Source organism: Geobacillus sp. PK12 (assembly GCF_004123125.1).
GTDB classification, from domain to species: Bacteria; Bacillota; Bacilli; order Bacillales; family Anoxybacillaceae; genus Geobacillus; species Geobacillus zalihae.
This window is the reverse complement of the sequence record NZ_SDKL01000029.1, coordinates 57,672-115,108: the sequence shown is the minus strand read 5'-3', so window position 1 is coordinate 115,108 and position 57,437 is coordinate 57,672. Positions and strand designations below refer to the sequence as shown.

58 protein-coding genes (2 of these 58 cut by a window edge) are annotated in these 57,437 nt (G+C 54.9%); 1 reads left to right on the top strand and 57 read right to left on the bottom strand.

The genetic code is table 11. The annotated features are described in order from the left end of the window. The 54 genes from ETR37_RS10825 to ETR37_RS10560 all read right to left on the bottom strand — a co-directional run. Window positions 1-1,102, bottom strand: partial view of a gamma-glutamyltransferase family protein gene (locus ETR37_RS10825; protein ID WP_129447241.1) — the 5' portion only. Its footprint begins 503 nt before the window's first position; the window shows 1,102 of its 1,605 coding nt (coding positions 1-1,102); its start codon is at window positions 1,100-1,102; its stop codon lies off the left edge, out of view. 12 nt (window positions 1,103-1,114) lie between these two features. Then, a complete protein-coding gene (locus tag ETR37_RS10820; RefSeq protein ID WP_129447240.1) occupies window positions 1,115-2,092 on the bottom strand; it encodes an ABC transporter ATP-binding protein in 978 nt (325 codons plus the stop codon). Next, window positions 2,064-3,068 carry an ABC transporter ATP-binding protein gene (locus ETR37_RS10815; protein ID WP_023633282.1) on the bottom strand — a complete coding sequence of 335 codons (1,005 nt, stop codon included), beginning with the start codon at window positions 3,066-3,068 and terminating at the stop codon, window positions 2,064-2,066. Before ETR37_RS10815 ends, ETR37_RS10820 begins: the two co-directional genes overlap by 29 nt. 8 nt (window positions 3,069-3,076) lie before the next feature. Further along, the gene (locus ETR37_RS10810; RefSeq protein WP_129447239.1) at window positions 3,077-4,636 is read right to left on the bottom strand and encodes a glutathione ABC transporter substrate-binding protein; all 1,560 of its coding nucleotides are present in this window, start codon (window positions 4,634-4,636) and stop codon (window positions 3,077-3,079) included. A 40-nt stretch (window positions 4,637-4,676) separates the two neighbouring features. After that, entirely contained in the window at window positions 4,677-5,579 is a 903-nt protein-coding gene (locus tag ETR37_RS10805) for an ABC transporter permease (protein ID WP_015376048.1), read from the bottom strand. A gap of 26 nt (window positions 5,580-5,605) precedes the next feature. Next, a complete protein-coding gene (gene nikB, locus ETR37_RS10800; protein WP_129447238.1) occupies window positions 5,606-6,547 on the bottom strand; it encodes a nickel ABC transporter permease in 942 nt (313 codons plus the stop codon). Window positions 6,548-6,923: 376 nt separating this feature from the next. Then, the gene (locus tag ETR37_RS10795; RefSeq protein ID WP_015376050.1) at window positions 6,924-7,373 is read right to left on the bottom strand and encodes an Lrp/AsnC family transcriptional regulator; all 450 of its coding nucleotides are present in this window, start codon (window positions 7,371-7,373) and stop codon (window positions 6,924-6,926) included. Between the two features lie 212 nt (window positions 7,374-7,585). Beyond that, window positions 7,586-8,473 (bottom strand): stage II sporulation protein SpoIIQ, encoded by an 888-nt coding sequence (spoIIQ, locus tag ETR37_RS10790; RefSeq protein ID WP_119877743.1) that lies wholly within the window; start codon window positions 8,471-8,473, stop codon window positions 7,586-7,588. Window positions 8,474-8,661: 188 nt separating this feature from the next. Beyond that, window positions 8,662-9,693, bottom strand: a complete 1,032-nt coding sequence (gene spoIID, locus ETR37_RS10785; RefSeq protein ID WP_011232807.1) for a stage II sporulation protein D — start codon at window positions 9,691-9,693, stop codon at window positions 8,662-8,664. Between the two features lie 567 nt (window positions 9,694-10,260). After that, window positions 10,261-11,565, bottom strand: coding sequence for a UDP-N-acetylglucosamine 1-carboxyvinyltransferase (murA, locus tag ETR37_RS10780; RefSeq protein ID WP_014196941.1), 1,305 nt, complete (start codon window positions 11,563-11,565; stop codon window positions 10,261-10,263). Window positions 11,566-11,596: 31 nt separating this feature from the next. Beyond that, window positions 11,597-12,352 carry a YwmB family TATA-box binding protein gene (locus tag ETR37_RS10775; protein WP_129447237.1) on the bottom strand — a complete coding sequence of 252 codons (756 nt, stop codon included), beginning with the start codon at window positions 12,350-12,352 and terminating at the stop codon, window positions 11,597-11,599. A 260-nt stretch (window positions 12,353-12,612) separates the two neighbouring features. Next, window positions 12,613-12,852, bottom strand: a complete 240-nt coding sequence (locus ETR37_RS10770; RefSeq protein ID WP_011232810.1) for a DUF1146 family protein — start codon at window positions 12,850-12,852, stop codon at window positions 12,613-12,615. 378 nt (window positions 12,853-13,230) lie between these two features. Next, complete coding sequence (nuoN, locus tag ETR37_RS10765; protein ID WP_129447236.1) at window positions 13,231-14,724, bottom strand: NADH-quinone oxidoreductase subunit NuoN; 1,494 nt, start codon at window positions 14,722-14,724, stop codon at window positions 13,231-13,233. A 4-nt stretch (window positions 14,725-14,728) separates the two neighbouring features. Continuing rightward, window positions 14,729-16,306: an NADH-quinone oxidoreductase subunit M gene (locus ETR37_RS10760; protein WP_129447235.1), complete on the bottom strand. Its 1,578-nt coding sequence runs from the start codon at window positions 16,304-16,306 to the stop codon at window positions 14,729-14,731. Next, on the bottom strand, window positions 16,303-18,156 hold the full coding sequence (gene nuoL, locus ETR37_RS10755; protein ID WP_129447234.1) for an NADH-quinone oxidoreductase subunit L: 1,854 nt from the start codon (window positions 18,154-18,156) through the stop codon (window positions 16,303-16,305). Before nuoL ends, ETR37_RS10760 begins: the two co-directional genes overlap by 4 nt. Before the next feature lie 17 nt (window positions 18,157-18,173). Then, window positions 18,174-18,479 (bottom strand): NADH-quinone oxidoreductase subunit NuoK, encoded by a 306-nt coding sequence (nuoK, locus tag ETR37_RS10750; protein ID WP_011232815.1) that lies wholly within the window; start codon window positions 18,477-18,479, stop codon window positions 18,174-18,176. Continuing rightward, window positions 18,476-18,997 (bottom strand): NADH-quinone oxidoreductase subunit J, encoded by a 522-nt coding sequence (locus ETR37_RS10745; protein WP_053414169.1) that lies wholly within the window; start codon window positions 18,995-18,997, stop codon window positions 18,476-18,478. Before ETR37_RS10745 ends, nuoK begins: the two co-directional genes overlap by 4 nt. Next, window positions 18,994-19,413: an NADH-quinone oxidoreductase subunit NuoI gene (gene nuoI, locus ETR37_RS10740; protein WP_013146600.1), complete on the bottom strand. Its 420-nt coding sequence runs from the start codon at window positions 19,411-19,413 to the stop codon at window positions 18,994-18,996. The genes ETR37_RS10745 and nuoI overlap by 4 nt, the downstream gene beginning before the upstream one ends. Before the next feature lie 251 nt (window positions 19,414-19,664). Further along, window positions 19,665-20,666, bottom strand: coding sequence for an NADH-quinone oxidoreductase subunit NuoH (gene nuoH, locus ETR37_RS10735; RefSeq protein ID WP_069304566.1), 1,002 nt, complete (start codon window positions 20,664-20,666; stop codon window positions 19,665-19,667). Next, window positions 20,663-21,763, bottom strand: coding sequence for an NADH-quinone oxidoreductase subunit D (locus tag ETR37_RS10730; RefSeq protein ID WP_033005905.1), 1,101 nt, complete (start codon window positions 21,761-21,763; stop codon window positions 20,663-20,665). Before ETR37_RS10730 ends, nuoH begins: the two co-directional genes overlap by 4 nt. Window positions 21,764-21,766: 3 nt before the next feature. Beyond that, the gene (locus tag ETR37_RS10725) at window positions 21,767-23,176 is read right to left on the bottom strand and encodes an NADH-quinone oxidoreductase subunit C (protein ID WP_129447233.1); all 1,410 of its coding nucleotides are present in this window, start codon (window positions 23,174-23,176) and stop codon (window positions 21,767-21,769) included. Window positions 23,177-23,179: 3 nt separating this feature from the next. Further along, window positions 23,180-23,692: a NuoB/complex I 20 kDa subunit family protein gene (locus ETR37_RS10720; RefSeq protein ID WP_011232822.1), complete on the bottom strand. Its 513-nt coding sequence runs from the start codon at window positions 23,690-23,692 to the stop codon at window positions 23,180-23,182. Further along, complete coding sequence (locus ETR37_RS10715; RefSeq protein ID WP_015376058.1) at window positions 23,683-24,051, bottom strand: NADH-quinone oxidoreductase subunit A; 369 nt, start codon at window positions 24,049-24,051, stop codon at window positions 23,683-23,685. The genes ETR37_RS10720 and ETR37_RS10715 overlap by 10 nt, the downstream gene beginning before the upstream one ends. Window positions 24,052-24,325: 274 nt before the next feature. After that, window positions 24,326-24,727, bottom strand: a complete 402-nt coding sequence (locus tag ETR37_RS10710; RefSeq protein ID WP_015376059.1) for a F0F1 ATP synthase subunit epsilon — start codon at window positions 24,725-24,727, stop codon at window positions 24,326-24,328. A gap of 22 nt (window positions 24,728-24,749) precedes the next feature. Beyond that, window positions 24,750-26,171 (bottom strand): F0F1 ATP synthase subunit beta, encoded by a 1,422-nt coding sequence (atpD, locus tag ETR37_RS10705; protein ID WP_011232825.1) that lies wholly within the window; start codon window positions 26,169-26,171, stop codon window positions 24,750-24,752. 27 nt (window positions 26,172-26,198) lie between these two features. Next, window positions 26,199-27,056, bottom strand: a complete 858-nt coding sequence (atpG, locus tag ETR37_RS10700) for an ATP synthase F1 subunit gamma (RefSeq protein WP_011232826.1) — start codon at window positions 27,054-27,056, stop codon at window positions 26,199-26,201. 67 nt (window positions 27,057-27,123) lie between these two features. Further along, window positions 27,124-28,632 carry a F0F1 ATP synthase subunit alpha gene (atpA, locus tag ETR37_RS10695; protein WP_129447232.1) on the bottom strand — a complete coding sequence of 503 codons (1,509 nt, stop codon included), beginning with the start codon at window positions 28,630-28,632 and terminating at the stop codon, window positions 27,124-27,126. 24 nt (window positions 28,633-28,656) lie between these two features. Beyond that, entirely contained in the window at window positions 28,657-29,193 is a 537-nt protein-coding gene (locus ETR37_RS10690; protein ID WP_011232828.1) for a F0F1 ATP synthase subunit delta, read from the bottom strand. Further along, window positions 29,190-29,723, bottom strand: coding sequence for a F0F1 ATP synthase subunit B (locus ETR37_RS10685; RefSeq protein WP_190300174.1), 534 nt, complete (start codon window positions 29,721-29,723; stop codon window positions 29,190-29,192). The genes ETR37_RS10690 and ETR37_RS10685 overlap by 4 nt, the downstream gene beginning before the upstream one ends. Window positions 29,724-29,843: 120 nt before the next feature. Then, window positions 29,844-30,062 (bottom strand): F0F1 ATP synthase subunit C, encoded by a 219-nt coding sequence (gene atpE, locus ETR37_RS10680; protein WP_011232830.1) that lies wholly within the window; start codon window positions 30,060-30,062, stop codon window positions 29,844-29,846. A gap of 67 nt (window positions 30,063-30,129) precedes the next feature. Next, window positions 30,130-30,843, bottom strand: coding sequence for a F0F1 ATP synthase subunit A (gene atpB / locus ETR37_RS10675; protein WP_015376063.1), 714 nt, complete (start codon window positions 30,841-30,843; stop codon window positions 30,130-30,132). A gap of 17 nt (window positions 30,844-30,860) precedes the next feature. Then, window positions 30,861-31,244 (bottom strand): ATP synthase subunit I, encoded by a 384-nt coding sequence (locus ETR37_RS10670; protein ID WP_015376064.1) that lies wholly within the window; start codon window positions 31,242-31,244, stop codon window positions 30,861-30,863. Between the two features lies 1 nt (window position 31,245). Beyond that, entirely contained in the window at window positions 31,246-31,470 is a 225-nt protein-coding gene (locus ETR37_RS10665; RefSeq protein ID WP_119877736.1) for an AtpZ/AtpI family protein, read from the bottom strand. A gap of 303 nt (window positions 31,471-31,773) precedes the next feature. Beyond that, on the bottom strand, window positions 31,774-32,403 hold the full coding sequence (gene upp, locus ETR37_RS10660) for a uracil phosphoribosyltransferase (protein WP_011232835.1): 630 nt from the start codon (window positions 32,401-32,403) through the stop codon (window positions 31,774-31,776). Window positions 32,404-32,554: 151 nt separating this feature from the next. Continuing rightward, window positions 32,555-33,793, bottom strand: coding sequence for a serine hydroxymethyltransferase (gene glyA / locus ETR37_RS10655; protein WP_015376066.1), 1,239 nt, complete (start codon window positions 33,791-33,793; stop codon window positions 32,555-32,557). A gap of 92 nt (window positions 33,794-33,885) precedes the next feature. Then, window positions 33,886-34,464, bottom strand: coding sequence for a TIGR01440 family protein (locus ETR37_RS10650; protein ID WP_015376067.1), 579 nt, complete (start codon window positions 34,462-34,464; stop codon window positions 33,886-33,888). A 341-nt stretch (window positions 34,465-34,805) separates the two neighbouring features. Further along, window positions 34,806-35,252 (bottom strand): ribose 5-phosphate isomerase B, encoded by a 447-nt coding sequence (gene rpiB / locus ETR37_RS10645; protein WP_025949616.1) that lies wholly within the window; start codon window positions 35,250-35,252, stop codon window positions 34,806-34,808. A 95-nt stretch (window positions 35,253-35,347) separates the two neighbouring features. Next, window positions 35,348-36,637, bottom strand: a complete 1,290-nt coding sequence (locus ETR37_RS10640; RefSeq protein WP_129447231.1) for a methyl-accepting chemotaxis protein — start codon at window positions 36,635-36,637, stop codon at window positions 35,348-35,350. Between the two features lie 25 nt (window positions 36,638-36,662). Further along, on the bottom strand, window positions 36,663-37,109 hold the full coding sequence (locus ETR37_RS10635; RefSeq protein ID WP_011232840.1) for a low molecular weight protein arginine phosphatase: 447 nt from the start codon (window positions 37,107-37,109) through the stop codon (window positions 36,663-36,665). 253 nt (window positions 37,110-37,362) lie between these two features. Further along, a complete protein-coding gene (locus tag ETR37_RS10630) occupies window positions 37,363-37,914 on the bottom strand; it encodes a manganese efflux pump MntP (RefSeq protein WP_011232841.1) in 552 nt (183 codons plus the stop codon). Between the two features lie 412 nt (window positions 37,915-38,326). Then, window positions 38,327-39,394 carry an L-threonylcarbamoyladenylate synthase gene (locus ETR37_RS10625; RefSeq protein WP_013146615.1) on the bottom strand — a complete coding sequence of 356 codons (1,068 nt, stop codon included), beginning with the start codon at window positions 39,392-39,394 and terminating at the stop codon, window positions 38,327-38,329. Between the two features lie 129 nt (window positions 39,395-39,523). After that, window positions 39,524-40,387 (bottom strand): stage II sporulation protein R, encoded by an 864-nt coding sequence (gene spoIIR / locus ETR37_RS10620; RefSeq protein WP_015376069.1) that lies wholly within the window; start codon window positions 40,385-40,387, stop codon window positions 39,524-39,526. A gap of 59 nt (window positions 40,388-40,446) precedes the next feature. Further along, a complete protein-coding gene (gene prmC, locus ETR37_RS10615) occupies window positions 40,447-41,328 on the bottom strand; it encodes a peptide chain release factor N(5)-glutamine methyltransferase (protein ID WP_033005969.1) in 882 nt (293 codons plus the stop codon). Next, window positions 41,318-42,394: a peptide chain release factor 1 gene (gene prfA, locus ETR37_RS10610; RefSeq protein WP_033005971.1), complete on the bottom strand. Its 1,077-nt coding sequence runs from the start codon at window positions 42,392-42,394 to the stop codon at window positions 41,318-41,320. Before prfA ends, prmC begins: the two co-directional genes overlap by 11 nt. 95 nt (window positions 42,395-42,489) lie before the next feature. After that, window positions 42,490-42,930 (bottom strand): hypothetical protein, encoded by a 441-nt coding sequence (locus tag ETR37_RS10605; RefSeq protein WP_011232846.1) that lies wholly within the window; start codon window positions 42,928-42,930, stop codon window positions 42,490-42,492. Between the two features lie 135 nt (window positions 42,931-43,065). Then, window positions 43,066-43,248: a hypothetical protein gene (locus ETR37_RS10600; protein ID WP_014196961.1), complete on the bottom strand. Its 183-nt coding sequence runs from the start codon at window positions 43,246-43,248 to the stop codon at window positions 43,066-43,068. 17 nt (window positions 43,249-43,265) lie between these two features. Beyond that, entirely contained in the window at window positions 43,266-43,889 is a 624-nt protein-coding gene (locus ETR37_RS10595; protein WP_074042862.1) for a thymidine kinase, read from the bottom strand. 401 nt (window positions 43,890-44,290) lie between these two features. Continuing rightward, window positions 44,291-44,491 carry a 50S ribosomal protein L31 gene (rpmE, locus tag ETR37_RS10590; protein ID WP_011232848.1) on the bottom strand — a complete coding sequence of 67 codons (201 nt, stop codon included), beginning with the start codon at window positions 44,489-44,491 and terminating at the stop codon, window positions 44,291-44,293. A gap of 257 nt (window positions 44,492-44,748) precedes the next feature. Beyond that, window positions 44,749-46,023, bottom strand: a complete 1,275-nt coding sequence (rho, locus tag ETR37_RS10585) for a transcription termination factor Rho (RefSeq protein WP_020754397.1) — start codon at window positions 46,021-46,023, stop codon at window positions 44,749-44,751. 252 nt (window positions 46,024-46,275) lie between these two features. Further along, complete coding sequence (glpX, locus tag ETR37_RS10580) at window positions 46,276-47,238, bottom strand: class II fructose-bisphosphatase (protein WP_013146621.1); 963 nt, start codon at window positions 47,236-47,238, stop codon at window positions 46,276-46,278. A gap of 34 nt (window positions 47,239-47,272) precedes the next feature. Beyond that, complete coding sequence (locus ETR37_RS10575; protein WP_081132712.1) at window positions 47,273-48,559, bottom strand: UDP-N-acetylglucosamine 1-carboxyvinyltransferase; 1,287 nt, start codon at window positions 48,557-48,559, stop codon at window positions 47,273-47,275. Between the two features lie 132 nt (window positions 48,560-48,691). Continuing rightward, complete coding sequence (fsa, locus tag ETR37_RS10570) at window positions 48,692-49,333, bottom strand: fructose-6-phosphate aldolase (protein WP_011232852.1); 642 nt, start codon at window positions 49,331-49,333, stop codon at window positions 48,692-48,694. 75 nt (window positions 49,334-49,408) lie between these two features. Beyond that, a complete protein-coding gene (locus tag ETR37_RS10565; protein WP_011232853.1) occupies window positions 49,409-50,272 on the bottom strand; it encodes a class II fructose-bisphosphate aldolase in 864 nt (287 codons plus the stop codon). Window positions 50,273-50,481: 209 nt separating this feature from the next. Then, the gene (locus tag ETR37_RS10560) at window positions 50,482-50,844 is read right to left on the bottom strand and encodes a response regulator (RefSeq protein ID WP_013146624.1); all 363 of its coding nucleotides are present in this window, start codon (window positions 50,842-50,844) and stop codon (window positions 50,482-50,484) included. A 123-nt stretch (window positions 50,845-50,967) separates the two neighbouring features. Here ETR37_RS10560 and ETR37_RS10555 point away from each other — a divergent pair, with 123 nt between their 5' ends. Next, window positions 50,968-51,489, top strand: coding sequence for a DUF2529 domain-containing protein (locus ETR37_RS10555; protein ID WP_025949631.1), 522 nt, complete (start codon window positions 50,968-50,970; stop codon window positions 51,487-51,489). 180 nt (window positions 51,490-51,669) lie between these two features. Here the strand turns inward: ETR37_RS10555 and ETR37_RS10550 are convergent, their stop codons facing one another. The 3 genes from ETR37_RS10550 to icmF form a co-directional block, all read right to left on the bottom strand. Then, window positions 51,670-53,265 carry a CTP synthase gene (locus ETR37_RS10550; RefSeq protein ID WP_020754390.1) on the bottom strand — a complete coding sequence of 532 codons (1,596 nt, stop codon included), beginning with the start codon at window positions 53,263-53,265 and terminating at the stop codon, window positions 51,670-51,672. Window positions 53,266-53,425: 160 nt separating this feature from the next. Then, complete coding sequence (rpoE, locus tag ETR37_RS10545) at window positions 53,426-53,983, bottom strand: DNA-directed RNA polymerase subunit delta (RefSeq protein ID WP_033005068.1); 558 nt, start codon at window positions 53,981-53,983, stop codon at window positions 53,426-53,428. A gap of 380 nt (window positions 53,984-54,363) precedes the next feature. Beyond that, window positions 54,364-57,437: the 3' portion of a fused isobutyryl-CoA mutase/GTPase IcmF gene (gene icmF / locus ETR37_RS10540; protein WP_129447230.1), read on the bottom strand. The gene runs 187 nt beyond the window's last position; the window shows 3,074 of its 3,261 coding nt (coding positions 188-3,261); its start codon lies off the right edge, out of view — the gene reads right to left on this strand; its stop codon occupies window positions 54,364-54,366.

Here is a 57,437-nt window from a genome sequence, read left to right as displayed (position 1 = left end):
AGGACACCATATTCCCTTCGCCGTCGGCGGCGGCTAAATAGACCGTGCCGCCTTTGGGCGGCGTCCCCGGCTCCGGCGTGAGCGCCTCATCGCCGATTTGCGCCCGGCGCGCGGCGGCAAACGACTCCGACAACAGCTCGTCTGGGCTGCAGCTCATATAACGGCGGTCGGCGATGTACGCTTTTCCATCGGCAAAGGCCAGCTTCATCGCCTCGATTTGCCGGTGGTGCGTCTCGACATCCGGGACGCTTGGCACGTCAAACCCGTTCATGATGTTGAGCGCCATCAACGCGACAATCCCTTGCCCGTTCGGCGGAATTTCCCATACCTCATACCCGCGGTAAGAGACGGAGATCGGCTCGACCCATTCCGGTTCGTACTCGGCGAGGTCGTCCGCCGCCAAAAAGCCGCCGTATTGCTTCGAGAAGGCGGCGATTTTTTCCGCCAGCTCGCCGCGGTAAAAGCTTTCCGCCTCCGTTTCGGCAATGGAGCGGAGCGTCGCCGCATGGTCCGGAGACGCCCACACTTCCCCGATCTTCGGCGCGCGGCCGCCCGGCGCAAACGTCGCAAACCACGAGGCGAACTCCGGCCCGTTCAGCGCTTCTTTGTACACCCGATAAGCGTTCGCCCAGTATTTGCCCAGCACCGGCGATACTGGGTAGCCGTTTTCCGCATAGGCGATCGCCGGAGCGAGCGTTTCGGCAAGCGGCAGGCGGCCAAAGCGCTTGGACAGCGCCGCCCACGCCGCCGGCGCACCCGGCACCGTCACCGGAGCGAAGCCGTATTTCGGCATCTCCGTATAGCCGCGCTCTTTGAGCGCTCCAATCGAGATCGATTTCGGCGCATAGCCGCTCGCATTCAGGCCGTACAGTTTCCCATTCGTCCAGACGAGAGCGAACGCATCGCCGCCGATGCCGTTCGATGTCGGCTCAACGACCGTTAAACAGGCGGCCGCGGCGATCGCCGCATCAATGGCATTGCCGCCTTTTTTCAACACATCAAGCCCCGCTTGCGCCGCGAGCGGCTGCGACGTTGCGACGACGCCGTTTTTCGCAAACACCGTCATCCGCTGCGATGGGTATGGGTGGTATAGGTAGTCCATGGCAACCCCTCCTCACTTCACTTCATGGCAAGCGACGAAATGGCCTGAAGCCGCTTCTTTCCACTCTGGCCGCTCTTGTTTACATCGTTCTGTCGCCACAGGGCAGCGCGTATGGAACGGGCATCCTTTTGGCGGGTTGGCCGGGTTCGGCAAGTCGCCTTCAAGACGAATGCGCTCCCGCCTAGCGCCCGGCTTCGGCCGTGGAATGGCAGACAATAATGCTTTCGTATACGGGTGCAGCGGATTGGCGTACAGCTCCCGCGACGGCGCAAGTTCGACGGCATGGCCCAAATACATGACAAGCACCCGGTTGCAAAAATGACGAACGACCCCTAAATCGTGGGAGATGAACAAATACGTCAGCTCATGTTTTTCTTGAATGTCTTTTAACAGTTTAATGATTTGTGCTTGAACCGATACGTCCAACGCAGAGACCGCCTCATCGCAAATAACGAGCGACGGGTTTAAGGCGATCGCTCGGGCGATGCCGATCCGCTGTCGCTGCCCGCCGCTGAATTCATGCGGGTATCGGTCGTAATGTTCCGGACGAAGCCCGACTTCTTGAAGCAAATGCAATACCCGCTCTTCGCGTTCGGCCTTTGTCATGTTCGTATGGATGATAAACGCTTCCTCCAAGGCATGTCCGATGCGTTGGCGAGGGTTGAGAGACGCATACGGATCTTGAAACACCATCTGCATCTCTTTTTTCCACTTTTTGCGTTGCCGTTCCGGCAAACGGCTGATCTCTTCCCCCCGAAAGAAGATGGCGCCCCCCGTCGCCTCTTCAAGGCCAAGAATCGTCCGGCCAAGGGTCGATTTTCCACACCCTGACTCGCCGACGATGCCAATGCTTTCCCCGGCAAATACATCAAGGGAAACGTTCTCCACTGCTTTGACGTAGCCTTGGATGCGTCGCAACACTCCCCCTCTGATCGGGTAATATTTTTTAACGTTTTCCAACTTAAGAAGTGGCTGCTTGGACTGGCTCATGGCTGTGAGCACCCTCCTCTAGCCAGCAACGGACAGAATGGTTGTTGCTGATTTTTCTCTCCAGCGGCGGCGCCGTGCGGCATCGGTCGGTCGCAAACGGACAGCGCGGGTGGAAGCGGCAACCGTCAATTTGTTCATTTAAACTGGGTAACGTCCCCGGAATCGGTTCGAGCGAATACTCCTCATCATCCACGCTTGGCACGGATTTCAACAACCCTTTTGTGTACGGATGGCGCGGGTTGGCGAAAATACTTTCGACATCGCCTTCTTCCACTTTCTCACCAGCATACATGACCATCACTCGATCCGCCATTTCCGCGACCACGCCCATGTCATGAGTGATCAAAATGACGGCCATATTCAATTTTTGTTTCAACTCATTGATCAAATCCAAAATTTGTGCCTGAATGGTCACATCCAAAGCAGTTGTCGGTTCATCCGCAATGAGCAAGCTCGGATGACAGGCAAGCGCCATGGCGATCATGACACGTTGCCTCATCCCGCCGCTCAACTCATGCGGGTATTGTTTCATCCGCTTTTCCGGAAATGGGATGCCGACTTGCTTGAGCAGCTCAATGCTTTGTTCGTGCGCTTCCCGTTTTGACAGTCTTTTATGAAGCATCAATGGCTCACGAAGTTGATAACCAACTGTAAACACAGGGTTGAGCGCTGTCATTGGTTCTTGGAAAATCATCGAGATTTCATTGCCGCGAATGCGGCGCAACTCTTCTTTCGGCAATTTCACCAAGTCGCGTCCTGCAAACTCAATCGATCCGCTCTCAATCTTCCCGTTGTTAGGAAGCAACCCCATAATCGACAGCGAGGTGATGCTTTTCCCGCACCCTGATTCGCCGACAATGCAGAGTGTTTCTCCTTTGCGGACGGAAAAAGAAACCCCCCGCACGGCGGAGACTTTTCCCTCCGCCGTGCTGAAGGTCGTGACAAGGTTCTCGACACGCAACAATGTTTCAGCCATGCTATCCCCTACTCTCTGTGAACGTGATAGAGCGACCATTGTCCTGTCGGATCGATCTCCAATCCTTTCACCGATTGATCAACAGCCGCCGTCACGACGCCATGGTTCATGACAACAACGGCAGCATCTTTCAACAAGAATTCATTCGCTTTTTTCAACTTTTGTTTCCGCACTTCTGGATCGATCGTCGTACGTGATTCTTCGACAAGTTTGTCAAAGGTTGGGTTGCTGTAGAATGTACGGTTCGATACACCTGCGTTTTTTGAATGGAAGTTTGGATAGAACAGCTCGCTGCCATCTGCCGTACTATTGGTCCACCCAAGGAATGTCATATCGTATTTTCCTTGCTTTGTCGCGTCAAGGAAGGTTCCCCATTCCATCGATTCAATTTCAGCGTTAATGCCGACTTCTTTCAATTGCGCTTGGACGATCTCAGCCATTTTCATATAGCTTGCTGTGTTGGCGACGAGAATTGTAATTTTTGTGCCTTTATATCCGTGTTTCTCGATTAATTGTTTTGCTTTTTCCGGATCGTAGCTGTAAGCGACGTTTTCTGACGATTCATCATAACCGAACACTTTCGGACCGATGACGCTGTTTGATTTCACCCCAAGTCCTTTCAGCTGCTGAATATACTCATCTTTGTTGATCGCATAGGAAACCGCTTGACGGAAGGCAAGCTCGTTCATCGGTTTCTTTTTCATATTAAAGCCTAAATAGTAGACTGGTGTGCCTTCCTTTTTGATCAGCTGAACATTTTTCATCGATTCGACGCGGGACAACTGTTCAGCCGGGATATTGTCGATAAATTGCACATCGCCCGTTTGCAGCATCGAAATCGCCGTCGTCACTTCCGGAACAACTTTGAACGTCACTTTTTCCAACTTCGGCGCCCCTTGCCAATAGTCATCGTTTTTCTCTAATGTCACATGGTCGCCCGGCACCCATTCAACAAATTTAAACGGGCCAGTGCCGACCGGCTGTTTCATTAAATCTTGTTTTTGATCAGCCGTCGGACTGACAATGGAAGCGTTCGTATGCGACAAGGCCGCCAACATCGGACCATACGGGTATTTCGTTTTGATCACTACCGTGTAATCATCTTTCACTTCCACCGATTCGACCGGTTCAAGAAGCGATGCCCTTGGCGCCGCTGTCTTCGGGTCTCTTAGTTTATCAAACGTATACTTGACCGCTTCCGCATTAAAGTCGGTGCCGTCATGGAATTTAATTCCTTTTTTCAATTTGATGACCCACGTCTTATCATCCGGAGTTTCATACGATTCCGCCAAATGCGGCTTGATTTCCATCGTCTCCGGATCACGGACGAACAACGTTTCATACACTTGCTCGATAACGGCAGACGAGACGGAATCGTTCGTTAGAATCGGCGAAAGGCCAACGACGTCAGATGTCGTCGCATACGTCAATTCCTGGGCGACGGTTCCTTTCCCTTGCGAACTGGACGAGGCGTTGTTAGAAGCGGATTTGCCTCCGCATCCAGCCAGTGCTCCAGAAATGGCAAGCATGAGAACAAGCAAGACGTAAGACCAATACTTCTTTTTCACTGTTCCTTCCCTCCAAAACGGTTTATTTATTTATGTTTGATTAATTGATATCCATGTTCGGATCCAGCGCATCGCGCAATCCGTCGCCAACGACGTTAAAAGCGAAAACGACGAGCATAATCGCGATGCCCGGGACGATCGTCATATGCGGCGACGTCCACATAAACGCTTGTCCGGCGGCAATCATGGCGCCCCACTCCGGCGTCGGCGGCTGAGCGCCGAGCCCCAAATAGCTGAGCGAGGCAGCAGATAAAATGGCCGTTGCCATGCGCATCGTCGCAAACACAATGATCGGCGCCAAACAGTTTGGCAAAATATGCTTGATGATAATGCGGGCGTTGCTTGCCCCGAGCGCTTTCATCGCTAAAATATATTCGCGATTTTTTACTGACAAGACACTGCCACGGACGATGCGGGCGCATGTTGGGATCGACCAAATACTGATGGCGATCGCCACATTCATCAAGCCAGTGCCTAAAATGGCGATGATGAGCATGGCAAGCAAAATGCCCGGAAACGCAAACAGCAAGTCGACAATCCGCATGATCAGTCCGTCGAGTTTTTTATAATACCCTGCCAACAGGCCGAGCGCCACCCCACCGATCAGCCCTAAGCTGACGGAAACGATGCCGACAACGAGGGAAATGCGGGCGCCATAGACGATGCGACTCCAAATATCCCGCCCGTAGTTATCGGTTCCAAGCCAATGTCCATCAGAAAAAACCGGAAGCTCAGCCGCTGACAAATTTTGCTTTATCGGATCATGGGTGGCGAGCCACGGGGCGAAGATGGCCATGAGTACTTGAATAGCGATGATGACAAGCCCCACAACTGCTAACTTGTTTTTCAACAACCGCTTGATCGTGGTGATGTACATTTTTTCTTTCTTGCGTCCAAGGCCGGCTGTGGCATGGCCTGTATTCACCGCTGCACCGGTTTCCATCGATTTTCCCCCTTTCTATCGTTCTTTTAATCGTAACTAATACGCGGGTCGATAAACGTATAAATAATGTCAACAATCAGGTTGACTAAGACAAACAACGTAGCAACAAGCAAGACGGAGCCTTGCACCATCGGGAAGTCCCGGGCGGCAATGGCTTGCACCATCAGGCGGCCGACGCCGTTAATGGCAAAAACCTGTTCGGTGATGATCGTCCCGCCGAGCAAAAAGCCAAAGTTTAGACCAATAACAGTAATGACTGGAATCATGGCGTTGCGCAAGGCATGCACCCAAATGACCGTCCGCTCTCTTAAGCCTTTGGCCCGTGCTGTCCGAATAAAGTCGGCTCGGATGACCTCGAGCATCGACGAACGGCTCATTCTCGCAATCATTGCTGCTGACCCGGTCCCAAGCGTAATGGCCGGCAGCACCAGCTGCTTCAACCCTTCTGCCGTATAAAATGGCTGATCCAGCCCGCCGACTGGAAGCAACTGCAAGTTGACCGCGAAAATTAAAATGAGTACGGTGCCAAGCCAAAAGTTCGGGATCGAAATGCCTGCCAAAGCAAACGCGGTGCTGGAGACGTCAAACCATGAATTTTGCCGGATGGCAGAAATAATGCCGGCGACAACACCGATGATCACCGCGACGATAATGCTGGCGATGGCTAGCTTAAGCGTGTTCGGAAACCGCGTCATGATCGCGTCCCACACCGGCTGCTTCGTTTGGTACGAATAGCCGAGATCGCCATGAAACAGCCCGTTCATGTAGCGGCCATACTGGACAAGGAATGGGTCGTTAAGCCCTAAATCTTCGCGGATGGCCTCGATGTCTGACTGTGATGCGGTCGGGCCAGCAATGATCGTTGCTGGGTCCCCCGGAGCGATATACATGCTCGTAAAGACGAGGAACGAGATGCCGACCAATAGGAGGATAAGCTGAAAAAATCTTCTGACAATCATCCCTGCCATCATACTCACTCCTTTCCGTTGTTTATATAAAAGAGAATTTTATATTCATTTGTTAATTAAAACCAAATTGATATTTAACAAAGTTAATTTTTATTTCGTTTTTTATGATTATATAGGAATTCGAATCATTTTTCTACATAATTCTCTAAAAAAAAAATTGAATTTTTTGGCTCTTCACCAAAAGTTGTACTTGATTTTTTCTGAACATCCCCTATTTACGCTTGTGAGGGAACATCAGCACTTTTTGCCTATCCTTGTCAGGAAACCGTTGTCAAGTACATGTTGTGGTGAAGAGCCAATTTTTTATTATGAATAAAAAAACGCCCCTTTACGGGACGCTTTTTACCGGGTTTCACGGCCCTGCCAGAGGCGGCCGCTACAACTTCAACCCCGTCCGGCTCTTGAAGCGGCGAAGCAAAATATGGCTTTCGACTCTCGTGATGCCTTCTAACGCATACAGCTCATTGTTGATGAATTTTTCGAGGGCGGCAAAATCTTCAACGAGAACGTGCATATGGAGCGTGCTCGGACCGGTCATTTGGTAGCAGCTCGCCACGTTTGGGTTTTCGGCCAGCTTTTGCGCCACTTCGACCAAATACGCTGGTTCACAGTCGACCTCGAAAAACGCTGAAACTTGCTTGCCGAATTTCTCTGAATTGATGACAACGGTGAACTTTTCAATCACACCGTGCTTGACGAGCTGATTGACCCGCTCGCGGACGGCGACGCGCGAAAGGTTCAGCTTTTTGCCGATGTCGACGTACGACATGCGGCCATCTTCAATCAACAGTTCAAGAATTTTGCGATCGATGTCATCTAGTTTCATCGCCTTGTCACCCCGCCTAGCATCCATTTTTCTATCATTATAACGGCTCTAGCATGAGGTTAAAAGCTTTTTCAATCCCCGTCCGCACCCCCTGCGGTGCAAAAGTCTCGTGAAACGACGATGAAAAAAGACCCGCCCGCTTGTCTTGTCTTGGCAAACGGACAGGCCTTTTCGTCGCGTTTTTCGTTTCCTCTTGCTCGACGCCTTGTCGATTACGCTCTTGCCATGCCGATCGAGGCGTCTGGCGTTTTGTAGGATGAAGCGTCGTTGTTTTCGTCTTGATGGTTGTCGCTTGGCGTCGTCGAATGGTCGTCAGCCGATGGTTGTTCATTCGCTGGGTTTTCGTCTGTCGGCGCTGTTTCGTCACTTGGCATCAATTCTTTTTCTTTGCTCGTGGCGGCGCGATCGGTTCCCGTTTTGTCTTCCGCTTTGTCAGTCAAAGCCGTCAACGGTTTGTCGACATAATCGATCGGGTTGACCGCCCGGCCGTCTTTGCGAATTTCAAAGTGGACGTGGATGCCGGCTTCTTTGTTGAATTCGCTTTGCCCTGCCTTGCCGATCACTTCACCTTGTTTCACCGTGTCGCCGGCTTCGACTTTCACATCAGCGAGCGATTGATAGACGGTCGTGACCCCTTGTTCATGATTGATTTCGACAACATAGCCCAAAATCGGGTCTTTTTCCGCTTTCGTCACCGTGCCGCTTAAGGAAGCGGTGACATCAAACGTTTTGCCGTCTTGGCGCACAAGATCGATGCCTTGGTTCGGGTGGTACGTATGATCATAAAAGACGAGGGCTGCTTCCTGTTCTGCTTCCGATGCTTTGTCATCGTAGAATGGCGTTTTCACTTGCACCGCATTTGGATCAAGCACCGGCATCGCAATCGTTTCGACCGTTTCATTGACCGGAACAGCCGGATTTTCTTGCTGGGCGGTGCCGTTTTTCGCCACGTTGTCTCTGCCCGTATTCTCCTCTTTGCCCAATTGGAACCAAAGCGCACCAGCGACGATTAATGCGGCAGACGATAAATAGATCGCCGGAAATACCCAACGTTTGCGGAACAGACGCTTCAGCGACGATTGTTTTTGTTCCTCTCTCATGTTCATCACCTCAGCAACCATTTTGAACAGAAAGAGGAAAAGATATACACATAGAAAATAATTTTTTCACTTATTTTTTGACATTCGACTAGATTTTATGCAAAAAAATGAGGGGCGCATGGCGAGGGGCGTCTCCCTGCCGTTTGCCCCGAACATTTGACAGAAAACCGGGGCGGCAGAACCCCGGTTCATCCATTTTTCGCGGTCAATTTGTTTAAAAACGCCGTCGCCGACGAAATATGGACGCCGCGGTAATAATATTTAACGATGTCGGCGTACGTTTTCCCTTCTTTGGCCATAAAGTTGGCGCCGTATTGGCTCATGCCGACGCCATGGCCGTAGCCTTTTGTCGTAATGATGATGTCATCTCCGTTGCGCACCCAGGTGAAATCACTCGACGGCAATCCGAGCCGTTCGCGCACATCGCGGCCCGTAAACGTCTTGCCGCCAATCTTCACTTCGCCGACGCGGCGGCCGGGAGTGCGCGATACAATGACGCCGACTGAGCCGTCAGCGGGCAGTTCGACCCCCAGTCTTCGCTCGAATTCCGCCACTGGCATCGTTTTTCGCTGGTAAAACTTCGGGGATTGTTTGTCCCATGGGCTGGCGACACTTTTTAAATACGGAAAATCGCTTTGCCAATAGGCTTCCGAATTTTCCGTATAGCCGTTGCTTGTCGAAAAAAACAGCGCCTCGATCGGCTCATTGTTGTATGTCAAAATTTGCCCTTGCGTGTCCATCACCGCTTTTGTCACTTTTTTCATTTTCCAATCGTAGTCGCTGCCCCATAGTTTTCGCAGTTCGTCATCGCTGTAATAGACTTGATGAGCCACCGTGTCGGTCACATTCGCTCCTTTTGGCAGGCGAAACGGCTGGTTGGCGAGCAATTGCTTCACGATGTACGTTCTTGCCGTCAACGCTTGCGCCTTTAATGCCTCGAGTTCAAATTCGGCCGGCATTTCCGCCGCAACGACGCCGATGACGTATTGCTCGAGGGGAATATGTTCGACGCGTTGTTCTTTGCTTCGATAGACCGCCACGTCGATGGACGGCCCTTCGGCTGCCTGCGACCGTTGGACTTGTTCTTGCTTGTGCAGTTGTTCGGCCAATTTGGCCACCTTCCCGTCATAAAATGGAAGAACGAGCGCCGTCGGAATGACGAGGATGGCGACAAACAGCGAGAGAGCGAGCGCCATCACCGGTTTCAGTCGTTTCACCATAGCCGAGCCCCCAATATGCATTTTCCAAGCACAAGCGGACATCGCGAATGAATGCCTGCGTTGGCTTCGGTTCGTTACTATAGTTATGGGCTCGGACAAGTATATATGACAGTTTTCTTTCCAGCCAAAACCTTCATGAGCGCGTTTCGCACTCCGCCTAAAAGGCTGGTGAAAAACAACGGATTCGCTCAGTTTGTGAGAAATCGCAAGGAATGACGCTATGGTGTTGCAAGGTTTTTCCATTTGAGAAACACTGTTGGAGAACAGCATTTCCCCTTAAATCGCCAGCCTTCTAAACATGAAGCCGTTGAAAAAAGTCGGTGACGGAATAGGGGGCGATGGAACAAGGGGGTTTTCGAAAGCACATGTTTCACCACCGCCGCAACTTGCCGCGCGCGATGCGATCAAGCTTATGGAGAAACTTCATACAGACGGTCTTTCTCTGAGCTTCAAAACAGACCGTTAGGAACGAACAGTTGTTTTCTACCGTCCTTCGACGGTCGCCCGTGTTCCAAGAAAAAACGACCATTCCCTGCCAAAAGGCAAGGAACGGTCGTTTTTCGCTCTTTATCCGTTCCATTGGATCGTTTGAATTTGGTCGAATTGTTCTGTTTCTTCGCGGACGCGTTCAATGTCGGCCCCAAGCGCAGCCAACTTTTCGTGGAAGCGGACATACCCGCGGTCGAGATGACGAAGCTCGGTCACGCGCGTGTAGCCGTCCGCCGCGAGTCCAGCCAAAATCAACGCCGCCGCTGCGCGCAAATCGGTGGCCGCCACTTCGGCGCCTTGCAGCTGGCACGGGCCATTGATAATGACGGAACGCCCTTCAATTTTAATATCGGCGTTCATGCGCCGGAATTCCTCCACATGCATAAAGCGATTTTCAAACACCGTCTCGGTGATCATGCTCGTGCCTTCCGCTTTCAACAAGAGAGCCATCATTTGCGACTGCATGTCGGTCGGAAAGCCCGGATATGGCATCGTTTTAATGTCGACGGCTTTCAGCTTTTCCGGACCGATGACACGCAAGCCGCTTTCCTCTTCAATGACGGTCACGCCCATTTCTTCGAGTTTGGCGATCAGCGAGCCTAAATGTTCCGGAACGGCTCCTTGCACGAGGACATTGCCGCCGGTGATTGCCGCCGCCACCATAAACGTGCCGGCTTCGATGCGGTCCGGAATGACCGTATGCGTTGTGCCGACGAGCTCGTCAACTCCCTCGATTCGAATCGTTCCGGTGCCGGCGCCGCGCACTTTGGCGCCCATCGCGTTCAAAAAGTTCGCCAAATCGACGATTTCCGGCTCTTTCGCACAGTTTTCGATCACAGTCGTGCCCTCCGCGAGCACGGCGGCCATCATAATGTTTTCCGTCGCCCCGACGCTTGGAAAGTCCAAATAAATTTTGGCGCCGCGGAGCCGTCCGTTCACTTCCGCATCGATAAAGCCATTGCCGACTTTCACAGACGCGCCCATCGCTTCAAATCCTTTTAAATGTTGATCGATCGGGCGCGAGCCAATGGCACAGCCGCCCGGCAGCGCCACGCGGGCTCGGCCGTTGCGCGCCAACAGCGGCCCCATGACAAGCACCGACGCGCGCATTTTTCGCACATATTCAAACGGCGCTTCCACCGTCAACGGACCGGTGGCATCGACGGTAACCGTCTCGTCGGCAATGTGCACATCGGCGCCTAAATAGCGGAGCACTTCACTGATTGTATATACATCGGAAAGAGCAGGCACATCATGAATCGTACTTGTTCCTTTCGTAGCCAATAAAGTGGCAGCGATGACAGGCAAAACGGCATTTTTTGCGCCTTCCACTTTGACGGTGCCGCTCAACCGGTTTCCGCCACGGACGATGATCTTTTCCAAGGTATTCCCCTCCGCGTCCAATTTCTCTATATTAGTATTCAATGGTAATGATTGGGGTTCCAGCAACGACGCGCGTCTTGCCGCCCAATCTTTCTCTCAAGGCGAGTTGCAGGTTGATCGGCTGATGATTGGCGGCCGGGAGAACGTTCTTCCACTGCCCAGTATATGCAGACAGGGAAACGAGTGACTCTTCCCGCAGCCACTCGACAGGCGTCGCTTGAAAATCGCGAAGCAATTGAGAGGCTTGGTCGAACAAACCACCTTCCATATTACCACTGAACTCGCCTTCAATACAAGCAAAAAATGTAGGGTGATTCACAAATAGTCCGTTCGTCGTTTTTTGAATGTGCTGTGCTGCTTCTTTCCACCCAGCTTGGCTCCACGTTGGGCCGGTCGCTTCATAGAGGATATACGTTTGCGGCGTTCCATTTGTGACGGTCATCACGAACTGGATTTGTTCACGAAACAAGGAATGTTCATTCGTGCCGATCGCTTTTTGCCAATGGCTCGTTTGGTGGAACGTCCAGTGAAAGGAGCGGTATGTTTGTTTGAACTCCGCCATTTTTTTGAAAAAGTCCGCATCATTTTGAATATCGTGGGCATACTCTCTTGTGTACACGACCCAGCGGCCGAGCGAGGCACCGTGCTGCGCCAATGTGTGCGCCATCATTTCCAATGGTTCGGACCATTCGTTCCCCCGCGCGCCTTCCGTCCGGTATTGCCCTGCGGCCAACAACAAGACCGCGGCGACGAGCGCCATCAGCCAACAGATTGGATTTTTTCTCATCTTCGTTCCCTTCCTCTCCTTACTTGTTATTGTTGCCACCGGGCAAGGGAACATACGTCAAAAAAATCGACAACCGGCGATTTTTGAAATCGATTTCATAAATAAACATCAAAGCGGAGGGCAAACAGCCGAGAATCCATGGAAGAAGGGGACGGGACGGGGAGCAAAGAGGCGGGGGCAAGAACGGATCAGCCGGACAGAGGGCGGGGCAAGCGGGCAATTGGAGGGGGAGCCGAAGCACCACGGCGCCCCGGGCCTCCCTATTCGCGGAACAAATACGGCAAATCGGTTGACCAAGCCCAATAGTCAAGGAAAAAGTTCGCCACCGTCGAGCCGATGGCAATCGTCAATAAAATGTACAGCAGCCGCCCTTGGACGACGCGGTTCGGCCGAAGCAGCACCTCGAGCCGCACCGCCTGCAGCGTCCACCACGTCACCGCTAGAAACGCCAAATGAACGATAATCGAAATCAACGCTTGTTGGCCGATGACCGGCATCATCAAGTTTCACCTCTTTCTCAAGCATATGTGAAACGGCGCATACGAAGCATTTCCTCTTTTTCGGAACGCGGCGCGCAGCCAAAGCACTTCATGCGTTTCGAAAACAGATTAAGCGTCGCATGACAAGCTCTTCTCCCCCGAAACAGCACCGGCCGCACATCCAAGGTGCTCCTCGTCCCGAAACAAAGCCAGCGGGATGAGCATTCCCCTCTTTCTATGAAAATGCGCAGGCCTTGAAACTTTCATGCTAGGTGGAAAGCAAACATGGCTCGATGGAGCTTTCCTGCGCAAAGCACGCAGCGCATCCCCTCCTTTCCAAACGAAGCCGGCGGCGCAAAAAAAGAGGAGAGGCATTCTCCCTCTCCCTTTATTCTACCGTTACGGCAAAAAATCGCCAAAATGCCCAAACTGGGCAAGCATATCGTAAGCAAGCCCCGGCGCCCAGCCGATCGCCAACGTTCCAAGCGCGCAAAGAACGACGGCGGTCGACAGCCCGGCCGGCAGCCGGCCAAGCGGCGCGGTGAACGTCGGGCGGAAAAAGAGCTGGACGATCAAATTGAAATAGTACACGTACGAGATGACGGTCGTGATCGCCATCACGGCGGCGAGCACATAATGGCCCGGCTCTGTGACGACAAGGCCGATGAAAATATGCAGCTTGGCGATAAAGCCAGCTGTTCCTGGGATGCCGGCGAGCGAGAGCAAAAACAGCCCGAGCGCCGCAGCCAGCAGTGGGCGGTGCCGATATAAGCCGGCCAGTCCATCCAAATCATCGGATCCGGTTTCATTGACAATATGGGCAATAATGGCAAACGTCCCGATGTTCATCAACGTATAGACGAGCAAATACATCCAGAGCGAATCGATCATCGCCCATGACATCGCGGCAAACCCCGCGAGCAAGTAGCCGGCGTGGGCGATGCTCGAGTAGGCGAGCAGCCGCTTTAAACTCCGCTGCCGAAGCGCCACGACGCTGCCGATGATCATCGTCAATCCGGCTAACACGGTGATGATCGGCTGCATCGACAAAAGGAGCGATGACGGATCCCTCCCTTCTGCCGGCGCCGCGGCAAAGATCGTCACCAGCAAACGGAGAAGAAGGACAAAGCCGGCTGTTTTCGACACGACGGCAAAAAACGCGGTCGCGGGAACGGGCGCTCCTTCGTACACGTCCGGCGCCCACATATGAAACGGAACGGTCGCCAGCTTAAACGAAACGCCGATCAGCAAAAGCAGAAACGCCAAAGCAAGCATGTACGGCTCGTTCGTCTCCTGCAAGCGGCGCGCGATGCCGCCGAGATTCGTCGTTCCGGTCAAGCCGAACACATAACTCATGCCAAACAGCATGATGGCGGTGGCGATGCCGCCGTTAATGACATATTTGAGCGCCGCCTCGTTCGATGCCGGCGCCGTTTTGCGCAAGCCGGCCAAAATGTAGGACGACACCGAAAGCAGCTCAAGGCTTACAAATAATGTAAGCAAATCGCCGCTAGACGCCATCATCATCGCCCCAAGCAGCGCAAACAACATCATATAGGCAAACTCGCCGCGGTGCGGACTGCCTTCTTTCGGCGCCCATTCGGCCACTAAAAGCAGAGCGAGCGCTCCGCCAGCCAGCACAACGAGCTTGAACGCTTTGGCGAACGCATCAAGCCGGAACGTATCATGCAAAATCGATGCCGACTCGGCCGGGATCATCGCCGCTGTCGCGATCATGGCGAGCGCCGCCGCCGCCGCGGCGCCCCAAGCAAGCGGCCGGCGGCTTCGGCTACTTGGCAGCGCCAAGTCCATCACCAACAGCGCTATGGCGGCCGCGAGGACGATCCATTCGGGCGCCATCATGCTCCAATCGGATTGCCATACATCGTTCATGTGATCAACCCCCTAGCCCGTTCATCATCGTCTTGACGACGGCCGTAAGCGGCGCGGCCAATAGCTGCGGATAGACGCCGACGGCCACGATCAACGCGACGAGGATGAACGCCGGCACAGCTTCTTTTCCTTGCAAGTCAACGACGCCCCCTTGCGGTTCACCGAGGCTTGCCGCAGATGCTTGCGGCTCACGCCAGCCCATGACCGCTTCCCGCCGGTCGCGGGGGTGGCCGAACGTGATATCAAGGACGGCTTTCAGTGAGTAGACAGCGGCGAAGATCAATCCAAGCGCCCCCACGGCGGCAAGGGCCGGCTTCGTTTGAAACAGCCCGAGGAACGACGTGAATTCACCGACAAATCCCGCCAGCCCCGGCAGACCGAGCAAGGCGAGCGCCGCTGTGAGCAAATACCCGGAAAAGAGCGGCATCGCTTTCGTCAGTCCACCAAGCCGGTTGATGTCCGTTGTTCCCATTCGATGAGCGAGCACGCCGACAAGCAAAAACGACAAGGCCGAGATGAGTCCGTGAGCCACCGATTGCAAGACCGCTCCTTGAATGCCGGCCTCATTCAACGCGCCGAGTCCGATGAGCACGACTCCCATGTGCGATACGCTCGAATAGGCGAGCACATGTTTCAATTCGCGCTGGCGAAGCGCCAACAGCGCGCCGTACAGCACGTTGATGACGCCAAATAGAGCGAGAACGCCGGCAAACGAGCGGAACTCATCCGGAAACAAGCCGACCCCGAAGCGAATCATCCCATACGCTGCGATTTTCAACAACACCCCGGCATGAAGCATCACCACCGGCGGCGGCGCTTCGACGTGGACGCGGATGAGCCAGCGGTGGAACGGAACAGCCGGCAGCTTGACAGCAAATGCTAACAGCAGCCCGCCGAGCAGCCAGCGACGCCCTTCCGCCGTCAGCGGCGCAATCAGTTGCCCTTCCGCCGCTGGATTATGTAACATTTCATGAAGCAAGGCAAAGTTCGCTGTTCCCGTTCGGGCAAGCAGCACCGCGATCACGACAAGCAGCAAAGCCGAGCCGAGCCCGTTGTACAACAAGTAGCTGTACGCCGCCCGCTCGCGCTCAAACCCGCCCCACTTGCCGACAAGCAAAAACATGGCGACCAACGTTACTTCCAAGAAGAGGAAAAACCAAACGAAATTGGCGGCGGAAAATACGCCGAGCATGCCAATCTCAAGCGCCAGCAGCCAGAGAAAATACCCTTTTTTCTCCGTTTTGACAAGCATCGACGCCAAAGCGGCCAACGTCGCCAACACCGCGGTCAGAACGATAAAGACAAGCGACAGTCCATCGATGCCAAGCTCATAGCGGATCACATACGCCGCGTCCGTCAAAAATGGCAGGTCCGTAAGCCGCACCCAGTCCCGTGCTTCGTCGAGCCGCTCGAGGCGAAACCCGCGCCCGGACTGAATGAAAGCAAACAACGCCAAAATGAGCGGCGGTACGGTGGCAGCCGTTCCGAGCCATTGAATCATTCGTTCATCCGTTTTGCGCACAAACATCAGCAACACGATGCCTAACAGCGGCGAAAAGACGAGCAGCGATAAAAACATCATAGCCAGTACCCCCCTGTTAAGGCGAAAATGACGACCAAAATCGCCAATCCGGCCACCGTCACCGCCCCATACGTCTGCGCCTGCCCGTTTTGCCCGCGCGACCCAGCCGAGGCGGCCGCGCCGACAATGCCGACGGCAAGCCGGGCAAGCCCTTCCACCAGGAAGCGGTCGACATACGCCAACAGGCGGCTGATCCATGACACAAGCGACACGACCGTCAAACGGTAAATGTCATCGATGTAGTAATGACGGCGCAGCAGCTCATCAACATACGGAACACGCGCGGACAGCCAATCGCGCGGCATTTTCTGCGCCCCGTACATCAGCCAAGCGAGAAAAATCCCTGCAAACGACACGATCGTCGCCAAAACAGCGATCCATCCCGGCGCCGCTTCATGACGATACGCTCCATCCGTCAACCATTCGCCAAGGAACGAGCCAAACCACGGCGTTTGCATGTATCCGGATGCAATCGACAGCACGCCGAGCACAAGCATTGGCGCCACCATCGAGGCCGGCGCTTCATGAGCATCCTCATGATGCCGCGCTTTGCCGGCAAAGACGAGGAAAAAGAGCCGGAACATATAAAACGACGTCAACAGCGCGGCAGCGACCGCGAGCCAAAAGAGGAGGCGCGGCCCGTTCGTCCAGGCGGCGGCCAAAATTTCGTCCTTGCTGAAAAAGCCGGCGAATAGCGGAACCCCGCTGATCGACAGCGCCCCAATGAGGAATAGCGGCGCGGTCCATGGCAGCCGCTGCCAAAGTCCGCCCATTTCCTCGATGTTTTGCGTACGGACGGCATGAATGACGCTCCCGGCGGCCAAAAAGAGGAGCGCTTTAAAGAACGCATGCGTCGTCAAATGGAAGATGGCCGCGACATAGCTGCCGGCGCCAAGCGCCAACATCATATAACCGAGCTGGCTGATCGTCGAATAGGCGAGGACGCGCTTGATGTCCGTCTGCACCAAGCCGATCGTCGCGGCGAAAATGGCCGTCACCCCGCCGATCGTCGCCACGGTCATCATGGCTGCATGGCTTGCCTCATACAGCGGAAACAATGCCGCCACAAGGTACACACCGGCCGCCACCATCGTCGCAGCGTGGATGAGCGCCGACACCGGCGTCGGGCCTTCCATCGCGTCTGGAAGCCATGTATGGAGCGGAAATTGCCCCGATTTGCCGATGGCGCCGATGAAAATCAAGATCACAGCGAGCGTCGTCATCCCCGGCGACAGCGTGCCGTCGCCGACGGCGCGGAAAATGTCATCGTAATCAAAGCTGTGCGTTTGCCAAAAGAGCAACATCATGCCGATAAAAAAGCCAACGTCGCCGATGCGCGTCATGATGAACGCTTTTTTCGCCGCCGCTTTTGCTTCTTCCTTATAGAAGTAAAAACCGATCAGCAAAAACGATCCAAGCCCGACGAGCTCCCAAAAGATGTACGCCTGCAGCAAATTCGGCGACAGCACAAGACCGAGCATCGCAAACGTAAACAGGCCCAAATACGCGTAAAAGGTGGAAAACCGTTCATCGCCAGCCATGTACCCTTGCGAATACACATGGACGAGCCAGCTGACGAGTGCGACGACGACGAGCATCCAAGCGTTTAGGGCGGTGGCGGAAATCCCGACCGTCAACGTCACGCCGCCTATCGTCATCCATGTCCAGTTTGCCTCATACGTCGACCCGCCAAGGCGGTCCACAAGCACCGCGAGCGCCAAAAGCAACGACAAGAACGCCGCGGCGATGCCGACATAGGCGCTTCGCTGTTTCCATCTCCGTCCGAACAGCAGCAACAGAATGAACGAACCAAGCGGGAACAGCGGCACGACCCAAGCTAGGTTCATCATCGTTCCCATCCCCTTCTCTAATGTTTCAACGAATTGGCTTCATCGACTTGAACCGTCTTCCGGCTGCGGTAAAAAGCGATGAGCGCAGCTAAGCCGACGGCTGCTTCCGCCGCCGCCACGGCGATCGCAAACAGCGCGAACACGTGCCCGTGAACGCTGGGATGGGCGCCGTATTTGGCAAAAGCGACGAAATTGATGTTGACCGCGTTTAACATCAGTTCAATACAAATGAGCACAATGACCGTATTTCGCTTCGTCAGCGCCCCATACAAGCCGATGCAAAACAAGATCAGCGCCAACGCTAAATAGGCCGATAATGTCATTCGTCTTCCGCCCCCTTGCCGTCTTTTTTCGCCAACACGATCGCGCCAATTAAGGCGACAAGCAAAATGACGGACACGATTTCAAACGGAATCGTATAATACGAGTAAAGCGACTTGCCGATCGCCTTCGCGTTGTCGCCCGAAAGCGCGCTGCCGTCAGCGCCGAAGTCGAGCTGGCGGATGCCGAAGTAGACGGCAAGGCCGAAGGCGATGACGGAGAGGGCGGCAACCGCTTTATGCCAGACGCCGCCGGTGGTTGGGCGCTCCCTTTCGTCTGTGTGATGGCGCGTCAGCATGATCGCAAACAGCATGATGATCGTGATGGCTCCGGAATAGATAAGCACTTGCACAACAGCGACAAATTCGGCGGACAACAGCACGTACAGCCCGGCAATGCCTACAAATGTCATGACGAGGGCGATGACCATATGGACGACGTTCGTCAGCTGGAGCATCGTCACTCCCCCGGCAATCGCCGCGAGGGCGAGCAAGAAAAAGGCGATGTCCGTTCCGCTCACGGCTTATTCTCCCTTCTGATGTTCGTATCGTTTTCATCGAGCCAGGCCAAATCTTTATACAGAGCGTCGCGGCTGTATTCCGCGAGCTCAAAGTTGTTCGTCATGACAATCGCTTCCGTTGGGCATACTTCCGTGCACAAATCACATAAAATGCAAATTTCAAAGTTGATGTTGTACGTCTCAATCACTTTCCCTTTTTTCGTCGGATCGGGATGTTTTTTCCCGGTCAGCTGGATGCATTCGGTCGGGCAAATGTTGACACACTGGTTGCACACGATGCATTTTTCGGGATAAAATTTCTGGATGCCGCGAAACCGATCCGGGAGCGGGAGCGGTTCGTGCGGGTAATCGTACGTCACTTTTTCGCGCGTCAACTCTTTTAACGTATACGCCAATCCTTTCATCAACCCAATCATCCGTCTTCTACCCCTCTCATGGGAAAAGTGGCGTTCCGACACGACCTCTGCCCGAAGGAGGAGGCCATGCTCATGGGCGGCTGCCCCCTTCTTGGCAAGACAAGTTGCTTTGTTCCTTTAGAGGACTGGTGAAAAACGACCGATTTCGCCGAATCCGTTGCTTTTGGGTGAAAGAGAGGCGTTGATTTTACAGGACTTCTCAATTTGAAAAGAGTCCGTTTTTCGCGACTTTTCACTAAATCACCGGCCTTTTAGAAAAACCACGCTTTCACGACCGCCGTCAGCACAATGTTGACGAGCGAAAGCGGAAGCAGCACTTTCCAGGCGAACTCCATCAGCTGGTCGGCGCGCACGCGCGGAAATGTGGCGCGAAACCAAATGAGGACGAAAACGACCGCACAAAACTTCAGCGCAAACCAGACCGCGCCAGGAATCCAGCCGAGAAATGCGACCGGATGCCAACCGCCGAGAAACAAAATCGTCACAAGCGCCGCCATGGCGAACAAATACACATACTCGGCGAGCATAAAGAACGCCCAACGGAACCCGGAATATTCGACATGGAAGCCGGCGACGAGCTCGGACTCCGCCTCCGGCAAGTCAAACGGCGTCCGGTTCAACTCGGCCACCGCGGCAATGAGGAAAATCAAAAACGCCAACGGCTGGGCGAAAATGAACCAGACGTCTTTTTGCGCCGCAACGATGTCGACTAAATTCATGCTTCCAGCCAAAAGCACGACGCCAAGCGCTGACATGACGAGCGGAATTTCATACGAAATCATTTGCGCCGCCGCGCGCATGCCGCCAAGCAGAGCGTATTTGTTGTTCGACGCCCAGCCGCCGGCGACAACGCCGATGGTTGTCAAGCCGGAGACAGCGATATAATACAGAAGGCCGACGCCGATATCGGCGAACCGGAACGAATCGGTAAACGGCAATACCGCCAGCACCATAAACGACGGCGTAAAGGCGATGATCGGCGCCAACACGTACAGCGGACGGTCGGCTGCTTTCGGGATCGTATCCTCTTTCAAAAGCAGCTTCAACACATCGGCAACGGTTTGCAACAGTCCGAAGCGGCCGCCGACCTGGTTCGGGCCGATGCGCCCTTGCATAAACCCCATCACTTTCCGCTCGGCCAAAATGCCGTATGTGACAAACCCGAGCACGACCGCCAAAAGCAACGCCCCAAGCCCGAAAAACAGGGCGATGTTCGACCAACTTGGCGTCGATTCAAGCCATTGCTCCATCATCCATCGACCTCCCCGAGCACAATGTCAATCGACCCGAGAATGGCAATGACATTGGCCAAGTTTTCCCCTTTGAGCAACTTCGGGAGTATTTGCAGATTGTAAAACGACGGACGCCGGAATTTGAGGCGGTACGGCTCCTTTTTGCCGTCGCTCGCAATATAGCAGCCGATCTCGCCGCGCGGCGCCTCGATGCGGACGAACGTCTCGCCCGGCGGCGCTTTTATGATGCGGGGCACTTTTCCCATGATCGGCCCCTCAGGCGGAAATTGCTCGCACGCCTGCTCGATGATGCGAAGCGACTGCTCAATTTCCGCCATCCGGCATTCATAGCGGGCAAGGCAGTCGCCGCCATCGCGCACCGGCACGTCAAAATCAAAGCGGTCATAGATCGAATACGGTTCATCTTTGCGCAAATCCCATTTGACGCCGGTCGACCGCAAGTTGACGCCGCTGAGCGAATAGCTGATCGCCTCTTCTTTCGTATACCGCCCGACGCCGGTGACGCGCTGGCGGAAAATTTCATTGCCAGTGACAAGCTCATGATAGCCGTGAAGTTTCTCCCGCATGTACGGAACGAACTGCTTCACTTTGTCAATCCAACCGTCCGGCGCATCCCATTTGACGCCGCCGATGCGCATATAGTTGAACGTCAGCCGCGCTCCAGACAGCTCATTTAATAGATTAATAATCATTTCGCGTTCGCGGAACGCGTACAAAAACGGGCTCGTCGCACCAAGATCGAGCAAATACGTCCCCCACCAGACGAGGTGGCTGGCGATCCGCCCGAGCTCCATGGCGAGAACGCGCAAATATTCGGCCCGCTCCGGCACTTCAATGCCCATCATCGTTTCGACCGCATGGCAAAGCACATAGTTGTTCGTCATCGCCGACAAGTAGTCCATCCGGTCGGTGTACGGGATGATTTGCGTGTATTGCAGCCCTTCGGCGATTTTTTCCGTCCCTCGATGCAAATAGCCGATGACCGGCGTCGCCTCTTGAATGATCTCGCCGTCAATTTTTAAAATGAGGCGGAACACCCCGTGCGTGCTCGGATGCTGAGGGCCGACGTTTAAAATCATTTCTTCTGTGCGCAGCATCATCTACACCTCCGCATCGTACGGCTCGTAATCTTTGCGCAGCGGATGCCCAACCCAGTGCTCCCCAAGAAAGATGCGGATTAAGTTCGGGTGGCCGCGGAAACGGATGCCAAGCAAATCGTACGCTTCGCACTCCGGCCAGTTCGCCCCCGGCCAAAGCGGAACGAGCGAATCGACTTCCGGGTTGTCGCGCTCGATTTTGACTTTCAGCGCCACCGGCTGCCGGTTTGGATAGGAATACAAATGGACGTACACTTCCATATGCGTCTGAAAATCGGTGCCGTGCAGCTCGGATAAATAATCAAACTGCAGCTGTTCATGGCCCTTTAACAACTCAGCGACTTTGTAGTACGCCTCTTTTTTCACGACAAGCGTCGGCACATCTTTCGCCAGCCGGTTGATGTATGCATCCTCGAGCACGTCCGAACCGAGATGCTCATGAATGATGCGGACATATTTCTCAAGCAGCGGATCGTTCGGCGATGAAGCAGATGGCTTCGCCGCCCCGCCATCCTCCCCAGCGGCTGCGGCCTTCGCCCGGGCAGCCGCGGCCGCTTTCGCTTTCGCCGCCGCGATCGCCTTTTGTTTCGCCTCATCGTCGGCAGCATCGCCTTGCTGCTTCGCCATAGCAGCAGCCCGCGCTTTCGCTGCAGCGGCGGCTTTCGCTTTTTGCTTCGCCAGCTCGTCATCGCTTCCCGCCGCTTCAGCGGCCTTCTGTTTGGCCAGCGCCGCCGCCTTCGCCTTAGCCGCCGCGGCAGCCTTTTTCTTCGCTAACTCGAGGTCCTCTTCCGACGCACCTGCGGACGCGGCCGCCTCGCGCTGACGACGCAGTTCGGCCGCTTTCGCCCGCGCTTCTTCCGCCGCTTTCTTCTTCGCCGCCTCAAGGTCGTCCCCGGACCCCGCTCCCGACGCCGCCGCCTCGCGTTGTCGCCGCAGTTCGGCCGCTTTCGCCCGCGCTTCCTCGGCTGCCTTCCGCTTCGCCGCCTCGAGGTCGTCCCCTGTCGCCGCACCAGACGCAGCGGCCTCCCGCTGTCTTCGCAATTCCGCCGCCTTCGCCCGCGCTTCCTCCGCCGCCTTCCGCTTCGCCGCCTCGAGGTCGTCCCCGGACGCCGCCGCCTCGCGCTGTCGCCGCAACTCGGCGGCCTTGGCTCGCACCTCTTCGGCAACTCGTTTTTTCGCTGACGCGATGTCTTCAGCCGATGGCGGCTGCGCCGCGCCGCCCGGCGCTTCATTTGCCGGGCCGTCGGATACATCCGAAGAAGGATTCAAATCATCGCTTCGGGCGTCACCGGTTTCAGCGGCTTGCTTCGCCTGTTCTGCTGCTTGCTTGGCCGCGAGCCGTTCGCGCGCCAGCTGTTTTGCCCGCTCGGCTGCTTCTTTTTTTCGCTGGGCCAAATCTTTTTCTTCATCCATCGGTTACAGCACCTTCTTCCCCGTTTTGGCTTCCAGTCGGATTTTTTCTTTTAATTTATGAATGCCGTAGATGAGCGCTGCCGGGTTCGGCGGACAGCCTGGTATGTACACGTCCACCGGGACAATTTGGTCGACGCCTTTGACGACGCTGTACGATTTGACGTACGGGCCGCCGGCTGTCGCACACGAACCCATGGCGATGACCCATTTCGGTTCGGGCATTTGGTCATACAACCGGCGCAAGAGCGGCGCCATTTTTTTCGTCACCGTGCCCGAGACAATCATGACGTCCGCCTGCCGCGGCGAGGCGCGGAAAAACGAACCGAACCGGTCGAGGTCGTAATGGGCGCCGCCGACCGCCATCATCTCGATGGCGCAACAGGCAAGGCCGAACGTCAACGGCCAAAGCGAACTGCTTCGGGCCCATCCTTTCAACTGTTCCAACGTCGTCAAAAAGACGTTTCGCTTCACTTCTTCCATTTCGACGCCAGAAAAACCCTCCCATTTCACATCCATCGTAACACCTTCTTTTTCCAAGCATAGATCAAGCCAATGGCAAGCAAAACGATGAACATGATCATTTCCACCAACGCGAACAAGCCGAGTTGGTCATAGACAACAGCCCACGGGTACAAAAACACCGTCTCGATATCGAAAATGACAAACAGCAAGGCAAATAGGTAGTACCGAACTTGGAACTGAACGCGCGAGTCGTGAAAGGGATTGTTACCGCTTTCATAAATTGTCGCCTTTGCATCACTCGGCACGTGCGGCCGCAGCCACCGCCCGGCCGTGAGCGCCCCGATCGGCAGCAACACACCGAGGCAAAGGAAGACGAAGATGATCAAATAACTGTTTGCATAGATGTTGCTCAACCAGCTCGCCCCCTTCCGGTTTACTACATACGTATGGTGTTAATGATGAAATTTTTCAATAATTCCTTCGATTTCATTATAACATTTATATCCAGCCGTGTCAGCAAAACTTCAAGTTAACACTGTCAACACGGTATCCATTCATGTAAGCGCTTCATCTTTGTTGAAACGACGGAATGCGAGGAACGAAAAAAGAGAGAGCGTTTGCCTCTCTCCTTGACGGACGATTCTTCCGTTTTCATCAAAAAAAGCAGGGGAAAAACTCCCCTGCTTTTTACTTCATTTCCGCAACGCTCAAACGGTTCATGGCGCGTTTTAACGCCAGTTCGGCCCGTTTGAAGTCGATGTCATCCTGCTGGCTTTGCAGGCGGCGCTCCGCCCGCTCTTTCGCCGCTTTGGCGCGGAGGACGTCAATGTCCTCCGCCCGTTCAGCAGCTTGAGCCAAAATCGTCACGTTGTCCGGGCGGACTTCCAAAAAGCCGCCGCTGACGGCAATGTATTGCGTTTTGCCGCCTTTTTTCAACCGGGCCGCGCTGATCTCGAGCGGGGCGACAAGCGGGATGTGCCCCGGCAAAATGCCGAGCTCGCCGCTTTTCGCTTTGACGCTGACCATCTCAACATCGTCTTCGTACACCGGGCCATCAGGAGTAACGACGCTCACGTGGATCGTTTTCATTGTCCAATCCCCCTATCCCGGGTCACACTTCGACACCCATCGCTTTCGCTTTTTCAACGACTTCTTCAATGCGGCCGACTAAGCGGAACGCATCTTCCGGAAGATGGTCGTATTTGCCTTCCAAAATTTCTTTAAAGCCGCGCACCGTTTCTTTGACCGGCACGTAGGAGCCCGGTTGGCCCGTGAACTGCTCCGCCACGTGGAAGTTTTGCGACAAGAAGAACTGGATGCGGCGGGCGCGGTGAACGACGAGTTTGTCTTCGTCCGACAGTTCGTCCATCCCCAAGATGGCGATGATGTCTTGCAATTCTTTATAACGTTGCAGCGTTTGCTGCACTTTGCGGGCGACTTGATAATGCTCCTCGCCGACGATTTCCGGCGCCAACGCACGCGATGTCGAAGCGAGCGGGTCAACGGCCGGATAAATCCCCATCTCCGCGAGCTTCCGCTCCAGGTTCGTCGTCGCATCCAAGTGCGAGAACGTCGTGGCCGGAGCCGGGTCCGTATAGTCGTCGGCCGGGACGTAAATCGCTTGAATCGAGGTGATCGAGCCTTTCGCCGTCGACGTGATCCGCTCTTGCAATTGACCCATCTCCGTCGCCAATGTCGGTTGGTAACCAACGGCCGACGGCATGCGGCCTAACAGCGCCGACACTTCCGAACCGGCCTGCGTGAAACGGAAGATGTTATCGATAAAGAGCAACACGTCTTGGCCTTGTTCATCACGGAAGTATTCGGCCATCGTCAAGCCGGTCAAGGCGACGCGCATCCGCGCCCCCGGCGGCTCATTCATTTGTCCGAACACCATGGCCGTTTTGCTGATGACGCCGGAATCTTTCATCTCATGGTACAAGTCGTTTCCTTCGCGCGTCCGTTCGCCGACGCCAGCAAAGACGGAAATCCCGCCGTGCTCTTGGGCGATGTTGTGAATCAGCTCTTGGATCAAGACCGTTTTTCCTACGCCAGCGCCGCCGAACAAACCGATTTTTCCGCCTTTAATATACGGGGCAAGCAAGTCAACGACTTTAATCCCCGTTTCCAAAATTTCGACTTCCGTCGCCAATTCCTCGAATTTTGGCGCCGGACGGTGAATCGGGTCGCGGCGGGCGTCAGCCGGAATGTCGCCTTCCAAGTCGATCGGCTCGCCCAAGACGTTGAACACGCGGCCAAGCGTGACTTCGCCGACCGGCACCGAAATCGGTGCACCGGTATCGATGACTTCCATGCCGCGGATGAGGCCGTCTGTGGACGCCATCGCGATCGTCCGTACTGTATCATCGCCAAGGTGCAAGGCGACTTCCAATGTCAAGTCGATGTCGACTTCGTTTTCGTTGCGCGCTTTATGTTGAATTTTCAGGGCGTTGTAGATCGCCGGCAAGTGGCCGTTCTCAAACTTGACGTCTACAACCGGACCCATGACTTGGATAACGCGTCCTCTTGTCATCGTTTTCCCTCCTAACTTGCTAGTCCCCTATTGCAAGGCGTTTGCTCCGGCGACAATTTCCGTAATTTCTTGCGTAATCGCCGCTTGGCGAGCGCGGTTGTAGGAAAGCGTCAATGTGCGAATGAGCTCGTTCGCATTGTCCGTTGCGTTCTTCATCGCCGTCATGCGGGCGGCGTGTTCGCTTGCTTTTGCATCGAGCAATGCGCCGTAAATGAGGCTTTCCGCATACTGCGGCAATAAGACGTCCAAAATTTCTTCTTGCGACGGTTCAAATTCGTACACCGTGCGCTGCTTATTCTCCGCCAAGTCAGTGAGCGGCAGAAGCTTCCGTTCCGTCACCTCTTGCTGGATCGCGCTCACGTAATGGTTGTAATACATATACAGCTCGTCAAACGTACCGTCGGCGAATAACCCAACCGTTTTGCGGGCGATTTCTTTAATATCAGCAAACGACGGCTGGTCCGGCAAGCGCGTGATGTCGAGAATGACCGGCATGTTCCGCTTGCGGAAGAAGCTCAACCCGACGCGGCCGATGACGATGATCGCATATTCGTCCGGAGAAGCATGGCGTTTTTGGATCGTTTGGTACACGAGGCGCAGCACGTTGCTGTTGTACGCGCCAGCCAGACCGCGATCCGACGTGATCACGAGATAACCGGTTTTTTTCACCGGGCGCGAAACGAGCATCGGATGCGAAGCCCCCCCGGCGCCAAGCGCCACATTGGCCACGACTTCTTGAATTTTCTCCATATATGGAACGAACGATTTCGCGTTTTGCTCCGCGCGGTTCAGCTTCGACGTCGAGACCATTTCCATCGCTTTTGTAATTTGGCTTGTCTTCTTCGTCGCATTGATGCGCGTTTTAATATCGCGTAACGATGCCAAAGGTTTCACCACCTTTTTGCTGCACGGGTTCTAACAGGCGTGAGGGGGCGATATGCCCCCGCCGGCCTTATTGTGAAACGACAAACGTTTTCTTGAACGCTTCGATCGCTTGATTGAGATCGTCTTCGTTCGGAAGATCTTTCGTCGTGCGGATGTGCTCAAGCAAGTGTTGGCCGTTTTGGTCGAGCCACAAGTAAAACTCTTTCTCGAAACGGCGCACATCTTCAACCGGGATGTCGTCCAAAAAGCCGCGCGTCAATGCATAGATGATCAACACTTGTTTTTCGACCGGAATCGGCTGATGCAAATCTTGCTTCAGCACTTCGACCGTGCGCGCCCCGCGGGCGAGCTTCGCCTGCGTCGCTTTATCGAGGTCGGAGCCGAATTGGGCGAACGCTTCGAGCTCACGGTAAGCGGCCAAGTCCAAACGAAGCGTCCCGGCTACTTTTTTCATCGCTTTGATTTGCGCTGCCCCACCGACGCGCGAAACGGACAACCCTGCGTTGATCGCTGGGCGGACGCCGGAGAAGAACAAGTCCGATTGCAAGAAAATTTGCCCGTCCGTAATCGAGATGACGTTCGTCGGAATGTACGCGGAAATATCGCCCGCTTGCGTTTCGACGAACGGAAGCGCAGTCAACGAACCGCCGCCTTTGGCATCGCTCAATTTCGCTGCGCGCTCAAGCAGGCGGGAGTGCAAGTAGAAAATATCCCCCGGATACGCTTCACGGCCCGGCGGGCGGCGAAGCAAGAGCGACAATTCACGGTATGCCGCGGCCTGCTTCGATAAATCGTCGTACACAACCAAAACGTGCTTGCCCTTATACATGAAGTACTCGCCCATCGCCACACCGGCATACGGCGCCAAGAACAAAAGCGGAGCCGGCTGCGACGCCGAAGCGGTGACGACGATCGTATAGTCGAGCGCGCCGTGTTTGCGGAGCGTTTCGACAACGGTGCGGACCGTCGATTCTTTTTGCCCGATGGCGACATAAATACAAATCATGTTTTGGTCTTTTTGGTTGATGATCGTGTCAATGGCGACGGACGTTTTCCCCGTTTGCCGGTCGCCGATGATGAGCTCGCGCTGGCCGCGGCCGATCGGCACGAGCGCGTCGATCGCTTTAATCCCGGTTTGCAGCGGCTCATGCACCGATCTCCGGTCCATAACGCCCGGCGCCGGGCTCTCGATCGGGCGCGTTTCCGTCGTTTCCACCGGCCCTAATCCGTCAACAGGCTGACCGAGTGGGTTGACAACGCGGCCGATGAGCGCTTCCCCAACGGGCACTTCCATGATCCGGCCCGTACGGCGCACTTCGTCCCCTTCTTTAATGCCGGTGTACGGTCCTAAAATAACGATACCGACGTTGTTTTCTTCCAAGTTCAACGCCATGCCCATCACGCCGTTGGCAAACTCGACGAGCTCGCCGGACATGACGTTATCGAGCCCATGAGCGCGCGCGATCCCGTCGCCGACTTGGATGACGGTTCCGACATCGCTCACTTGGATTTGCGATTCATAGTTTTCAATCTGCTGCTTAATGAGCGCGCTGATTTCTTCCGCTCGAATGCTCATGCCTTTCACCCCTGTCTTCAAATGTTAGCCGATCAGCTGCCGCCGAATCCGTTCAAGCTGCCCGCTGACGCTGCCGTCGTAAATGCGGTTGCCGATGCGCAGCTTCACGCCGCCGATGAGTTCCGGATCAATGATATTTTCAATCTCAAGCGTCTGTTTGCCGACTTTTTGGGCAAAGACGTCGGAAAGCGCCCGCAGTTCTTCGTCCGTCAACGGCCGCGCCGAATAGGCGACCGCCTTGGCGATGCCGCGCGCATCGTCGACGAGGGCGAGAAACTGTTCCGCCAGCTCGGGCACAAGGCCGAAGCGATGGCGCTCCAGAAGAAGGAGAAGCGTGTTTTGCACCGGGGTGGACACACCGGCGAACGCTTCGCGGATGAGCGCTTTTTTCTGATCCAAGGAAAGTTTCGGATACGAAAGAAGCGATAAAAACTCGCCGTTTTCCGCCAACGCCTGGCGCACGGCGCGAACATCTTCTTCGATTCGATCAAGCTGTCCTTGTTCGAGCGCGATTTGGAACAAAGCGGACGCGTACCGTTTGGCGATCACTTCTTGGTTCATCGCGCTCCTCCTACCTCTTGAACGTCTTTGATGTACGCTTCGATCAGCTTGCGTTGATCTTGCTCGGTCAGCTCTTTTTCAATCACTTTTGAGGCGATCAAGACAGACAACGAGGCCACTTGTTCGCGGAGCGCGGCCATCGCCTGTTCTTTTTCACGCTCGATTTCTTTTTTCGCCGCTTCTTTCACCCGTTCCGCTTCCGCACGGGCCGAGGCGACAATTTGTTCTTTCTGCTCTTCAGCCAGCTTGCGCGCGTTTTCAATGAGCGCTTGCGCTTCTTGGCGCGACTGCTTCATCAGTTCGCGCTGTTCTTCAAGAAGTTTTTCTGCTTCTTGACGGCGTTTTTCCGCCTGGTCGATTTCGTTCGCGATATGTTCTTCACGTTGTTTCATGATATTCATTAACGGCTGCCAAGCGAATTTGCGCAACAAGGCCAGCAAAATAATGAACATCAGCAATTGGTAAATAATCGTGCCGCCGCTGATGCCATGCGCCGCTTCGCCGAGCACCCATACGTTTGCCTTCCACAACACCGCGTTTCACTCCTTTCGACAGCTATCGCACCGATGCGGTCTCGCAAAACCGCACATAAAGGAATGGCGAAGGTGGTCGTTGACACGAACTTCGCCATCACTTTCCATATCGATTTCTTATCGACCTAAGTAAATGAACGAGAAGACGACACCGATGATCGGAAGCGCCTCAACCAACGCAACCCCGATGAACATCGTCGTTTGCAAAACCGGACGCAATTCTGGTTGACGAGCAATCCCTTCAATGGTACGGCTGACGATCAACCCGTTGCCGATGCCGGCGCCTAACGCCCCCAAACCTACCGCAATCGCAGCTGCAAGTACACCCAAACTCATGTTGATAGATCCTCCTTCACCATGTTAAAGTAATGTTTCAAGTCCTTAATGAAATGATAAGGAATGCTCAATGGTCATGACTGACCTTATGAGCCATATAAACCATGGTTAACATCGTAAAAATGAACGCCTGAATCGTTCCGACAAAAATACTGAACGCTTGCCACACCATCATCGGAATGGCTGCGCCAACAGCGCCAAGCACACCGTAATGCGTGCCAAGGCTGGCGAGCAAGCCAAGCAAAATTTCCCCGGCGTAAATGTTCCCGAAAAGACGCAAACCGAGCGTCAGCGTGTTGGCAAACTCTTCGATGATTTTAAGCGGGAACAACCAGGCGACTGGACGGGTGTAATCGCGCAAATAGTCGGATGCCCCTTTCATTTTCACCCCATAGTAGTGGGTGAGGGCGACGACCATCACCGCCAGCGTCAACGTAACGGTCGCATCCGCGGTCGGCGATTTCCACCAAAGTTCGCCGTTGACATGGACGGAAAACGGCAGTCCAAGCATATTGGCCACAAACACATACATGATGAGCGTGACCCCCAGCGTCAAAAAGCGGCCGCCCGTTTGCCAATCCATCGTGCTGTTAATGATGCCTCTAACAAAGTCAAAGACCCACTCCATAAAGTTTTGCATCCCCGTCGGGCGCAGCTGAAGCGAGCGAGTAGCCGCAACAGCAATGATGAAAACGATCAAACAGGTGATCGTAATCATCAACATATCAGATAAATTAAACGTAAGGCCTAAAAATTCGACAAGCGGCGCTTTATGCTCCATCCTCTCTCACCTCGCTTTCATGCCTGCAGCTTGTCGTTTTTCCATTTGTGAAAGAAGAAATCTATTATAATGACAATGTAGGATGTCATTAATCCCAAAACGGTTGGCACGATATGAAAATATTGCGGATACGTCAGAACAATGACAGCAGCCAATGCGGCAAGCGCCAAACGCGATAAGGTGCCTAATGTGCGCACTTTTTTGCGCGCCGCCACCGCTTGTCCGAATTTTTCGATTTTCCAGGTTAAGTTCCAAACCATGAGGAGGCTGATCGATGTGCCGAGAATCAAGCTGAGAAAAACGGTTTTATACGGCGTAAATCCAAAGCCGAGCGTATAGATGGCGAGCAAATACAATATGTATCGAACTTGCCGCCAAAACATCGCTTGAAGATTTCCCATTTTATTGCTCCTCAGAGAAATATTGGCGGATCAAGCGCAACATCGCATACACGCCGGCCGCCAGTCCGAGCAAAAGGCCGACGATCAAAAAGATCGGCTCGGTGCCAAATCGATCATCGATCCATCTCCCGCCGAAAACGCCGACCAAAATCGAACCAACAAGTTGGGAGACGATGGCGGACATCAACGCCATGGCTTGAAACGGGTGGCGCTGTTTTGGGGACATGCCAACACACCCTTTAACATAATGAAAACCTTCTCAATCTACCCCTTGTAAAGGATACAATACGGCCTGGTCAATGTCAATGTGTTTCCACGTAAAACCTCATTCACATAGGGCAAATATTAATAATTTGTGACAATTTCTCATTTTCTTCTCACAATGATGATGTATAATGATATATTTTATTTTTAGCCTATTTTCCTTTTCATGATTCGATGCAAGCGCTTAACTGACGCATGGGCAAGGCACCCTCTCCACCGCTCGATGGAATGCGAACCCCGCGCGGCGCGGGGCGCCTTGCAGCTGTTATTTTGTGCCAAACAGCCGATCGCCGGCGTCGCCAAGACCAGGGACAATATAGCCGTGGTCGTTCAACCGCTCATCAAGGGCAGCGATGTAAATGTCCACATCCGGGTGGGCCGTTTCCACCGCTTTGACTCCTTCCGGCGCCGCGATCAGGCACATAAATTTAATGCTTTTCGCACCCCGCTTTTTCAGCGCATCGATCGCCGCCACCGCTGATCCGCCGGTTGCGAGCATCGGGTCGACGATGATAAAATCGCGCTCTTCGACATCGCTCGGCAGCTTGACGTAATATTCGACCGGCTTTAATGTTTGGGGATCGCGGTACAAGCCGATATGGCCGACTTTCGCCGCCGGGATGAGCTTCAGGATGCCGTCAACCATGCCGATGCCGGCGCGCAAAATCGGAATGACGCCCAGTTTTTTGCCGGCGATCACTTTCGCTCTGGCTTTACTGACGGGGGTTTCGATCTCGACTTCCTCAAGCGGCAGATCACGTGTAATTTCAAACGCCATCAACGTCGCCACTTCGTCGACAAGCTCGCGAAATTCTTTCGTGCCCGTATTCTTGTCGCGAATGTAGGTCAATTTATGCTGGATGAGCGGATGATCAAAGACGTACACTTTTCCCATGGGTCAACTCTCCTCTTCCGTATGTATGCGCTGCACTTCTATACATTCTACTGGAAAACGAGCGCCTATTCAACTGCCGAACGAACGGAAAAAGGCGCACCGCCAAATCCGGAGGCGGTGCACCGTACGGTTTCGGACGAAGCGGCGGCGCTTAGTCTTGATAGAGCGGAAACTTTTCTGTCAAAGCGGCGACGCGTTGGCGCGCTTCCTCAAGCGCTTGTTCGCTGCCGACGTTTTTCAGCACAAGGCCGATGATGGCGGCGATTTCGTCCATCTCTTCCAATCCGAAGCCGCGCGTCGTGACCGCGGCCGTGCCGATGCGGATGCCGCTTGTGACAAACGGGCTTTCCGGATCGTACGGAATCGTGTTTTTGTTGACCGTAATCCCGACCTCATCGAGCACTTTCTCCGCCGTTTTCCCGGTCAGTTGTTGCGGGCGCAAATCGACAAGCAGCAAATGGTTGTCCGTGCCGCCGGAAATGAGGGTGAATCCTTCGTTTTGCAAGGCGGCTGCGAGCCGTTTGGCATTCTCCACGACGCGCTTCGCGTAGACTTTAAAGTCGTCTTGCAGCGCTTCACCGAGCGCGACGGCTTTCGCGGCAATAACATGCATGAGCGGGCCGCCTTGAATGCCAGGGAAAATCGCTTTGTCGATCTGTTTGGCGAACTGCTCTTGGCATAAAATCATCCCGCCGCGCGGACCGCGCAGCGTTTTGTGCGTCGTCGTCGTAACGAAATGGGCGTACGGAACCGGGTTCGGATGAACACCTGCCGCAACAAGACCGGCAATATGGGCCATGTCAACCATTAAATAGGCGCCGACTTCATCGGCAATCTCGCGGAACTTGGCGAAGTCGATGATGCGGGGATAAGCGCTCGCGCCGGCGACGATCAACTTCGGCCGGTGAAGGCGCGCTTTTTCGCGCACGTCGTCATAGTCAATGACATGCGTTTTTGGATCGACGCCGTATTCGACAAAATGGTACTGAATGCCGCTGAAATTGACCGGGCTGCCGTGCGTCAAATGGCCGCCGTGCGACAAGTTCATGCCAAGCACCGTGTCGCCGTGCTCCAAAACAGTGAAATAAACGGCCATGTTCGCCTGCGCCCCCGAGTGCGGCTGGACATTCGCATGTTCCGCTCCGAACAATTGCTTTGCCCGCTCGCGCGCCAACTCTTCGACGATGTCGACATATTCACAACCGCCGTAGTAGCGGCGTCCCGGATAGCCTTCCGCATATTTGTTCGTCAAAACCGACCCTTGCGCTTCCATGACCGCGCGGCTGACAAAGTTTTCCGAGGCGATCAGTTCAATTTTCGCATGCTGCCGCTTCCGCTCTTGCTCAATAGCGGCGAACACTTGCGGATCTTGTTGTGGCAAGTAATTCATCAATAGCTCCCCCTTATGCGAAATCAGTGAATATTCGTTTTTATTTTATCAGCTTCAGCTAGGCAAATTCAAAGAAAAAATGAATAAAACCGCTAGAAAGAACAGGAATCATTCGGATTTTCCAACGAGTAGACCGCTCGGGCGCCGCCGATCAGCTTCGGCCGCGTTTTCGCCAGCGTCACGCACGCCGATCCAATGTGCTTCACCGAAACGCGCACGGGAACGGCAACCGGCTTCAAATGCATGCCGATGAGCGTATGGCCGATGTCAATGCCGGCATCGGCGCGAATCGCCTCGACAACGACCGGGTCAGCGAACGTTCGATAGGCGTAGGCAGCCATCGCCCCACCCGCTTTCGGCACCGGAACGACCGAAACGATCTCCAGCCCGTGAGTTTTGGCGGTTTCCCGTTCGACAACAAGCGCCCGGTTTAAATGTTCACAACATTGAAACGCGAGCGCAATGCCGGTTTCGCGCCGCCACGCGTCAAGCTCGGCAAACAGCATGGCGGCAACGTCCATCGATCCAGCCGTGCCGATCCGCTCGCCAAGCACCTCGCTCGTACTGCAGCCGATCACAACGACATCGCCGCGGCCAAGCGGCGCCTGTTGGCGAAACTCATGCAAGATGGCTTGCCATTGCTGCCGCCATTCGGTCAATCGTGCGTCCATTCCCTTCCCTCCTTCGCACGGTGTGCCCCACACGATCCTTGACGAACACTAGAAGTCTGGTGATGTAACGAAAAATGCGGCTCCATCACGTTGCTTTTCAAATGGAGAAACCTTATACATGCTGCTCTTCCTTCACTTGAGAATCATCCATTTCAAAAAAACGGCTGTTTTTCAATGGCCTTCTAGTATTTTCACCAATGATTCGCGAAAGATGAACAGCGTTTGTTGTGAACATCGCCGAATTCCCAGCCTTTGCGCTGCTGCCCTCATGAAGCTAGACGCCCACACCTTTCGCTTATGGCCCACAGGCCGCATCCGCTCCGATGCGGCCCTGGTTCCGCCTACAAATGCTTGTTTTCATAGTCGGCGATTTTGCCGATTCGCCGCGCATGGCGTCCGCCTTCAAATTCGGTCTCAAGCCATGCCTTGGCGATTTCGCGCGCCAGGCCGGGGCCGATGACGCGCTCCCCCATCGCGAGAATGTTGCTGTCATTATGCATGCGCGTCAGCTTGGCGCTGTAGACGTCGTGGCAAAGGGCGCAGCGCACCCCTTTCACTTTGTTGGCGGCAATCGTCATGCCGATGCCGGTGCCGCAGATCAAAATGCCGCGATCAAATTCGCCGCGCGCCACTTTTTCCGCGACGGGAAGCGCGTAATCCGGGTAATCGACCGATGTTTCACAATCGCAGCCAAAATCGGTGTACTCGATTCCCATTTCATCCAACAGTGCTTTAATTTCCTCACGAATGCGAACTCCACCATGGTCAGAAGCAATCGCGACTTTCATCACGTTCGGGCGAGGAGCCCTAGGCTTCGCCGTGATAGCGAAAGCCAGGGAGGAATCGCCCTTCCTCCTTTCGATGAATCATATTTGCGCGTGCATCAACGAGTGCGGAACCGGGCGACAGCCGCCTGCAATTGTTCGGCCTGTTCAACCAACTCGCCAGCCAGTTGATGCACATCGTTGATCGATGCGGCCTGCTCCTCGGTCGCCGCCGCAACTTCGAGCGCGCCGGCGGACGTCTGCTCAGCAATCGCCGCCACTTCTTGCGTTTGCGCCGCGGCCCGCTCCATATGCCCCATTTGACGCTTCGCCAGCTCAGCGATGTCATGGACGGCGCAGATCACTTCATCAGCTGAGGCCGCCATGGCCGCAATGGCCTCATTCGTGCGCTCCCCTTTGGCCGCCTCAGCGTTTGTGGCGGCCACCTGCTTGTCCATTTGCGCCACCACACGGGCGACTTCATTTTGAATGTTGCCGACCAGTTCCGCGATTTTCTTGACCGCCTTGGCGCTCTCATCAGCCAGCTTGCGCACTTCCTCGGCGACGACGGCAAACCCCCGGCCGTGCTCGCCGGCGCGGGCTGCCTCAATGGAAGCATTGAGCGCAAGCAAGTTCGTCTGTTCAGCGATGTCCGCGACAAGCAACGTAATGTTGCCGATTTGATTGGCGTGTGCTTCGAGCTGCTTGACAGCCGCCCGCGACCGTTCTTGATCGTCAGCCAGCTTTCCGATGCCGCTAATGAGCGAATGGGTGATATCGCGGCTTGCCTTCAGCGTTTCGGCCATCCCATATACCGACTGTTCCGCACGCTCGGCTGTTTCTTTGACTTGCACGGCGATGGCGAGCACATCCTCGGCCGCCGCAGCCGCCTCTTGAATCGCCTCGGCCGAAGACGCCGCCCCTTTGGAAATGTCGTCAATGGTCGCTGCAATATCGCGTGCACGGTTTGACGCTGTTTCGGACGCCTGCCTCATTTCCGCCGTCTTTTCCGTCGTGCGCGCTGCGCTCTCTTCCACATTGGCGACGACTGCGCGCAAATGGCCGAGCATCCGGTTGAACGCGACAGCCAGCGAGCGAATTTCGTCATGGGAAGAGGGCAGCGGAACATCCTCATCGATATGCCCTTCCGTCGCCTTTGCCGCCGCTTCCTCGAGCCGTTGCAGCGGCCTTGTAATCCAGCCAGCGGCCAAATAGGCAAGCACTCCGGACCAAAAGATGCCAAGGAGCAACACGATCATCGTGAACACGCTTTTGTTCCATGAGGCGAACCACTGATCATACAAAACGTACAAGAAAAAGGCGCTCGTTGAATACGTGATCAGCGCCAACGCTGTCGTAAAGACGACGAGCTTCAGGCGCAAACCGAACCGATGACTTGTCCCCCCCATTTGTGTTCCCCCTCACTTCTTTACCTCATTGTTCTGTTTGCAACTTTTCCGCCAAGCGGTCAATGAGCGTCTCCAGCTCATCGCGCGCCGCCCGGTACACTTCAATCGGCCCGCCGAACGGATCGGCGATGTCGCCGTCTGTTCCCGAGACGAACTGCTTCAACGTAAACGTTTTGTCCTTCGCTTCTGGGAAACGCTCGACGATCATTTCTTTATGGCCGGATGTCATCGCCAGCACGTGCGTCGCCCAGTCGATATGCTCTTTTTTCAGCTGCGAGGAGCGGTGGGCCGCTTCGATTCCTTTTTCCTTCAACACCGTCTTGGCGTGAACCGACGCCTCGCTCCCTTCCGCCGCAAACACGCCGGCCGATTTCACCTCGACGCCTGGCAGCTGCTTATTCTCCAACAATGCAGCGGCCATCGGGCTTCGGCACGTATTGCCCGTGCAGACGAACAAAATGCGGTATGGCATACAACCACCTCTTCACATCAATGACTTACCATCAATATACCATAGGGAAAAGAGCAAAAAAAGGCTCTTCACCACAACATGTACTTGACAAGCAATGCGGTTTCCTGCGTAAGGATAGGCAAAAAGTGCTGATTTTCCCTCACAAGCGTAAATAGGGTATGTTCAGAAAAAATCAAGTACAACTTTTGGTGAAGAGCCGCAAAAAAGCAGGCCGTCCGCTTTTTTCCACTGAAGGAAAACCGCCTGCCGCCGTTTATAGAAAAAGCAGCTTGAGCCCGAACGCCAGCAAAATGCTGCCGCCGAGCGCTTCGCTGTACGAACCGAGCCATTGCTGAAAATGGCGGCCGACAAAAAGCCCAACCCATGTCAGCACCATGCTGAACAGACCAAACAGCAAAATCGTCACCATCGTCCGCGCTCCGAAAATGCCGAGGCTCAGCCCGACGGAAAAGCTGTCTAGGCTGACGCTGAACGCAAAAAAAAGCAACCCCACCCCACGCGGAAACAGCGGTGAGCCATCGTCCCTCCGGAACGAGGCGATGATCATTTGCCCGCCAAGCCATAACAGCAGCGCCCCGCCCGCGTATGTCGCGACACTTCCGAACTCGCGCGACAGCAGGCGGCCGACCGCCATGCCAGCAAGCGGCATGAGAATATGAAACAAGCCGATCGTCAACCCGATATAAAACATTTGCCGCAGCCGGAGGCGCAACAGCCCCATTCCTAAAGCGACTGAAAACGCGTCCATGCCCAGCGCCAGCGCCATCATTGACAGCGCGATGATTTCGCCGATGAATGCGCCCATGTTTCTTCCCTCCCGGACCGGCCTTATTGCTAAACATATGCACGTCCAGGGCAGTTTAGAAGCAGAGCGGGCAGCCAATGGGCGCCGCCTGATTGACGGGCGGACGGAAAAGAAAAAACCGGTCCACAACAGACCGGTTTCGCGCTTGGAAACGGCATCCCCCAAATCCTCTAGTTGCCATTTGAACCTTACCGTTTGCAGAGCCGTTTTCTCGACTATCGCACGACCGAACAACGCCGCTTCCAAACCCATACATGGATCTGTGAAGCGCGTTTCCGTTCGGTCTTCCGTCACGCCAAGGCGCGACGAAGAAGCCTGCGGCTTGCCTCCGACCGTCAAAAAATAGACAAGCTGCTTTTTCGACCAGGATATGTGAAACTTGTTCACTGCATCTATACAGACGGCCGTCCTTTCATTTCCGCTGTTCGCTGATGGCGCGTCCGCCGGCTGCTTTGCGGAGCCGGTTCATGATCGCCGCGCCGATTCCTTCTTCCGGAAACGCCTCGCTGTAAATGAGATCGACGTTCGTTTCATCAAATCGGCGCAGCGTGTCGTACAGCCGGCTCGCGACCGTCTCAAGCGCCTGGCGCGTTCCGCACGGCAGCACGACATCGGCCGCATACTGATCCCGGTTCTCCTCGGTCGTCAACACGCCGACCGTTTTCCCTTCCGCCCGGCTTTCATCGACAAGCCGCTGCAAAAACGCGGGCGGGCCGGCGACGATCCAAAGCGGCGCTTTCGGCGCATAATGCGTATATTTCATCCCCGGCGCTTTCGGCGCCGCCTCGTCATCCACAGCAGCGGCCTCTTCAACGCGGCCGATCGCTTCAATAAGCGCCTCTTTCGTCACTCCTCCCGGGCGCAAAATCGTCGGCACGCCCCCACTGCAATCGAGCACCGTCGATTCAACGCCCACGCCGGTCGGCCCGCCGTCGATCACCCCGGCGATCCGCCCGTCTAAATCGGCAAGCACGTGCGCCGCCGTCGTCGGACTCGGCCTTCCTGACCGATTCGCGCTCGGGGCGGCCAACGCCAAGCCGCTCGCCTCGATCAACGCCAGCGCCAGCGGGTGATCCGGCATGCGCACCGCCACCGTCGGCAGCCCGGCCGTCACCCGTTCAGACACCGCTTTGGCCCGTTTTGGCAATACTAACGTGAGCGGCCCCGGCCAAAACCGCTCCATCAACGTTTTCGCCATCGGTGGGATCGAGGCGGCTACCGCCTCCGCTTGGGCCATGCTGGCGACATGAACGATGAGCGGATTGTCGCTCGGCCGCCCTTTGGCGGCGAAAATTTTTTCCACCGCGGCTGTATTGGCCGCATCAGCCCCCAACCCGTACACCGTTTCCGTCGGGAATGCGATAACTTCCCCGGCCCGCAGCCATTCAACCGCCTCTCGTATTTGTGGATAAACTTGCTGTTTATCAACAATATTATCCACAACCCAAACACGCGTTTTCAATCGTTTCACCTTCTCCATCGCCGTGATTCGCCTTGAAAATGGCGGCTTTTTTTACAAGCGTCAGATCGCCGCCCGATGCCTTTCCACAGTTATACACAAATTGTGAATAAACTTGTTATTTTTGTGGATAACTTTGTGGATAGATGCTTATGGAATGAGATGGCTGAGCCACTCTTTGAAGAAAAATTTGACTTCCACCGGCTGTTCCGGCTCGGCCATGACGACGAAGGACGATTCTTGATCGTCAGTGTGCCCTTTGTCCTTCTCGCCATCCGCATGGATGGACGAAGCGGCGCGATCTTCGGTTTCCGCCATCGCACCCCTCTCCTCTTTCGGTTCGTCCCGCTCGATGGCCTGCTCGCCGCTTCGCATCGCCTCAGCTTCCGCTTCGGCCGACTCGCTGTTCTGCTTCGACCCGGCTTCCATTGACCGGACGCTCCCAGCCGACACCGGTTCATTCGTTCCGGCAGGCGATCGGTTCGCCGCCATCATGACGGCATCGCTGTTGGAAAAATCGAGAAAACAAAGCGGCGGGAACAGAACGCACCACCAGTTTGCTCCTTTTCCTTCCCCAAGCGTGATCAGCACGGCATCATAGATGCCAGCCGGATATACGTAGTTGCCGTACACTTTCGTCGGAAAATGAACCGGGCCAAACTCCACTTTGTACGTTTGATCGCTTTGTTCATCGCGCAACACGCGGGCGACCGTCCGCTCGATGTCCGGCAGGTGAGAGCGGATGACGCGCTTTGCTTCCTCAAACGAAGTGAGTTCGGCCACCCAGCCGTTGATTTGCGCATTGACCGCATCACGCACTTTTCGCTTCAATTGTTGGTCTTCATCGGCGTCGCTGTTGGCTAAAATGCGCAGGCGGATGGCCTCATCAGGGATGGCGACCGCCGCGTTCGCCCCGGCGTCCGTCTTGTGGCCGTACAGCTCGACGAGTACGCCTGTCGTTAATAGAATGATATATAAACATATGGCAATGGCATTTCCTTTGATGGTCATCATCGGCACCGTCCTTTCACCTTTCATTGTGGACGGCGCCGCTCGTTTTTAAACCTATCAATCTAACACGTTTTCCCGTTTTTCGGCCGCGTCATGTACACCATCCGGTCTTTGCCGTTGAGGTCAAAATCGACTTCCACTTCGGCTTCTGGAAACGCTGCGGCCAAGAGCGCCGCCACTGCTTCCCCTTGCCCGGCGCCGACTTCAAAAGCGGCAAGCGCCGGCGCGCCGAGCACAAGCGGCAACTCGCGGGCGAAGCGGCGGTAAAAATCGAGCCCATCGCGGCCGCCAAAGAGCGCCGTGTGCGGCTCATAGTTTTTGACGACCGGGGAAAGCATAGCGGCGTCCGTCTCTGGAATGTACGGTGGATTGGAAACGACGACATCGACCGTCCACCCCATGGCCATGATCGGCTGCAGCAAGTCGCCGCACAAAAATGAAACATTCGCCCCGAGCCGCCGGGCGTTTTCACGGGCGACCGCGAGCGCCGCTTCGGAAATATCGGTTGCGGTCACCGACAACGCTTTGTTCTCCAGCGCCAATGTCACGGCGATCGCCCCGCTGCCAGTGCCGACGTCAACGACATCGATCCGCTTCCGACCAGCAAATAGGCGCGGCACCCGTTTTAGGACGCCAAGCACCAGTTCTTCCGTTTCCGGGCGCGGGATCAACACATGGCGGTTGACAAGAAACGGCCGGCCGTAAAACGATTCATAGCCGATCAAATATTGAATCGGCACATGATCCACCGCATGGCGGCGCACATCGGCCGCAAACCGTTCATATACCGCTTCGTCGACCGGCTCGCGCCAACGGGCGAACAGCCCGGCCCGGTCCACGCCTAAATGGTGGCACAATAGCCACTCTGCCGCCCGCTCCTCTTTTCCGTGGGCGCGCAAAAAAGAAGAAGCCCAGGCGAGGACTTCGTGGACGTTACGACGCATCGTTCGCTTGCTCCAATTTTTTCGCCTGATCGTCCAAAATGAGCGCCTCGATAATTTCGTCGAGGTGGCCATCGAGCACTTGATCGAGCTTTTGGATCGTCAATCCGATGCGGTGGTCCGTGACGCGGTTTTGCGGGAAGTTGTACGTCCGGATGCGCTCGGAACGGTCGCCGGTGCCGACTGCCTGCTTGCGCGTTTGGTCATATTCGGCGCGCGCTTCTTGCTGGTACTTGTCATAAATGCGGGCACGCAATACTTTCATCGCTTTTTCTTTGTTTTTGATTTGCGATTTTTCGTCTTGGCACGTGACGACAATGCCGGTCGGAATATGGGTGAGGCGCACGGCCGACATTGTCGTGTTGACGCTTTGCCCACCCGGTCCGCTTGAGGCGAACGTGTCGACGCGAATGTCTTTTTCATTGATTTCGACTTCGATTTCTTCCATCTCCGGCAGGCAGGCGACCGTCGCCGTCGACGTATGGATGCGCCCGCCTGACTCCGTTTCCGGGACACGCTGGACGCGGTGCGCGCCGTTTTCAAACTTCAGCTTTGAATACGCCCCTTTGCCGTTGATCATAAAAATGATTTCTTTATAGCCGCCGAGGCCGGTCGGACTCGCTTCGATCACTTCCGTCTTCCACCCTTGCGATTCCGCATAGCGCGTATACATCCGGTACAAGTCGCCGGCAAACAGCGCCGCCTCTTCGCCGCCGGCGGCCGCGCGGATTTCCATAATGACGTTTTTCTCATCGTTCGGATCTTTCGGCAAAAGCAACACTTTCAGCTTTTCAACGAGCGCCTCTTCCCGTTCTTCCAGCTCGTCAATTTCCTCTTTCACCATCTCGCGCAGCTCCGGATCGAGCTTTTCCTCAAGCATCGCTTTCGCTTCGGCCAGCTGCTCGCGAACCGATTTGTATTCACGGTACGTTTGCACCGTTTCTTCCAAATCCGCCTGCTCTTTCGAATAATCGCGCAGCTTTTTCGGATCGTTGATGACGTCGGGGTCCATCAACAGTTCATTGAGCTTTTCATACCGTTGCTCCACAGCTTCCAACCGATCAAACACATCATTCACCTCTGTTTTTCCCACACAGTCTAATTTTAGATTATAGCATGAAATGAAGCCAAACAAAAACCCCCGCTTTTGGCAAGCGGGAGCTCTCAGTTGACGCGCACGATGATCTCGTATGTCGGGATCGCTTTTGTCAGCAACTTGTCAATGCGTTGCGCCTCGCGCTGCCGCTCCTCGTCAGACAGCTCTTCCGGTGCATCAACGGTCACATACATATTGCCGCCGTGAAACCAGATGGAGTCGGCGTGGTAATCGGTGTACCGCTCGATGAGTTGTGCTGCCTTGCGCGTATCGGCGCGCTGGTTTTCGCTTCCTTCGGTCAAGCTGATAAAATTCGGGTTTTGCCGCACGTTTTCCGGATCGTCGAAGTTGTTGTACAAGTCTCTGTCAGCGTCGATCTTCGGCCGCCCGTCCGTCATCAGCCGCGCGCCGTTTTTGTCCTCGCTTTGCTGGCGGTAGGACGGATGATCCGGAGCGAGCGAACAGGCCGAAAGCAGGAAGATCATTCCTAACAGCCAGATGCGTCTCATCCTTTTTCGCCTCCTTAGCTGTTAGGATGTCCATGATCGCCCGTCAATGATACACGGCAAGCCATAAATCTTTCTGCCATCATTCGTCTATTTTGCGGCGAACGAACAAAAGGGGCAGCCTAGTCAAGCGAACGATCAATGATGAACGAGCCGCATGCCAAACGCTTTTTCCTCCCATAGCGAATGGACGCACGAGACGGGCGAGAATGATGGCGCCGCTTCCGCCCTTCTCGGTCGGCGAAACATACGAATATGCACCGTTTCCATCAACGATGGCTGCGCTTCGCCACTTGGCCGATGAAAGCGGCCAAACAACATCAGTGACCGCCTCACCATCACTCACCCGTATGTCCAGCAAGCGGGCGGTTGTATCGCTTTTTCGGTTTGCCAGGCACTTCATGGTGATGGCGGCAGCGAGGCTCGTACGCCTCGCTGGCGCCGACGAGAATCACCGGATCGTCATAAGAGGCGGGCGCACCGTTAATGAGCCGCTGCGTCCGGCTGGCCGGGGAACCGCATACCGTGCAAACCGCCTGCAGCTTCGTCACCGACTCCGCGATCGCCATCAGCGCCGGCACGGGGCCAAACGGTTCACCGCGAAAATCTTGGTCGAGCCCCGCGGCGATGACGCGGTAGCCGCAATCAGCGAGCGTTTGCACCACATCGATGATGTCGTCGGAAAAAAACTGTACTTCATCGATGGCGACGACGTCGGTGGCGGCGGAAATGTAGCGGAACATTTCCGCCGGCGTCGCGACCGGAATGGCGATCACCGAATTGCCGTTGTGCGACACGACTGCGTCTTCGCTATAACGATTGTCGATCGTCGGTTTGAACACTTTCACTTCCTGCTTGGCAAACTGAGCGCGGCGGACGCGGCGAATCAATTCTTCTGATTTGCCGGAAAACATGCATCCACAAATGACCTCAAGCCAGCCGGACTGCGTCATCACGTACATTGGGGCCTCTCCTTTCACACAACACTGTCCTCAAACCATCGGCCGCTCCTTGCCGTCTGCCATCGCGACGATCAGCGGGATCAGCCTTGTAAGCAACCGGCCTTCCATCTGTATAGATGCAATTTGAAGCTTTACGATTTGCAACTTTTACCGAGTATTTGATCGACTGTCGGGCGACCGAACAACGCCGCTTAAAGACCCATATATGGGTCTGTGAAGCAGGCGGTTGTTCGGTCCTCCGTCACGCCAAGTCGTGACGGAGAAGCCTGTGGCTTTCCTCCGACAGTCGAAAAGGGGCAAACCGCTTTTCCGTCAAAGATATGGTAAACTTCTCCGTTGCATCTATATGCTCTCACGAAAAAGCAGGCAAGTTTCGCTTGCCTGCTTTCGTCACGTCCTTGTTACTTAAGGCCGTATTTTTTATTGAATTTATCCACGCGGCCCGCTGCCGTAACAAATTTTTGTTTGCCCGTGAAGAACGGATGGCATTCCGAGCAAATCTCCACGCGCAGCTCGTCTTTGACCGAACCGCTTTCGAATTCGTTGCCGCATGCACAACGGACGATGACTTTTTTGTACTCTGGATGGATGCCTTGTTTCATCGTTTTCATCTCCTTCCGCCCTGTATCTGATGGAAACAGAGTGATTCGTAGCATGGAACGCTTCATGCTTATGCGCGCCCGCCCGTTTGGCAAGGCGCAGCGCATGGAACAGCCGGGACTCCACCGAAGCGAACCCGGCCGGTGCAAATCACGGATCGCACAAACCAAAAGGCGATAGCCAAAACACACATGTTAAGATTATAACAGCTTTTCTGTCAGTTTGCAACGGGCGATTCGCGGCAAATTCCGCCAACGGCCTACAGACGGAGCGGGCCGCCCTGTTTCCACTCCTGATCGAGCAAGGCGAAAAACTCTTCGTTTGACTTCGTCCGGCGCAATTTGTTCAAAAACCGCTCGATAAAGTCGGGCGAATCGGCCATCGTTTTGCGGATCGCCCACAGCTTTTCCAAATGTTCTTTTGGGATGAGCAGCTCCTCTTTGCGCGTTCCCGAACGGCGAATGTCAATAGCTGGAAAAATGCGGCGCTCGGCGAGCGAGCGGTCAAGATGGAGCTCCATGTTGCCGGTGCCTTTAAATTCCTCGTAAATGACGTCATCCATGCGCGACCCGGTGTCAATGAGGGCGGTCGCCAAAATCGTCAAGCTGCCGCCTTCTTCGATGTTGCGCGCCGCGCCGAAAAACCGCTTCGGGCGATGAAACGCCGCTGGGTCGATCCCTCCTGAGAGCGTGCGTCCGCTCGGCGGAATGACCAAGTTGTACGCCCGGGCGAGGCGGGTGATGCTGTCCATTAAAATGACGACGTCACGCTTATGCTCAACTAATCGCATCGCCCGTTCTAAGACAAGCTCGGCCACTTTAATATGGTTTTCCGGCACCTCATCAAACGTCGAGCTGACGACATCGCCTTGCACCGACCGCTCGATGTCGGTCACTTCTTCCGGCCGTTCGTCAATGAGCAAGACGATCAACTCGACATCCGGGTGGTTTGTGGTGATGCTGTTGGCAATTTCCTTCAGCAGCATCGTCTTGCCAGCTTTCGGCGGCGCGACGATCAACCCGCGCTGGCCAAAGCCGACGGGAGCGATCAAGTCGATGATGCGGGTCGACAGCTTGTCCGGCGTTGTCTCCAGCTTCATTTGCCGATTCGGGTAAAGCGGCGTTAACGCTGGAAAGTGAACGCGCTCCTTGGCGACTTCCGGGTCTTCGCCGTTGACCGCTTCGACATGAAGCAAGCCGAAGTAGCGTTCATTTTCTTTCGGCGGCCGCACTTTGCCGGATACTTTATCCCCGTTGCGCAAATCAAAACGGCGGATTTGGGAAGCGGAAATGTAAATGTCTTCCGAGCTCGGGGAATAGTTGATCGGGCGCAAAAAGCCGAATCCTTCCGACGGAATGATTTCGAGGATGCCTTCCATGAAAAAGAGGCCGTCTTGTTCGGCACGCGCTTTCAAAATCGCAAAAATAAGCTCCTTTTTCGTCAACTTGCTGTAGTATGAAATTTTGTATTGCTTGGCGAGCTCATACAGCTCCTTCAATTTCATGTTTTCTAGTGCTGCTAACGTTAATTCCATCTTGACACCACACTTTGCAAATTTTCCTATTCTCCCATCGTTCGTGTTCGGACGTATTGGTCATCAATTCGACAGGCGAAGGGATTCATTTCGAAGATGATGAAGGCTGAAATGAAATAAAGAAGTAGAATGGCAGAGCTTATTTTTGCATAAGCAACACGACTATTTTACCCTTTTTTCTTCTTTTTAATCAATATTTTTTTGTTTTTCCGAGCCAGGCGCGGCTCCGGCGCCCGGCCGAATGGTAGGATATCATTTGATGACTAAGTTCGGTTTTTTCTTCAAACTGTGCCGCCCTTCGATGAAGCGGACCGTGCCGGACTTGGCCCGCATGACGACGGAGTGGGTGAGGCCGTACGCCCCTTTCAGCCGCACGCCGCGCAACAGCTCGCCGTCGGTGACGCCGGTGGCGGCAAAAATCGCGTCGTCTCCTTTCACCAAATCGTCCATGCGCAACACTTTGTTGACGTCAATACCCATTTGTTTGCACCGCTCGACTTCATCGTCGTTTTGCGGCAGCAGCTTCCCTTGCAGTTCGCCGCCAAGGCATTTCAACGCGACCGCCGCGAGCACTCCTTCCGGCGCGCCGCCCGAGCCGAACAAAATGTCAACGCCGGTATGGTCGAACGCCGTGTTAATGGCGGCGGCGACATCGCCGTCATTGATGAGCTTAATGCGGGCGCCGGCTTCACGCAGCTCATGAATGAGACGCTCATGGCGCGGACGGTTGAGGACAACCGCGACGACGTCTTCAATATCTTTGTTTTTTGCTCGCGCGACCGCCTTTAAATTGTCGATGATCGGCGCCTCAATGTCAATCATCCCGACCGCTTCCGGCCCGACGGCGATTTTCTCCATGTACATGTCCGGCGCATGAAGCAGATGGCCGTGGTCAGCAACAGCGACGACAGCCAAGGCGTTCCATCCCCCGGAAGCGACGATGTTCGTCCCTTCAAGCGGGTCGACAGCGACATCGACGCGCGGGCCATAACCGTTGCCGAGCTTTTCCCCGATATACAGCATCGGCGCTTCGTCCATTTCCCCTTCGCCGATGACGACGGTGCCTTTCATCGGCACGGTGTCAAACACGTCGCGCATCGCCGACGTCGCGGCGTCATCAGCCTCATTCTTTTTCCCGCGCCCCATCCAGCGGGCGGCGGCAAGCGCCGCCGCTTCGGTGACGCGCACGAGTTCCATCGATAAGCTTCGTTCCATCGTCGTTCTCCCCTTCCCCTTTGTCGACTGGACGTTACGCGTTTTTCACTTGCTCGATTTCTTCATCGGTCATTTTTTCGCGCCAAATAGTGGCGCCGATGTCAGACAGTTTTTCGACGAGGTTGCTGTAGCCGCGGTCGATATGCTCGACGCCGGTGATCTCCGTCATTCCTTCGGCCATCAGCCCGGCAATGACAAGCGCCGCCCCGGCGCGCAAATCGCTCGCCTTCACTTTCGCCCCTTGCAGTTTGACGGGGCCGGTGACGATGGCTGAGCGGCCTTCGACTTTTACATTGGCGTTCATGCGCCGCAATTCATCGACATGCTTGAAGCGGGCGCTGTAAATCGTGTCGGTGACGACGCTTGTGCCGTTGGCTTTTGTCAGCAGCGCGGTAAACGGCTGCTGCAGATCCGTTGGGAAGCCCGGATAGACGAGCGTCTTGACGTCAACCGCTTTCAAAACGTCGGTGCCGCAGACGAGAATTTGATCTTCCCCCGTCTCCACGCGCACCCCCATTTCGCGCAATTTGGCCGTCAGCGATTCAACGTGCTGCGGGATGACGTTGTCGACGACGACTTCGCCATTGGTGGCCGCGGCGGCAATCATGTACGTCCCGGCTTCGATCCGATCCGGGATGATGGCATGGCGGCAGCCCGATAATGTTTCGACGCCGTCAATGCGGATCACATCGGTGCCAGCTCCTTTGATTTTCGCGCCCATATTCGAAAGCAATGTCGCGACATCGATGATTTCCGGCTCTTTCGCCGCATTTTCGATAATCGTCCGCCCTTTGGCGCGCACCGCCGCCAGCATGATGTTGATCGTCGCGCCGACGCTGACGACGTCCAAAAAAATGCGGGCTCCGCGCAGTTCTTCCGCGCGCAAATAAATGGCGCCCTGCTCGTTCGTTACGGTGGCGCCCAGCGCCTCAAACCCTTTGATATGCTGGTCAATCGGGCGCGGACCGAGATGACATCCGCCCGGCAAGCCGACAACCGCTTTTTTGAAGCGGCCAAGCATCGCCCCCATCAAATAGTAGGAGGCGCGCAGCTTTTTCACCTTCCCATTCGGAAGCGGCATGGACACCATATTCGTTGGGTCGATGACCGCCTCTTTGCCGTCAAACGAAAACGAGCCGCCGATTTCTTCGATCAAGCTTCCTAAAATGTGCACGTCGGAAATGTCCGGCAACCCCTCGATCGTCACCGGCGAATCGGCCAAAATCGCTGCAGGAATCAAAGCGACCGCGCTGTTTTTCGCACCGCTCACTTTGATCGTTCCCCGCAGCCGATCTCCGCCGATAATTTTCATTTTATCCATCGTCGTCTCCCTTCTTTGCTCGGAAGTTGGCTTCACCCCTGGGACGAAAAAGCAAAGCCGGGCGGGCTCATCACGTCCGGCCTGAACGCGGCAGAGCGAGCCCGCTTCACCCAAGAGGCAAACGGCTTACTTTCATTTTTGCCGATTCCAGTCGGCGAGAAACTTCTCAATTCCTTGATCGGTCAGCGGATGGTTGAACAATTGCATCAGCACCTTGTACGGAACCGTGGCAATATGCGCCCCGCGCAACGCCGCTTCCGTCACATGGTGCGGATGGCGGATCGAAGCGGCGATGATTTCCGTTTCAATGCCATGAATGTTGAAAATCTCAGCGATGGTGGAAATGAGCTCTAAACCGTTATGGCCGATGTCATCGAGGCGGCCGAGGAACGGAGAGACGTACGTCGCGCCGGCGCGTGCGGCCAAGAGCGCCTGGTTGGCGGTGAACACAAGCGTCACGTTCGTTTGAATCCCTTTTTCGCTGAACGCCTTGACTGCTTTTAAGCCTTCCGGCGTCATCGGAACTTTGATCGTAATGTTCGGGGCGATTTTCGCCAGCTCTTCTCCTTCCGCGATCATGCCAGCGGCGTCGGTCGAAATGACTTCAGCACTCACCGAACCAGAAACGATCGATGTAATTTCGCGCAACCGATCATGGAACGATACGTTTTCCTTCGCCACGAGGCTCGGATTGGTCGTGACGCCGGCCAAAATGCCGAGTTCATGGGCGTGTTTGATTTCTTCCAAGTTGGCAGTGTCGATAAAAAATTTCATGCTGAACCCTCCTTGTTATTCGTTGCACATGCAAAGGCAGCCGCGCGGCGGCCAAACGCCGCCCGCGAAGCCGATTCATCGCGCTGCTTTTCCGGACGAGCCAAACTCGCGCATTTTGCCGATGACCGTCGCTTTGATGGCATCGCGGCCCGGGCCGATGATTTTGCGCGGATCATAGACGTTCGGGTCTTTCGCGAGCAGTTCGCGGACGACTTTGGTAAACGCCATTTGGTTTTCGGTATTGACGTTGATTTTCGATGTGCCAAGGGAGATCGCGCGTTGAATTTGTTCGGTCGGAATGCCGGTGCCGCCGTGGAGCACAAGCGGAACGCCGGTTAAATCGCGGATTTGCTCCATTTCGGCAAATCCGAGCTTCGGCTCTCCTTTGTATGGGCCGTGCACAGAACCGAGCGCCGGGGCGAGACAGTCGACGCCTGTCCGTTTGACAAGCTCTTCGCACTCTTTCGGGTCGGCGTAAATGATCCCTTCTCCGACGACGTCGTCTTCCTGCCCGCCGACGATGCCGAGCTCCGCTTCGACCGAAACGCCGCGCGCATGAGCATATTCAACGACTTGCGAGGTGATGCGGACGTTTTCTTCAAATGGATGGTGGGAGGCGTCAATCATAACCGAGGTGAACCCGGCGTCAATCGCCGCTTTGCATTTTTCAAAGCTCGATCCATGGTCGAGATGGATGGCGACCGGAACGGTGATGTTCATGTCTTCCATTAACCCTTTGACCATATTGACGACCGTTTTGAATCCGCTCATATAGCGGGCCGCCCCTTCGGAGACGCCGAGAATGACCGGCGATTTTTCCTCTTCGGCCGCCGCTAAAATGGCTTGCGTCCATTCCAAGTTGTTGATGTTGAATTGACCGACCGCATATTTGCCGCGCAGCGCCTCGTTCAACATCTCTTTCATTGATACTAACGGCATGGTTCCATCCTCCTTAGCTGATCGTCGTCTTTGTCGCCATGACGGTGGTTGAATCCATCGGCGCAAAATGCATCTACGTTTATAAGCATATCAACTTGCCGGCAAAACGGCAACATTTCCACCCTTTCATCTCCGAAAGACGACAGCGTCATCCATACTTATTGCTTCGCTTTCTTTGCCAAAGGAAAGCCGCTCATCGATGGCGCTGTCTAGGCGGTAATGTATTTTTTGACGGCAACGCGCAAATCGTCAATATCAAACGGCTTGGCAAAATGCATCAGCGCCCCGAGCTCTTTCGTTTCTTGAATCATATCGAGCTCCCCGTAGGCGGTCATGATGATCACCTTAATATCCGGATCAATCTCTTTCAACCGTTTTAAAATTTCAATGCCGTCCATGCCAGGAATTTTCATATCCAGAAGCACAAGATCGGGGTGATGTTTGCGGGCGATTTCGAGCGCCTGCATGCCGTTGGCGGCCTGATACGTTACATACCCCTCCCGCTGAAACACTTCGTTGAGCAAAATGCGGATGCCATATTGATCATCGACAATTAAAATTTTGTTTCCCACCGTTATGCACCTCTATTCCCTGTTTTCTCCCTATTAATGTTTCGCATTTGGCAAACCCATTTCCTGCTTGCTTTTCTTGTTGTTTGCCGATTTTGTATAATAGCGGCGAAGGGAGGCCGAACCGTGAAAATTTTAACGACGCAAACGATCGGATTGTTGCAAAAAATCGCCGCGGACGAAGAGCTGGCGCTCGAAGACGGGGCGCGTCTGCTCGCTCAGGCCGCCATCGGTGATGGGCGCATTTGGCTGTATGGCATCGGTGAACTCGATGCGGTCGTCACCGCCGCGCTTCTTGGCCCCGATCCGCTGCCGAAAGCCAAACGGCTTGAGCCGACAGCAACCGATGACTGGCAGGAAACGGACCGAGCGCTTCTATTTGCCCGCTTTTCCAATGATGCTGAGGCCATTCGCCTCGCCGAACAGCTGCAGGCGCACGGCGTCGATGCAGTGGCCGTCGCGGCGCTCGTCAAGGATGAACCCGGACTGGCCGATATGGCCACCGTCTTTATCGACAGCAAACTTTCCCGCCCGCTCGTGCCGACCGAAGACGGCCGCCGCATCGGCATGCCGACGATCATCACCGCTTCATTCATCTACTACGGACTGCGCGTGTTGCTCGATGAAATTTTGGCGGAATATGAATAACAGCCGCCATGAAAACGAGCGCTCTCCCGCCGGCTGAAGGCAAAGAGGTATAGAAACCGCCCAAAAAACGGCGCCTGATCAATGGGCATCGTGCTTGACAAGATGAAAAATATCCAAAAAAGAAAGGGGGCTGGACCCAAAAGGCCGTTCTACGGCTTTTTTGGGACAGCCCCTTTTTCGTTACTCTTTCAGCGACGCTCTGACAAACTCGCGGAACAACGGCTGCGGCCGCGTCGGGCGCGAGGTGAATTCCGGGTGGAATTGCGCGGCGACGAACCACGGATGATCCTTGAGTTCGATCACTTCAACCAACCGTCCGTCCGGACTCGTGCCGGAAAAGACGAAGCCGTGCTCTTCCATGATCGGCCGGTATTGGTTGTTGAATTCGTACCGATGGCGATGGCGCTCGTAAATGACTTCATCGCCGTAGGCGGCGTAGGCAAGCGTCCCTTCCTGCAGCTTGCACGGATACAAGCCGAGGCGGAGCGTGCCGCCTAAATCTTCGACATCCTTCTGCTCCGGAAGCAAGTCGATGATCGGATGCGGCGTGTTCGGGTCAAACTCGGACGAATGGGCGCCGGACAACCCGACAACATGGCGAGCAAATTCAATCGAGGCAAGCTGCATTCCTAAGCAAATGCCCAAAAACGGCACGCGCTGCTCGCGGGCGTAGCGGATCGCCTCAATCTTCCCTTCGACCCCGCGGTCGCCAAACCCGCCCGGAACCAAAATGCCGTCCGCATCTTTCAACAGGTCGGCCACATTGTCACGAGTCACATGCTCCGCATTGATCCACTGAATATCAATGTCGGTGTCAAACGCATACCCCGCATGACGGAGCGCCTCCACAACAGAAATATAGGCGTCCGGGAGCTCGACGTATTTGCCGACCAAAGCGATTTTCGTCGTTTTCGATAAGTTGCGCACTTTCTCGACGAGCGCTTTCCATTCGGTCATATCCGCTTCGCCGCAGTTGAGGCGCAAATGTTCGCACACGATTTGGTCCAGCTTTTGTTCTTGAAGCATAAGCGGGACCGCATACAGCGTGTCGGCATCGCGCGCCTCGATGACCGCTTTCGGATCAATATCGCAAAAGAGGGCGATTTTCTCTTTCATTTCCTGCGGCATCGGCATTTCCGTGCGCACGACGATGACGTTCGGCTGAATGCCGAGGCTGCGCAATTCTTTCACGCTGTGCTGCGTCGGCTTCGTTTTCATTTCCCCAGCCGCCTTGATGTACGGCACAAGCGTGCAGTGGATGTACATGACGTTTTCGCGGCCAACGTCGCTTTTGATTTGGCGGATCGCTTCTAAAAACGGAAGCGATTCAATATCGCCGACCGTGCCGCCGATCTCCGTAATGACGACATCGGCGTTCGTCTCTCTTCCGGCCCGGAAGACGCGCTCTTTAATTTCGTTGGTAATGTGCGGAATGACTTGCACTGTGCCGCCGAGGTAATCGCCGCGGCGCTCTTTGCGGATGACGGCGGAATAAATTTTTCCTGTCGTCACGTTGCTGTATTTGTTTAAATTAATGTCGATGAACCGTTCATAATGCCCTAAATCCAAATCCGTCTCTGCACCGTCGTCCGTGACAAACACCTCGCCGTGCTGATACGGGCTCATCGTCCCTGGATCGACGTTAATGTACGGGTCAAACTTTTGGATCGTCACGTTCAACCCGCGATTTTTCAACAAACGTCCAAGCGAAGCCGCCGTAATCCCTTTCCCGAGCGAGGAAACAACGCCGCCCGTCACAAAAATGTATTTCGTCATTTTGTCTTCCCCCTTGCCGAAATTGCGGTAACAGTTTCAGTGTTTGCGAAAGGCGCAAATAAAAAACGCTCCGCTTACCGTACGTAAGGGAGCGATCAATTTGTTCGTTTTCAAGAGCCCAACACACATTGTACCGGGTTCCCCTGGCAAAGTCAAGCGGTTATTCGTCTTCCTCCGGCTCTTCGAGATCGAGCTCTTCATCAAGCGGCGCATCGTCCAGCTCAAACTCTTCATCGCCGAGAATGTCATCGTCAAACGCGACATCTTCATCTAGATCGAATTCTTCATCTTCCAAGAGCTCATCTTCATCAAGCTCGAGCTCTTCCTCATCATATTCATCCAAATCGTCGTAATCGAGATCTCCATCTTCAAGCAGCTCGTCGTATTCATCGTATTCATCGTCAAGCGCTTTTTTCTTCTTCTTCGGCTTGACGATCGTCACCGTTTCGTCTTCTGTCTGGTCAAACGGATACCATGCGCGCAATCCCCAGACGTTTTCTCCAACGCAAATAAACCGGCCGTCGATGTTTAAATCGGTGTAATATTGGGCCAGCCGCGCCTCCACCACTTCTTCCGATATGCCGGCCAGCGCTGCTGCTTCACGAACGAGTTGATCAAACGGCAGCGCCTCCCGCTTGTCAAGCAAAATGAGGTTCGCCAGCTCGACGAACGACATCTCCTGCAATTCCTCCGGCGAGTATTGCTGCTGCAGGCTCAAGTTCAGCACTCCCCTTCTATATTAATGAAACAAATGAATGCAAGTGGAATACATACCATTCATTATAAACAAATTGTCGGGGTTTATGCTACCCATTTGCCGAAAAAAGCAAAGGAGGGCAGCCCTGCGGCGAGGGTGGCCCTCCTTCCGATTCCGACATATCCGTTGTCACAATCACCTTTGTTCACACCGCTCCACTTTTTCCTTACGAAGCCCATTCGTCTTCATCTTCTGGCCTCATCCGCGTTCCGTGCGTTTCGCCTCCAGCGAACCGACAGCCGCTGCCTATCATTCTACCGATCTGCTAAAGTTCAACGGGCCGTTATCCATTGTGATCGAGGCCGTCCATCGAAAGCTGTGAACAACGGAACGCGCTTGAATTACATATTCCGCCGGTATTGTCCGCCGACTTCGTACAAGGCGCGGGTGATTTGTCCAAGGCTGGCGACTTTCACCGTTTCCATCAATTCTTCGAAAATGTTGCCGCCGCTTGTCGCCACTTGCTTCAGCCGTTCAAGCGCCGGACCGGCTTTGTCTTTGTTCCGCTCTTGGAATTCGCGCAAGTTGCGGATTTGCGTCTCTTTTTCTTCATACGTCGCCCGGGCGAGCTGAATGTTGTTCAGCTCCTCTTCTGACGGTGGATTCGGGTTCAAGAACGTGTTGACGCCGATGATCGGCAGTTCACCGCTATGTTTCTTCGTTTCATAGTAAAGCGATTCGTCTTGAATTTTGCCGCGCTGGTATTGCATCTCCATCGCCCCAAGCACGCCGCCGCGGTCGTTGAGCCGTTCAAACTCTTGCAACACCGCTTCTTCGACCAAATCGGTCAGCTCTTCAATGATGAACGACCCTTGAAGCGGGTTTTCGTTTTTGGTCAAGCCAAACTCTTTCGTGATAATGAGTTGGATCGCCATCGCCCGACGGACCGACTCTTCGGTCGGTGTCGTGATCGCTTCGTCATAGGCGTTCGTATGCAGGGAGTTGCAGTTGTCATAAATCGCCAGAAGCGCCTGCAGCGTCGTGCGGATGTCGTTGAAATCGATCTCCTGCGCGTGCAATGAACGGCCGGACGTTTGGATATGGTATTTCAGTTTCTGGCTCCGTTCGTTGGCGCCGTATTTTTCGCGCATGACGATCGCCCAAATGCGGCGGGCGACGCGGCCGATGACCGAATACTCCGGATCGAGGCCGTTGCTGAAGAAAAACGACAAGTTCGGCGCAAAATCGTCAATGTGCATGCCGCGGCTCAAGTAATACTCGACATACGTAAAGCCGTTCGCAAGCGTAAACGCCAGCTGCGTGATCGGGTTCGCCCCCGCCTCGGCGATATGGTAGCCGGAGATCGACACCGAGTAGTAGTTGCGGACGCGGTGCTTGATGAAATACTCTTGAATGTCGCCCATCATTTTTAAGGCGAAATCAGTCGAGAAAATGCACGTGTTTTGCCCTTGGTCTTCCTTCAAAATATCGGCTTGCACCGTGCCGCGCACCGTTTGCAGCGTATACGCTTTCACTTGTTCGTACTCTTCCGGCGTGAGCGGGCGGCCAAGCTCGGCCTCTTTTTTCTCGACTTGCTGGTCAATCGCCGTATTCATAAACATCGCCAGCAAAATCGGAGCCGGACCGTTGATCGTCATCGACACGGATGTGAGCGGGTCGCACAAGTCAAACCCTTTGTACAGCTTTTTCATATCATCAAGTGTACAGACGCTGACGCCGCTTTCCCCGACTTTGCCGAAAATGTCCGGCCGCCAGTCCGGGTCTTCGCCATAGAGCGTCACGGAGTCAAATGCCGTGCTAAGCCGCTTCGCCTTATCTTCTTTGCACAAGTAATGGAAGCGGCGGTTCGTGCGCTCCGGCGTCCCTTCGCCGGCAAACTGCCGTTTCGGGTCTTCGCCTTGGCGCTTGAACGGGAAGACGCCGGCCGTATACGGGAACGAGCCAGGGACGTTTTCTTTATACACCCAGCGCAAAATCTCTCCGTAGTCTTTGAATTTCGGCAAGACGACTTTCGGAATGTCCAAACCGGACAACGTTTTCGTCGTCAGTTCGGTCACGATTTCTTTATCGCGCACTTTCGTGACAAATTGTTTTGCCGCATATTTCGCTTTCGTTTCTTCCCATGTCGCCAAAATGCGCTTCGATTCCGGCGTCAATTTCGCCTCATAATCCGCTTTGAGCGTCTCGAGCGCGCGGATCACGTCTTCCGCTTCGCCCCGTTCCTTCGCCGCTTCGATGGCCCCTTCGATTTGGAAGAGGCGTCGGGCCACCTCGACTTGCTGCTCGGCGCGGCGGTGGTACGAGCGGACCGTTTCCGCGATTTCACGCAAATAGTAGCGGCGCTCGTTCGGGATGATGACATTATGCTTTTCGACATTGGCGACCGTTTTTAAGCTTGTTTTCCAATTCGTTCCTGCTTTTTGATTGATCGTATCCACAAGCGCGACAAAGAGCGTATTCGTGCCTGGGTCGTTAAACTGGCTGGCGATCGTGCCGTACACCGGCATTTCCGAAACATCGCGGTCAAACAGCTGATGGCTGCGCTGATATTGTTTTTGCACTTGTCGTTTTGCGTCTTCTGACCCTTTGCGCTCGAATTTATTAATGACAATCAAATCGGCATAATCGATCATGTCGATTTTCTCAAGCTGCGTCGGCGCGCCGAACTCGCTTGTCATGACGTACATCGACACGTCGCACACTTCGGTAATGGCGGCGTCGCCTTGGCCGATTCCGCTCGTTTCAATGATGACAAGATCAAATCCGGCCGCCTTGACAACCGAAATGGCGTCGCGAATCGCGGGCGACAACTCGGAGCGGGAATGGCGCGTCGCCAAGCTTCTCATGTAAACGCGCGGCGAGTTGATCGCATTCATCCGGATGCGGTCGCCCAACAGCGCCCCGCCCGTTTTTTGCTTCGTCGGGTCGACGGACAAGATCGCGATTTTGATATCCGGAATTTCGTTTAAAAAGCGGCGGACGAGCTCATCGGTGAGCGAGCTTTTCCCAGCCCCGCCTGTGCCGGTGATGCCGAGCACCGGCACGCGCTTCTCGAGCGCCTTCACTTGTTCAATGGCGGCTTCCGCCGCCGCGGCCGCCTCTTTGTTGTCCGCCTCAGCGCGGTATTCGCACAGCGTGATGAGCCGGGCGATCGCCTGCACATCGCCGGACGGAAGCCGCTCCAGTTCATCGGTCACCGTCGTCACGGTCGGAAAATCGCACTCTTCAAGCATGACGTTGATCATCCCTTGCAAGCCGAGGCGTCGGCCGTCTTCCGGCGAGAAAATGCGGGCGATGCCATATTCGTGCAGCTCTTTGATTTCCCGCGGGATGATGACGCCGCCCCCGCCGCCGTAAATGCGGATATGGGACGCCCCCCGCTCTTGGAGCAGGTCGTACATATATTTAAAAAATTCCATATGCCCGCCTTGATACGAGGAGACGGCAATGCCTT

Bases quoted from the DNA above. Each gene is read 5' to 3' on its own strand.
- nuoL (WP_129447234.1), bottom strand. From the start codon at position 18,156: ATGATGAACCTAGCTTGGGTCGTGCCGCTGTTCCCGCTTGGTTCGTTC.
- spoIIR (WP_015376069.1), bottom strand. From the start codon at position 40,387: ATGATGACCATCAAAGGAAATGCCATTGCCATATGTTTATATATCATT.
- ETR37_RS10775 (WP_129447237.1), bottom strand. From the start codon at position 12,352: ATGAGAAAAAATCCAATCTGTTGGCTGATGGCGCTCGTCGCCGCGGTC.
- ETR37_RS10640 (WP_129447231.1), bottom strand. From the start codon at position 36,637: ATGGGGGGGACAAGTCATCGGTTCGGTTTGCGCCTGAAGCTCGTCGTC.
- nuoI (WP_013146600.1), bottom strand. From the start codon at position 19,413: ATGATTGGGTTGATGAAAGGATTGGCGTATACGTTAAAAGAGTTGACG.
- ETR37_RS10650 (WP_015376067.1), bottom strand. From the start codon at position 34,464: ATGGACGCACGATTGACCGAATGGCGGCAGCAATGGCAAGCCATCTTG.
- nuoH (WP_069304566.1), bottom strand. From the start codon at position 20,666: ATGATGGAGCAATGGCTTGAATCGACGCCAAGTTGGTCGAACATCGCC.
- spoIIQ (WP_119877743.1), bottom strand. From the start codon at position 8,473: ATGAGAGAGGAACAAAAACAATCGTCGCTGAAGCGTCTGTTCCGCAAA.
- glpX (WP_013146621.1), bottom strand. From the start codon at position 47,238: ATGGAACGAAGCTTATCGATGGAACTCGTGCGCGTCACCGAAGCGGCG.
- ETR37_RS10805 (WP_015376048.1), bottom strand. From the start codon at position 5,579: ATGGAAACCGGTGCAGCGGTGAATACAGGCCATGCCACAGCCGGCCTT.
- ETR37_RS10725 (WP_129447233.1), bottom strand. From the start codon at position 23,176: ATGGATGAAGAAAAAGATTTGGCCCAGCGAAAAAAAGAAGCAGCCGAG.
- ETR37_RS10795 (WP_015376050.1), bottom strand. From the start codon at position 7,373: ATGAAACTAGATGACATCGATCGCAAAATTCTTGAACTGTTGATTGAA.
- ETR37_RS10630 (WP_011232841.1), bottom strand. From the start codon at position 37,914: ATGGGCGCATTCATCGGCGAAATCATCGCGCTGTCAATGATGGCGCTG.
- ETR37_RS10595 (WP_074042862.1), bottom strand. From the start codon at position 43,889: ATGTACGTGATGACGCAGTCCGGCTGGCTTGAGGTCATTTGTGGATGC.
- spoIID (WP_011232807.1), bottom strand. From the start codon at position 9,693: ATGGTGAAACGACTGAAACCGGTGATGGCGCTCGCTCTCTCGCTGTTT.
- ETR37_RS10565 (WP_011232853.1), bottom strand. From the start codon at position 50,272: ATGCCGTTAGTATCAATGAAAGAGATGTTGAACGAGGCGCTGCGCGGC.
- fsa (WP_011232852.1), bottom strand. From the start codon at position 49,333: ATGAAATTTTTTATCGACACTGCCAACTTGGAAGAAATCAAACACGCC.
- ETR37_RS10605 (WP_011232846.1), bottom strand. From the start codon at position 42,930: ATGAGACGCATCTGGCTGTTAGGAATGATCTTCCTGCTTTCGGCCTGT.
- ETR37_RS10770 (WP_011232810.1), bottom strand. From the start codon at position 12,852: ATGATGCCGGTCATCGGCCAACAAGCGTTGATTTCGATTATCGTTCAT.
- ETR37_RS10690 (WP_011232828.1), bottom strand. From the start codon at position 29,193: ATGAACCAAGAAGTGATCGCCAAACGGTACGCGTCCGCTTTGTTCCAA.
- ETR37_RS10665 (WP_119877736.1), bottom strand. From the start codon at position 31,470: ATGTCCCCAAAACAGCGCCACCCGTTTCAAGCCATGGCGTTGATGTCC.
- ETR37_RS10625 (WP_013146615.1), bottom strand. From the start codon at position 39,394: ATGGAGAAGGTGAAACGATTGAAAACGCGTGTTTGGGTTGTGGATAAT.
- rho (WP_020754397.1), bottom strand. From the start codon at position 46,023: ATGGAATTAACGTTAGCAGCACTAGAAAACATGAAATTGAAGGAGCTG.
- ETR37_RS10635 (WP_011232840.1), bottom strand. From the start codon at position 37,109: ATGCCATACCGCATTTTGTTCGTCTGCACGGGCAATACGTGCCGAAGC.
- ETR37_RS10600 (WP_014196961.1), bottom strand. From the start codon at position 43,248: ATGTTGTTTGGCCGCTTTCATCGGCCAAGTGGCGAAGCGCAGCCATCG.
- ETR37_RS10815 (WP_023633282.1), bottom strand. From the start codon at position 3,068: ATGGCTGAAACATTGTTGCGTGTCGAGAACCTTGTCACGACCTTCAGC.
- ETR37_RS10720 (WP_011232822.1), bottom strand. From the start codon at position 23,692: ATGGATGTGAAATGGGAGGGTTTTTCTGGCGTCGAAATGGAAGAAGTG.
- rpiB (WP_025949616.1), bottom strand. From the start codon at position 35,252: ATGAAAGTCGCGATTGCTTCTGACCATGGTGGAGTTCGCATTCGTGAG.
- glyA (WP_015376066.1), bottom strand. From the start codon at position 33,793: ATGAATTACTTGCCACAACAAGATCCGCAAGTGTTCGCCGCTATTGAG.
- prmC (WP_033005969.1), bottom strand. From the start codon at position 41,328: ATGCGTCGTAACGTCCACGAAGTCCTCGCCTGGGCTTCTTCTTTTTTG.
- ETR37_RS10820 (WP_129447240.1), bottom strand. From the start codon at position 2,092: ATGAGCCAGTCCAAGCAGCCACTTCTTAAGTTGGAAAACGTTAAAAAA.
- ETR37_RS10575 (WP_081132712.1), bottom strand. From the start codon at position 48,559: ATGGATAAAATGAAAATTATCGGCGGAGATCGGCTGCGGGGAACGATC.
- atpA (WP_129447232.1), bottom strand. From the start codon at position 28,632: ATGAGCATTCGAGCGGAAGAAATCAGCGCGCTCATTAAGCAGCAGATT.
- ETR37_RS10730 (WP_033005905.1), bottom strand. From the start codon at position 21,763: ATGCTGCGCACAGAAGAAATGATTTTAAACGTCGGCCCTCAGCATCCG.
- upp (WP_011232835.1), bottom strand. From the start codon at position 32,403: ATGGGAAAAGTGTACGTCTTTGATCATCCGCTCATCCAGCATAAATTG.
- ETR37_RS10760 (WP_129447235.1), bottom strand. From the start codon at position 16,306: ATGATGTTTTTATCGCTGCTCGTCTTTTCGCCGCTGTTAGGCATCGTG.
- atpB (WP_015376063.1), bottom strand. From the start codon at position 30,843: ATGGAGCATAAAGCGCCGCTTGTCGAATTTTTAGGCCTTACGTTTAAT.
- nikB (WP_129447238.1), bottom strand. From the start codon at position 6,547: ATGGCAGGGATGATTGTCAGAAGATTTTTTCAGCTTATCCTCCTATTG.
- nuoK (WP_011232815.1), bottom strand. From the start codon at position 18,479: ATGACATTATCGGCCTATTTAGCGTTGGCGCTGATCTTGTTTTGCATC.
- atpE (WP_011232830.1), bottom strand. From the start codon at position 30,062: ATGAGTTTGGGTGTACTTGCAGCTGCGATTGCGGTAGGTTTGGGGGCG.
- ETR37_RS10710 (WP_015376059.1), bottom strand. From the start codon at position 24,727: ATGAAAACGATCCACGTGAGCGTCGTTACTCCTGATGGCCCGGTGTAC.
- ETR37_RS10670 (WP_015376064.1), bottom strand. From the start codon at position 31,244: ATGGGAAATCTTCAAGCGATGTTTTGGCGGCAAGTTCGATACATATTG.
- ETR37_RS10550 (WP_020754390.1), bottom strand. From the start codon at position 53,265: ATGACGAAATACATTTTTGTGACGGGCGGCGTTGTTTCCTCGCTCGGG.
- atpD (WP_011232825.1), bottom strand. From the start codon at position 26,171: ATGACAAGAGGACGCGTTATCCAAGTCATGGGTCCGGTTGTAGACGTC.
- rpmE (WP_011232848.1), bottom strand. From the start codon at position 44,491: ATGAAACAAGGCATCCATCCAGAGTACAAAAAAGTCATCGTCCGTTGT.
- nuoN (WP_129447236.1), bottom strand. From the start codon at position 14,724: ATGAACGATGTATGGCAATCCGATTGGAGCATGATGGCGCCCGAATGG.